The organism is Burkholderia sp. Tr-862, assembly GCF_011753085.1.
Lineage (GTDB): Bacteria > Pseudomonadota > Gammaproteobacteria > Burkholderiales > Burkholderiaceae > Burkholderia > Burkholderia ambifaria.
Genome location: NZ_VWWG01000027.1, coordinates 1 through 56,995 on the forward strand (window position 1 = coordinate 1; position 56,995 = coordinate 56,995).

51 protein-coding genes and 1 pseudogene (1 of these 52 cut by a window edge) are annotated in these 56,995 nt (G+C 67.4%); 28 read left to right on the forward strand and 24 right to left on the reverse strand.

The genetic code is table 11. From position 1 onward, the window contains the following. On the reverse strand, positions 1-314 hold a 314-nt coding region (locus F3J14_RS11090), incomplete at its 3' end, for an FAD-dependent oxidoreductase (RefSeq protein WP_166723012.1). Between the two features lie 231 nt (positions 315-545). On the opposite strand from F3J14_RS11090, the gene F3J14_RS11095 reads away from it, so the two are divergent. Further along, positions 546-1,958 carry a PLP-dependent aminotransferase family protein gene (locus F3J14_RS11095; RefSeq protein WP_166723013.1) on the forward strand — a complete coding sequence of 471 codons (1,413 nt, stop codon included), beginning with the start codon at positions 546-548 and terminating at the stop codon, positions 1,956-1,958. Between the two features lie 10 nt (positions 1,959-1,968). Here F3J14_RS11095 and F3J14_RS11100 read toward each other — a convergent pair whose 3' ends face one another. Continuing rightward, complete coding sequence (locus F3J14_RS11100; RefSeq protein WP_166723014.1) at positions 1,969-4,143, reverse strand: DUF4132 domain-containing protein; 2,175 nt, start codon at positions 4,141-4,143, stop codon at positions 1,969-1,971. Positions 4,144-4,690: 547 nt separating this feature from the next. On the opposite strand from F3J14_RS11100, the gene F3J14_RS11105 reads away from it, so the two are divergent. Continuing rightward, entirely contained in the window at positions 4,691-6,118 is a 1,428-nt protein-coding gene (locus tag F3J14_RS11105) for a PLP-dependent aminotransferase family protein (RefSeq protein ID WP_166723015.1), read from the forward strand. A 56-nt stretch (positions 6,119-6,174) separates the two neighbouring features. On the opposite strand, the gene F3J14_RS11110 is transcribed toward F3J14_RS11105, so the two are convergent. Together F3J14_RS11110 and F3J14_RS11115 are read right to left on the reverse strand one after the other, a co-directional pair. Further along, the gene (locus tag F3J14_RS11110) at positions 6,175-7,299 is read right to left on the reverse strand and encodes an aminotransferase (RefSeq protein WP_166723016.1); all 1,125 of its coding nucleotides are present in this window, start codon (positions 7,297-7,299) and stop codon (positions 6,175-6,177) included. Positions 7,300-7,379: 80 nt separating this feature from the next. Continuing rightward, the gene (locus F3J14_RS11115; protein ID WP_166723017.1) at positions 7,380-8,162 is read right to left on the reverse strand and encodes an ABC transporter substrate-binding protein; all 783 of its coding nucleotides are present in this window, start codon (positions 8,160-8,162) and stop codon (positions 7,380-7,382) included. A gap of 281 nt (positions 8,163-8,443) precedes the next feature. Between F3J14_RS11115 and F3J14_RS11120 the strand changes: the two genes are divergently transcribed. Both F3J14_RS11120 and F3J14_RS11125 read left to right on the forward strand, forming a co-directional pair. After that, entirely contained in the window at positions 8,444-9,592 is a 1,149-nt protein-coding gene (locus F3J14_RS11120; RefSeq protein ID WP_166723018.1) for a succinylglutamate desuccinylase/aspartoacylase family protein, read from the forward strand. Positions 9,593-9,636: 44 nt separating this feature from the next. Further along, entirely contained in the window at positions 9,637-10,773 is a 1,137-nt protein-coding gene (locus tag F3J14_RS11125) for a succinylglutamate desuccinylase/aspartoacylase family protein (protein ID WP_166723019.1), read from the forward strand. Between the two features lie 22 nt (positions 10,774-10,795). On the opposite strand, the gene F3J14_RS11130 is transcribed toward F3J14_RS11125, so the two are convergent. Beyond that, entirely contained in the window at positions 10,796-11,413 is a 618-nt protein-coding gene (locus tag F3J14_RS11130; protein WP_166723020.1) for a LysE family transporter, read from the reverse strand. Positions 11,414-11,480: 67 nt separating this feature from the next. Here F3J14_RS11130 and F3J14_RS11135 point away from each other — a divergent pair, with 67 nt between their 5' ends. Further along, positions 11,481-12,404, forward strand: a complete 924-nt coding sequence (locus F3J14_RS11135; RefSeq protein ID WP_166723021.1) for a LysR family transcriptional regulator — start codon at positions 11,481-11,483, stop codon at positions 12,402-12,404. Between the two features lie 126 nt (positions 12,405-12,530). On the opposite strand, the gene acnB is transcribed toward F3J14_RS11135, so the two are convergent. The 5 genes from acnB to F3J14_RS11160 all read right to left on the reverse strand — a co-directional run bounded on the left by acnB (position 12,531) and on the right by F3J14_RS11160 (position 17,882). After that, complete coding sequence (gene acnB / locus F3J14_RS11140) at positions 12,531-15,116, reverse strand: bifunctional aconitate hydratase 2/2-methylisocitrate dehydratase (protein ID WP_166723022.1); 2,586 nt, start codon at positions 15,114-15,116, stop codon at positions 12,531-12,533. A 226-nt stretch (positions 15,117-15,342) separates the two neighbouring features. Continuing rightward, the gene (locus F3J14_RS11145) at positions 15,343-15,801 is read right to left on the reverse strand and encodes a MarR family winged helix-turn-helix transcriptional regulator (RefSeq protein ID WP_166723023.1); all 459 of its coding nucleotides are present in this window, start codon (positions 15,799-15,801) and stop codon (positions 15,343-15,345) included. A gap of 44 nt (positions 15,802-15,845) precedes the next feature. After that, positions 15,846-16,727, reverse strand: coding sequence for an NmrA family NAD(P)-binding protein (locus F3J14_RS11150; protein WP_166723024.1), 882 nt, complete (start codon positions 16,725-16,727; stop codon positions 15,846-15,848). A gap of 152 nt (positions 16,728-16,879) precedes the next feature. Then, positions 16,880-17,488 carry a glutathione S-transferase family protein gene (locus F3J14_RS11155; protein WP_166723025.1) on the reverse strand — a complete coding sequence of 203 codons (609 nt, stop codon included), beginning with the start codon at positions 17,486-17,488 and terminating at the stop codon, positions 16,880-16,882. 76 nt (positions 17,489-17,564) lie between these two features. Next, positions 17,565-17,882, reverse strand: a complete 318-nt coding sequence (locus tag F3J14_RS11160) for a hypothetical protein (protein WP_211080345.1) — start codon at positions 17,880-17,882, stop codon at positions 17,565-17,567. Positions 17,883-18,040: 158 nt separating this feature from the next. On the opposite strand from F3J14_RS11160, the gene F3J14_RS11165 reads away from it, so the two are divergent. Next, positions 18,041-18,703, forward strand: coding sequence for a glutathione S-transferase family protein (locus tag F3J14_RS11165; protein ID WP_166723026.1), 663 nt, complete (start codon positions 18,041-18,043; stop codon positions 18,701-18,703). A 53-nt stretch (positions 18,704-18,756) separates the two neighbouring features. Here the strand turns inward: F3J14_RS11165 and moaD are convergent, their stop codons facing one another. From moaD to fdhD, 5 genes are all read right to left on the reverse strand, one after another. After that, positions 18,757-19,014, reverse strand: coding sequence for a molybdopterin converting factor subunit 1 (moaD, locus tag F3J14_RS11170; protein WP_166723058.1), 258 nt, complete (start codon positions 19,012-19,014; stop codon positions 18,757-18,759). A 61-nt stretch (positions 19,015-19,075) separates the two neighbouring features. Then, the gene (locus tag F3J14_RS11175; RefSeq protein WP_166723027.1) at positions 19,076-19,639 is read right to left on the reverse strand and encodes a molybdenum cofactor biosynthesis protein MoaE; all 564 of its coding nucleotides are present in this window, start codon (positions 19,637-19,639) and stop codon (positions 19,076-19,078) included. A 47-nt stretch (positions 19,640-19,686) separates the two neighbouring features. Further along, on the reverse strand, positions 19,687-20,805 hold the full coding sequence (moaA, locus tag F3J14_RS11180; protein ID WP_166723028.1) for a GTP 3',8-cyclase MoaA: 1,119 nt from the start codon (positions 20,803-20,805) through the stop codon (positions 19,687-19,689). 190 nt (positions 20,806-20,995) lie between these two features. Continuing rightward, positions 20,996-22,210 (reverse strand): gephyrin-like molybdotransferase Glp, encoded by a 1,215-nt coding sequence (glp, locus tag F3J14_RS11185; protein ID WP_166723029.1) that lies wholly within the window; start codon positions 22,208-22,210, stop codon positions 20,996-20,998. Continuing rightward, a complete protein-coding gene (fdhD, locus tag F3J14_RS11190; protein ID WP_166723030.1) occupies positions 22,207-23,079 on the reverse strand; it encodes a formate dehydrogenase accessory sulfurtransferase FdhD in 873 nt (290 codons plus the stop codon). The genes glp and fdhD overlap by 4 nt, the downstream gene beginning before the upstream one ends. Before the next feature lie 417 nt (positions 23,080-23,496). Between fdhD and F3J14_RS11195 the strand changes: the two genes are divergently transcribed. The 4 genes from F3J14_RS11195 to F3J14_RS11210 all read left to right on the forward strand — a co-directional run bounded on the left by F3J14_RS11195 (position 23,497) and on the right by F3J14_RS11210 (position 27,370). Further along, the gene (locus F3J14_RS11195; RefSeq protein ID WP_105785309.1) at positions 23,497-24,897 is read left to right on the forward strand and encodes a cytochrome ubiquinol oxidase subunit I; all 1,401 of its coding nucleotides are present in this window, start codon (positions 23,497-23,499) and stop codon (positions 24,895-24,897) included. Between the two features lie 3 nt (positions 24,898-24,900). Beyond that, positions 24,901-25,908 carry a cytochrome d ubiquinol oxidase subunit II gene (gene cydB / locus F3J14_RS11200; protein WP_166723031.1) on the forward strand — a complete coding sequence of 336 codons (1,008 nt, stop codon included), beginning with the start codon at positions 24,901-24,903 and terminating at the stop codon, positions 25,906-25,908. A gap of 106 nt (positions 25,909-26,014) precedes the next feature. Continuing rightward, positions 26,015-26,935 (forward strand): bestrophin family protein, encoded by a 921-nt coding sequence (locus F3J14_RS11205; RefSeq protein WP_166723032.1) that lies wholly within the window; start codon positions 26,015-26,017, stop codon positions 26,933-26,935. Between the two features lie 48 nt (positions 26,936-26,983). Next, a complete protein-coding gene (locus F3J14_RS11210; RefSeq protein ID WP_166723033.1) occupies positions 26,984-27,370 on the forward strand; it encodes a VOC family protein in 387 nt (128 codons plus the stop codon). Between the two features lie 98 nt (positions 27,371-27,468). Here F3J14_RS11210 and trpS read toward each other — a convergent pair whose 3' ends face one another. Together trpS and F3J14_RS11220 are read right to left on the reverse strand one after the other, a co-directional pair. Beyond that, the gene (trpS, locus tag F3J14_RS11215; RefSeq protein WP_166723034.1) at positions 27,469-28,482 is read right to left on the reverse strand and encodes a tryptophan--tRNA ligase; all 1,014 of its coding nucleotides are present in this window, start codon (positions 28,480-28,482) and stop codon (positions 27,469-27,471) included. 209 nt (positions 28,483-28,691) lie between these two features. After that, positions 28,692-28,847, reverse strand: coding sequence for a hypothetical protein (locus F3J14_RS11220; RefSeq protein WP_166723035.1), 156 nt, complete (start codon positions 28,845-28,847; stop codon positions 28,692-28,694). Positions 28,848-29,185: 338 nt separating this feature from the next. Here F3J14_RS11220 and F3J14_RS11225 point away from each other — a divergent pair, with 338 nt between their 5' ends. The 5 genes from F3J14_RS11225 to argE all read left to right on the forward strand — a co-directional run bounded on the left by F3J14_RS11225 (position 29,186) and on the right by argE (position 34,261). After that, the gene (locus tag F3J14_RS11225) at positions 29,186-30,328 is read left to right on the forward strand and encodes a DUF6396 domain-containing protein (RefSeq protein ID WP_247682189.1); all 1,143 of its coding nucleotides are present in this window, start codon (positions 29,186-29,188) and stop codon (positions 30,326-30,328) included. Between the two features lie 192 nt (positions 30,329-30,520). Next, positions 30,521-31,867: an NAD(P)/FAD-dependent oxidoreductase gene (locus F3J14_RS11230; protein ID WP_166723036.1), complete on the forward strand. Its 1,347-nt coding sequence runs from the start codon at positions 30,521-30,523 to the stop codon at positions 31,865-31,867. A gap of 114 nt (positions 31,868-31,981) precedes the next feature. After that, on the forward strand, positions 31,982-32,419 hold the full coding sequence (locus tag F3J14_RS11235; RefSeq protein ID WP_011660575.1) for a RidA family protein: 438 nt from the start codon (positions 31,982-31,984) through the stop codon (positions 32,417-32,419). Positions 32,420-32,427: 8 nt separating this feature from the next. After that, on the forward strand, positions 32,428-33,105 hold the full coding sequence (locus F3J14_RS11240; RefSeq protein WP_166723037.1) for a DUF1028 domain-containing protein: 678 nt from the start codon (positions 32,428-32,430) through the stop codon (positions 33,103-33,105). Then, entirely contained in the window at positions 33,098-34,261 is a 1,164-nt protein-coding gene (gene argE / locus F3J14_RS11245; protein ID WP_166723038.1) for an acetylornithine deacetylase, read from the forward strand. The genes F3J14_RS11240 and argE overlap by 8 nt, the downstream gene beginning before the upstream one ends. Before the next feature lie 71 nt (positions 34,262-34,332). Here argE and F3J14_RS11250 read toward each other — a convergent pair whose 3' ends face one another. After that, entirely contained in the window at positions 34,333-35,256 is a 924-nt protein-coding gene (locus F3J14_RS11250) for a LysR substrate-binding domain-containing protein (protein WP_166723039.1), read from the reverse strand. A gap of 353 nt (positions 35,257-35,609) precedes the next feature. On the opposite strand from F3J14_RS11250, the gene F3J14_RS11255 reads away from it, so the two are divergent. Then, positions 35,610-37,031: a cytosine permease gene (locus F3J14_RS11255; RefSeq protein ID WP_166723040.1), complete on the forward strand. Its 1,422-nt coding sequence runs from the start codon at positions 35,610-35,612 to the stop codon at positions 37,029-37,031. A gap of 139 nt (positions 37,032-37,170) precedes the next feature. On the opposite strand, the gene F3J14_RS11260 is transcribed toward F3J14_RS11255, so the two are convergent. From F3J14_RS11260 to F3J14_RS11280, 5 genes are all read right to left on the reverse strand, one after another. Next, the gene (locus F3J14_RS11260; RefSeq protein WP_166723041.1) at positions 37,171-39,450 is read right to left on the reverse strand and encodes an FdhF/YdeP family oxidoreductase; all 2,280 of its coding nucleotides are present in this window, start codon (positions 39,448-39,450) and stop codon (positions 37,171-37,173) included. Positions 39,451-39,550: 100 nt separating this feature from the next. Then, positions 39,551-42,391 carry an AAA family ATPase gene (locus F3J14_RS11265; RefSeq protein WP_166723042.1) on the reverse strand — a complete coding sequence of 947 codons (2,841 nt, stop codon included), beginning with the start codon at positions 42,389-42,391 and terminating at the stop codon, positions 39,551-39,553. A 607-nt stretch (positions 42,392-42,998) separates the two neighbouring features. Continuing rightward, complete coding sequence (locus tag F3J14_RS11270) at positions 42,999-43,268, reverse strand: hypothetical protein (protein ID WP_166723043.1); 270 nt, start codon at positions 43,266-43,268, stop codon at positions 42,999-43,001. A gap of 100 nt (positions 43,269-43,368) precedes the next feature. Continuing rightward, positions 43,369-44,184, reverse strand: coding sequence for a family 1 encapsulin nanocompartment shell protein (locus tag F3J14_RS11275; RefSeq protein WP_166723044.1), 816 nt, complete (start codon positions 44,182-44,184; stop codon positions 43,369-43,371). Beyond that, positions 44,177-45,250 (reverse strand): Dyp-type peroxidase, encoded by a 1,074-nt coding sequence (locus F3J14_RS11280; RefSeq protein WP_166723045.1) that lies wholly within the window; start codon positions 45,248-45,250, stop codon positions 44,177-44,179. Before F3J14_RS11280 ends, F3J14_RS11275 begins: the two co-directional genes overlap by 8 nt. 520 nt (positions 45,251-45,770) lie before the next feature. Between F3J14_RS11280 and F3J14_RS11285 the strand changes: the two genes are divergently transcribed. The 6 genes from F3J14_RS11285 (at position 45,771) to F3J14_RS11310 (ending at position 51,563) form a co-directional block, all read left to right on the forward strand. After that, complete coding sequence (locus tag F3J14_RS11285) at positions 45,771-46,223, forward strand: phosphate-starvation-inducible PsiE family protein (RefSeq protein WP_166723046.1); 453 nt, start codon at positions 45,771-45,773, stop codon at positions 46,221-46,223. Positions 46,224-46,376: 153 nt separating this feature from the next. After that, positions 46,377-46,832 carry a DUF1269 domain-containing protein gene (locus tag F3J14_RS11290; protein ID WP_166723047.1) on the forward strand — a complete coding sequence of 152 codons (456 nt, stop codon included), beginning with the start codon at positions 46,377-46,379 and terminating at the stop codon, positions 46,830-46,832. A 716-nt stretch (positions 46,833-47,548) separates the two neighbouring features. After that, entirely contained in the window at positions 47,549-48,973 is a 1,425-nt protein-coding gene (locus tag F3J14_RS11295) for a PLP-dependent aminotransferase family protein (RefSeq protein WP_166723048.1), read from the forward strand. 286 nt (positions 48,974-49,259) lie between these two features. Beyond that, positions 49,260-50,798 carry an FAD-dependent oxidoreductase gene (locus tag F3J14_RS11300; protein ID WP_166723049.1) on the forward strand — a complete coding sequence of 513 codons (1,539 nt, stop codon included), beginning with the start codon at positions 49,260-49,262 and terminating at the stop codon, positions 50,796-50,798. A 211-nt stretch (positions 50,799-51,009) separates the two neighbouring features. Beyond that, positions 51,010-51,201: a hypothetical protein gene (locus tag F3J14_RS36170; RefSeq protein WP_166723060.1), complete on the forward strand. Its 192-nt coding sequence runs from the start codon at positions 51,010-51,012 to the stop codon at positions 51,199-51,201. 29 nt (positions 51,202-51,230) lie between these two features. Beyond that, positions 51,231-51,563, forward strand: a complete 333-nt coding sequence (locus F3J14_RS11310) for a four-helix bundle copper-binding protein (protein ID WP_166723050.1) — start codon at positions 51,231-51,233, stop codon at positions 51,561-51,563. A gap of 63 nt (positions 51,564-51,626) precedes the next feature. Here the strand turns inward: F3J14_RS11310 and F3J14_RS11315 are convergent, their stop codons facing one another. Continuing rightward, complete coding sequence (locus F3J14_RS11315) at positions 51,627-53,213, reverse strand: ATP-binding protein (protein ID WP_166723051.1); 1,587 nt, start codon at positions 53,211-53,213, stop codon at positions 51,627-51,629. Positions 53,214-53,506: 293 nt separating this feature from the next. Here F3J14_RS11315 and F3J14_RS11320 point away from each other — a divergent pair, with 293 nt between their 5' ends. The 6 genes and pseudogenes from F3J14_RS11320 to F3J14_RS11345 form a co-directional block, all read left to right on the forward strand. Further along, positions 53,507-53,881, forward strand: coding sequence for a chemotaxis protein (locus tag F3J14_RS11320; RefSeq protein ID WP_166723052.1), 375 nt, complete (start codon positions 53,507-53,509; stop codon positions 53,879-53,881). A gap of 287 nt (positions 53,882-54,168) precedes the next feature. Beyond that, on the forward strand, positions 54,169-54,987 hold the full coding sequence (locus F3J14_RS11325; RefSeq protein WP_166723053.1) for a BON domain-containing protein: 819 nt from the start codon (positions 54,169-54,171) through the stop codon (positions 54,985-54,987). 87 nt (positions 54,988-55,074) lie between these two features. Next, a pseudogene (locus F3J14_RS35645) lies at positions 55,075-55,288 on the forward strand (response regulator); the annotation flags it as partial. Next, positions 55,230-55,763, forward strand: coding sequence for a hypothetical protein (locus F3J14_RS11335; RefSeq protein WP_166723054.1), 534 nt, complete (start codon positions 55,230-55,232; stop codon positions 55,761-55,763). The pseudogene F3J14_RS35645 and the gene F3J14_RS11335, both read left to right, overlap by 59 nt. Before the next feature lie 177 nt (positions 55,764-55,940). Further along, complete coding sequence (locus tag F3J14_RS11340; protein ID WP_168736175.1) at positions 55,941-56,696, forward strand: SDR family oxidoreductase; 756 nt, start codon at positions 55,941-55,943, stop codon at positions 56,694-56,696. Next, positions 56,687-56,995, forward strand: the 5' portion of a protein-coding gene (locus F3J14_RS11345; protein ID WP_166723056.1) for an HAD-IIIA family hydrolase. Its footprint extends 303 nt past the window's final position; 309 of the gene's 612 nt are visible here — the first part of the coding sequence; it begins with the start codon at positions 56,687-56,689; its stop codon lies beyond the right edge, outside the window. The genes F3J14_RS11340 and F3J14_RS11345 overlap by 10 nt, the downstream gene beginning before the upstream one ends.

Genomic DNA, 56,995 nt, shown 5'->3' on the forward strand with positions numbered 1-56,995 from the left:
GCGCTGCGTGCGTGACGCGCGGGCGTCGACGCGGCGAGGAATCGCGCGAGCCACGGCGCGCCGCGCAGCAGGTAGGGCCAGCGGATGCGCAGCGGGCTGTCGGCGGCGAACAGGAAGTGCGGCATGTCGCGGAACACGGACGGGCCGTTGACGGGCACGCAGCCATACGGCGCGAACGTCGCGGCGTTGCCGAACGATGCGCCGTGGCCGACCCCGGCCGGATCGAACAGCGTGACGCGATGCCCGTCGCGCTGCAGCCATGCCGCCGCGCCGAGCCCGATGAAACCTGCACCCACGATGGCGATGTTCGCCATGACGCCTCTCCTCCGGCACACCTGGTTCACACAAAGATGGGATTAAGAATCACACAGTAATTTTTTGTGTGCAATCAAAAATCGATTGTGTGGCGCTAGCGTTTACCCGATTCCAACCCGCTGATTCGCCAGCCTTTTCGGCAGATGTTTGATCGGAAGGGGATGTCGGATACAATCGCCGGACAGGTTTAAACGGCAGACAAACGTTTTTTGTGTGGGCACGGGCGATACATGGCAGCAAACAAAATTTCCGGAGAGCGAGACGACGGCGCGCCGGCGCAGGCGAAGCGGCCGACCTATGTCGAGGTATCGAGCTCGATCGAGGCGGAAATCCGCAACGGCATGTACCCGCCGGGTAGCCGTCTGCCGCCGCAGCGCCAGCTCGCGACCGAGCTCGGCATCAACGTGTCGACCGTGTCGCGTGCGTACAAGGAGTTGCAGCTGCGTGGCCTCGTGATCGGCAGCAAGCGGCGCGGCTCGCTCGTCACCGGCGGCGCGATGCCGAGCATCGAGCCGGCCCGGGCGTCGCTCGCGGCGGGCAACGGCGTGATCGACCTGACGGTGAACCGTCCGGCGACGGGCGAGTTCCTCGCGAACCTCGCACGGACGTTCGGTGAGCTGCCGGACGATCCGCGTTTCGCATCGCTGCAGGAATACCAGCCGCCGCAGGGGCCCGACTGGGCACGCGCGGCCGGCGCGCAGTGGCTCGCCGCACCGGGCTTCGCGCCGTCGCGCGACCAGGTGGTCGTCACGAGCGGTGCGCAGCACGGGCTCTATGCGGTGCTGAACAGCCTGATCGGCACCGAGGGCGTGATCGTCGCCGACCGCCTCACGTATTACGGCCTGAAGGCGCTCGCGCCGGTGTTCCAGTTCGAGATCGTCAGCGCGCCGGCCGACGACGACGGCCTGCTGCCCGACGAGATCGAACGGATCTGCCAACGCATGCCCGTCAAGGCGATCTTCGTCGTGCCGAACCTGCAGAACCCGACCGTGACGACGATGAGCCTCGCGCGCCGGATGGCGCTCGTCGATATCGCGCGGCGCCATCACGTGACGATCATCGAAGACGACGTATACGGGCCGCTCGTGCGCGACCGGCTGCCGGCGATCGCGGGGCTGTGCCCCGAGCTGACGTTTCATATCGGCGCGACGTCGAAGATTCTCGCGCCGGGGCTGCGCCTCGGCTATCTGAGCTGCCCGCGCGACAGCGTCGCGCTGTGCGCGGAAGCGGTGCGCACCACCGCATGGATGCCGGCGCCCACGTCGATGCTGATCGCCACGGTGTGGATCGAGGACGGTACCGCCGAGCGGATCATGGCCGCGCAACTCGCGGAGATCCGCGCGCGCGTCGATCTCGCGCGGGAGCTGCTGCCGGCCGGGCAACTGAAGTCCGACCCCGCCTGCATGTTCGTGTGGCTGCGGCTGCCGCCGCCGTGGCGCGCCGACGACTTCGCCGCGAACGCGAAGGCGCGCGGCGTGATCGTGATGCCGTCGTCGACGTTCGCGGTCGATCGCGCGGAACTCGAGCACGGCGTGCGCATCAACCTCGCGTGCCCGGCCACGCGAGACGAACTCGTCAACGGGCTGCGGATCCTGTCCGGCACGCTGAAGGACCGGCCGCGCGCGCTGTTCGGCTCGATCTGACGGCACCCACTCAGTCGAGCAACCCCGCGACGACGTCGACGATCCGCTGCAGCAGCGCTTCGTCGTAAGGCAGCCACGGCACCGCGCGCAGCGGCGACGGCGGCGGCTCGATCGCGGGCTCGACGGGCTCGCCGTCGCGCGTCACGCGTCCGGTCGCGCAATGCACCGCCCACGCGCCGACGCGCACGTGGCGTTCGTCGATCGCGATCCTCCCTTGCGCAACCGGTTCGGCGAACACGAGTGACAGCACGTGCCGGCGATGGCGCGCCATCACGTTCAATGGAAGATCCGACAACCGGTTCAGGCGGTGCCGGCGTTCCGTGTCGAGCGCGTGCTGGCGGACCGGGTCCGTCGCGAGTGTCGCGGCGGCCGCGCGCGTTGCGTCGTCGTCGAGCGCGAACGCGGCCACGCTGACGAGCAGGTCGACCGCGCGCGCAATTTCGGAGAAGACGACGCGGTCGATCTCGCCGATCGGCACGGGCGCCCAGTGCCGTTCGTGCCGGCGCTCGACGTACAGCCGGCGCGACGTGCCGTGGCTTTCCGAACCGGGATAGAGCCGCGCGTCGACGAGGAAGGTGGCGCGCACGTCGCCGAATTCGCGGACGAGCCCGTCGTCGTACGCGCGGATCGACCAGCCTTCGCGGCGCGCGACGCCGAGCAGCGGCCGGCTCGACAGCACGTGACCTTCGAACATCGCGCAATCGCTGGCCGACGCGTCGTCATCTGCCGGCACGTAATACTCGCGGAAGGCCTGCCGGACCGGTTGCCGCAGCGAACGGCCGACGATCGCGCGCTGCCACGCGAGCCGCTCGTCCGCGTCGGCCAGCAGCGGGTGCCAGAGCCGGATGTCGCTGTCGCCCGCAATGTCGCATGCGCGGCCGGCCGCGTCGCGCGGCACGACCTTGCCCTTCGCGATCTCAGGCATGAACGACTGCGTCGCGCCATCGCGGCCGCGTGCCTGCCAGATCATTCGCGCGGAGAACGCGGCGCCGGCTGGCGCATCGACGAGCCGCTCGCGCCATTCGGCGTGGCCGAGCGACATCGGCTGCCAGAAGCCGGCTTCCATGCAAGTGGCAAGCATCGCGAGCTGCTTCTTGTCGGGCTTCGCGTCGAGCGTCATCCGCAGCGCGGTGTGCGGCCGCTCGCCGAGCGCGCGTTCGGCCGGTTTCAGGTTGCGCGCGAGCTTCTTCTGCACGCCCGCATGACGCACGACGGCCAGCGCGTCGCGCAGCGCGCGCACGCTCTCGGGCGTCGGGATCGTCTCGACCGCGTGGCCGAGTGCGATCGCGAGCGACTGCGACGGCGCGGTCTTCGCGGCGGTCGGCGCGACGCACACGCCCGTCAGCAGCGGCCCGATCAGCGGGCGCAGCCAGGCTTCGTCGCGATAGGCGGCCACGCGCGCGGCGCGCGCGACGACCTGCGCGTCGTCGGTCGTGAACGCGCGGTCGGCTTCGTACGGCACGGTGCCGGCATGAAGCGCCGCGACCTGCCGCGCGGCCTGGGTCAGCGCGTCGCGCGCGAATGCGACATACGCGACGTCTTCCGCGAGCGTGACCGCCGGATCGCTGAAGTCGATCCACAGCCGCTTCGGCGCGAAATAGCCGTCGTTCGTCGCGGCCAGCGCGAGCAGTGCGGCCGCGCCGAGCTCGGGCAGCACGTCGAGTTCGCGCACGCGAAACGGCGAGTCCGCCAGCGCTTGCGCATACGCATCGCGTCGCGCCGAGAAGTCGCGGCGGCCGGCGAACCAGTCGAGCGCATACGCGCCATACGCGGACGCCGCCCGCATTCCGCCTTCCTCCGGTTCGGCGGCGATGCGGGCGAGTTCGGCCTGCAGCGCGGGCGACGGCAGTGCGTCCAGGCAGGGCAGATCCTCCAGCGCATGCTTCCATCCGCCGGCCGGAATGTCGCGGAACAGCTCGAGCGCCGCCTCAGCGTCTACGCGCGGCGCGAGGCCGAGCGCATCGATCTGCTGGCGCAGCCAGCGCGCGAATTCGGCGCGCGGGTCGTCGTACGCGTGGTCGCGCTGCAGGATCTCGTGCTCGACGCGGCGCAATGCCGGCCAGACCGCGCCGAGCGCACGCGCATCGAGCGCCGACAGATCGATCGGCGTGCCGGTGAAGCGGCGATGGTCGGCCGTGCCGGTCAGCCGTGCGACTAGCAGCGCAACGAGGGCGTGATCAGTCATGCGCTTTCCCGGTCGGTTGTGGTGTTCTGACGCCATTTCCGTCCTTGCCGGGCGGCGCGGATTGCGTCGCCCGGCCCGACTGCCTGTTCGATCTGTATTGCATGGTCTGGCTCCGGCAATGAAAAACCGTGCGGGCGCACAGTATTGCACCCCAATTGCGGTAGTCGACAAAGGCCCGCACGGCGGGCGTGCCGGGCGATCCAACCGCGCCGCGCAAGCCCGCCGGCCGTTCGGCCATTTCATAAGATGTACAGTTGTCCCGCCATGCGCGATGTGCGCCGAACTGTACTCTTGTTCGCGTGATCGATGTGTGTACCCGCCGCCAACTGTTCTTCTCTTAACATTCGTCCATCAAGTGCACAGTGCCGCGGATCCCGTTGTAACGGAATCCTCCGGCGCATCTTAAAAAGCGAGCCACTGCGATGGAAAAGGCAAAACCGGAGGGAGCAATCAGGCAGAACGGCAGCCCGGTCGGCGGGCAGAACACGCGCGTATCGGACGCGCACGGGGCGGCGGCACGTATGCGCAGGCCGGCGGGGAGCACGCGATGAAGCTCTACGAAAAACTCGCAGACGACATCGAGCGTCTGATCCGCCAGGGCGTGTACCGGCACGGCGACCGGATTCCGTCGGTGCGGCAGGCGAGCCAGCAGCACCGGATCAGCATCACGACCGTGCTGCACGCGTACCTGCTGCTCGAAAGCCGCGGGCTGCTGGAAAGCCGCCCGCAGTCGGGTTACTTCGTGAACCTGCGCCGCGACGACAACCACGCGCCGGTGCGTGAGCTGCGGCCGTCGAAGCCGATCGCGATCTCGTCGTCCGTCGACATGAGCCGGCTCGTGCTGTCGACGCTGCGCTCGATCGGCACCGACGACGCCGTGCCGCTCGGCTCGCCGTATCCGGATCCGAGCCTGTTTCCGTTCGAGAAGCTGAACCGCTATGCGTATGCAGCCGGCCGCGACAAGTCGCTGTGGGGCGTGACGGACGGCCTGCCGCCGGGTCATCCGCGCCTGATCCGGCAGATCGCGCGACGCTATCTGGAAAACGGGATGTCGGTCGATCCGAACGAGATCATCGTGACGGTCGGCGCGACGGAGGCGATCAATCTGTGCCTGCAGGCGGTTGCGAAACCCGGTGACACGATCGCGGTGGAGTCGCCGACGTTCTACGCGATGCTGCACGCGATCGAGCGGATGGGGATGAAGGCGATCGAGGTCGCGACGCACCCGGAATACGGAATCGACATCGCGGCGCTGGCGACGATCGCAAAGTCGCAGCCGATCGCCGCGTGCATGGTGATGCCGAACTTCCAGAACCCGCTCGGCTTCCAGATGCCCGACGAGCGCAAGCGCGAACTGGTTGAATACGCAACGAAAGCCGACATGCCGATCATCGAGAACGGCGTGTACAACGAACTGTATTTCGGCGAGTCGCATCCGAGCGCGCTGAAGTCCTATGACCGCACCGGGATCGTGCTGCACTGTTCATCGTTCTCGAAGAGCCTGACGGCCGCCTACCGGATCGGCTGGGCGTTGCCGGGGCGCTATCGGGATCAGGTCGAGAAGCTGAAGTTTCTGAACACGCTGGCGACGCCGTCGCTGCCGCAGCTCGCGATCGCCGAGTTTCTCGAACGCGACGGCTACGAGCATCACCTGCGGCGGATTCGCAAGGCCTATGCGCAGCAGGCGAACCTGATGCGCGCGATGGTGTCGAGGTTCTTCCCGGAAGGCACGCGCATCTCGAGCCCGGCGGGCGGATACGTGCTGTGGGTCGAGCTGCCGGCACAGGTGGACGCGATGCGCCTGTACCAGCTCGCGCTGGAGCAGGGCATCACGATCGGCCCCGGCTACATGTTCTCGATCACGGACAACTACCGGAACTTCATCCGGCTGAACTACAGCAGCCCATGGTCGCCGGAAATCGAACAGGCGGTGATCGCCGTCGGGAAGCTCGCGGCATCCTGCATGCAGTCGTGAAGCGAAGGCCGGTGCGCGTCGCACGCACCGGCCTGTCCGATGCCGGTGTGCCGCGCTCAGCCGGCCTTCGCGCGTAAATACTCCGACACGCGCGCGAGCCCTTGCTCGAGCACGGTCCGGTTGTTGGCATAACCGATCCGCACATAGCCTTCCATGTCGAGTGCGCTGCCCGGCGTGAACATCACGCCGGTTGCCTCGATCAGCTCCGTGCAGAACGCGCGCGACGGCATGTCGAACGCATACTTGAGCAGCGCCGTCGTGCCGGACTTCGGCTTGACCCAGGAAATCGCCGGCTCGCGTTCGACCCATGCTTCGAGAATCGCGAGGTTGGTGCGCACGATGTCGTGACTGCGCTTCAGGATCACGTCGCGGTGCTCGAGCGCGAGCGTCGCGAGGTAGTCGTCGATCATCCCGACGCTGATCGTGTTGTAGTCGCGATGGACGCTCACCGCGTGGATCAGCTCGACCGGCCCGGCGATCCAGCCGAGACGCAGCCCGGCGAGCGAGTACGTCTTCGACATGCTCGCCGTGCTGATCCCGCGTTCGTACAGGTCGGCGATCGATGCGCTGTAGCCGCTGCCGGCCTGGTCGGTGCCGCGATAGACCTCGTCGCACAGTACGTACGCGCCGCAGCGTTTCGCGATCTCGACGATCTTGCCGAGCAGCGCTTCGTCCATCAGCGAGCCGGTCGGGTTGTTCGGGTTGTTGATCGCGATCAGGCGCGTCTTGTCGTCGACGAGGGACGCGAGTGCGTCGAGATCGGGCAGGAACCCGTTTTCCTCGCGCAGCTTCAGCACCTTCACGTTCGCGCCGTAGCTTTCCGGAATCGAGTAGTGCTGCTGGTAGGTTGGCAACACCGACACGACCGTATCGCCTGGCTCGACCAGCGTTTCATAGATGAGCGCGTTGCCGCCGATCGCGCCGTGCGTGACGATCACATTGGCGGCCGACTGGCGCGCGTAGGTCGACGCGATCGCTTCGCGCAGGCGCGGCGTGCCTTCGATCGCGCCATACGTGAGCTTCATCGGCCGCAGCTCGTCGAGCAGCGTGTCCTGCCTGCCGGTCATCGTCAGCAGCTGATCGACGGTCAGCGATTCGACGCACGTTTCCGCGAGGTTGTACGTACAGCGGTTCTCGTACAGATCCATCCAGCGTTCGACGCCGAATTCCTTGATCTTCATGGTCGTTCCTTTCTCGGTTGGGGTGGCGCGGCAGGCGGCCGCGTACAGATTGAAACGGGCAGGCTCGTCGCGATCGCGGGCTACCTGACGATGATGTCGCGCTTGAAATAGTGGACCGACAGGCGGCTCAGCGTACCGTCCTTCTTCAATGCGTCGAGTGCGGCGGACACCTTGCCGCGCAGTTCGGCGTCCTGCTTGCGGAACGCCATCCCGACACCTTCGCCGAGCGTCGCGGGGTCGCGGATCGGCTCGCCGAGGATCGCGAACGCGCGGCCTTCAGGCTTGTCGAGGAAACCTTCCTGCGCGGTTTGCGATTCCTGCACGGCGGCATCGAGGCGCCCGGATGCGAGATCGGCGTAGACGAGATTCTGATCCGAATACGGCGTGATCGTGACGCCGCGCGGCTCCCAGTTGCGCTTCAGAAAATCCTCCTGCGCGGATGCCTGCAGCACGCCGATGTGCTTGCCCTTCAGGCGCGCGGGATCCGGCAACAATCCGGAGTCCTTGCGGGCGACGAACACCATCGGCACCGCATAGACCGGCGACGTGAAGTCGACGATCTGCTTGCGCTTCTGCGTGATGTTCATCGCCGAATTGACCATGTCGAACTTGCGTGCGTGCAGCGCCGGCAACAGGCCGTCATAGACGTTCTCGACCCACACGCACCGTACCTTCATCTTCTCGCAAATGGCGTTGCCGATGTCGATGTCGAAGCCCTGGAGCTGCCCGGACGCGGTCTTGCTTTCGAACGGCGGATACGCGGCTTCGATGCCGATCCTGAGCGTTGCGGCGTTATCCGCGAACGCTAGTCCGGACAGGCCCGTGGACAACGCGACTGCGACGACCAGATGCTTGAGGTTCATGCGAACTCCATAAGGGTGAAAGGAGGACCGTCGCCCGTGGCCGGCCGGGGCCGTGAAATCTGCTGCGGCGCACCGTAAAGCGGGACAGGTCGTCTATGACGGACGGTGCTGCCAAGTATCTTCTTTCAGAAACATATTGTCCATAGTAGACTAAAAATCTAATTAATTTGGACGGTGTGACGAGGGCATCGACGCGCATCAAGCCAGTCGGCGGCGAGCCGCGAAGCGCGCGTTCGGGCCTCTCGTGACTGCGCACCGGAATCCGTTCGAGGAGACAGCAGGTGACCTATCAACGTATCGAACTGCCTTTGCCGTCGCCGGCACCGGGTGTCGCGCTTCATCTGAGCGCACACCGTTTCGGCAATCCCGACGCCGGGCGCAACCTGTATCTGCAGGCCGGGTTGCACGCGGACGAACATCCGGGGCTGCTCGTGCTCCAGCACCTGCTCGACGCATTGCACGAGCTCGATCGCGCGGGACGCATCGCCGGGGCCGTCACGGTCGTGCCGTATGCGAACCCGATCGGGTTGTCGCAGCGCCTGTTCGGGCCGGTCGTCGGGCGCTTCGATTTCGAGAACGGCGAGAACTTCAATCGCAATTTCCCGTTGCTGGACCGCGCGGTCGCGCAGCGTCTCGACGCGCCGGAGGCACGCGACATGACGCGGCAGGACTGGAAGCGGTTGTTCCGCGAGCTGCTCGGCGCGCGCAGCGAACTGACGCCGGCGGCCGCGATGAAGCTCGCGTTGGCGAGACTGGCGGTCGATCACGACATCGTTCTCGACCTGCATTGCGACACCGACGCGATCGCGCACGTCTACGCATCGACGTTGCAGCGCACGCGGGCCGAGACGGTTGCACGGATGATCGGCGCGCCGGTGGTCATGCTGGAGCCGCACGGCACCGGCGGCGGCGCGTTTGACCAGACGCATTCGAGCGCGTGGGGCGCGCTGCAACAGGCCGGCATCTTCGACGAAGCGCAGGGCGGCTTCTCGGCGACGATCGAGCTGCGCGGCCAGACCGACGTCGACGATGCGCTGGCGCGGCGCGACGCGCGCAACCTGTTGCGCTTCGCGCACGCCGAAGGAATCCTGTCGCTGCCGGAAACCGGTGATGGCGAAGAGGGGCCGGACGTCGTGCCTGCCGTGTTGCCGCTGCAGGGTGCCGCCCATGTGCGGTGTCCGTGTGCGGGCGTGATCGCCTATCGGCGCGCACCGGGCGAGCGCATCGTCGCGGGCGAGACGTTCGCGGAAGTCGTGCGTCTCGACGGCGACGGGATCAACGCGCGCATGCCGGTGGTCAGCCCGATCGACGGTGTGATGGTCGTGCGGCAACTGCAGAAGCTGGTGCGGCCCGGGCAGCGCGCGGCGCTGATCGCCGGCGACACCGCGCTCGCGGAACGGGATGCCGGGCATCTGCTGCTCGATTTCTGAGATCGGCCACACGTATCGTATCGATCCGACGACAGGAGTGCCGGATGGAACAGCTGGAAATCCCGCTGCCGGGAACGGCGCCGGGCATGCGCATCGCGTTGCGTGAATACACGTTCGGCCCCGCGGGCGCCGCGCGCTCGCTCTACGTTCAGGCCGCGCTGCACGCCGGGGAGGTGCCGGGGCTGCTGGTCATCCAGCATCTGCTTGAACGGCTCGCCGCGCTCGAGCGTACCGGCATGCTGGGCGGGCGCGTGGCCGTCATGACGTGGGCCAATCCGATCGGCATGCAGCAGTGCATCGGCGGCGCGCTGACCGGGCGTTTCGATTGTGCGGGCAGCGGCAATTTCGATCGGCGCTTTCCGGACATGCGGGCCGCGGTCGCGCGGCGGATTGCGGCGGGCGACGTGCCGCGCAGCGTGCGGGACGCGAAGGCATGGCTGACGGCGTTATCGGCGCCGCCGGCTGGCGCCGCTGATCCGGTCGACTATCTGAAGGCGATCCTGCTGCATCGCGCATTCGCGCACGACATCGCGCTCGACTTGCATTGCGACAAGACGGCGGTGATGCACGTGTACGGCAACTGGGCGCACGAGGCGCGCGCGACGGCGTTGGCGCGCTGCCTGGATGCGCCGATACTGCTGCTCGAGGAACATGCGGGTGGCGGTACGTTCGACCAGGCGTTTCACGATGCGTGGGCGCAATTGCGCAAGCGCGGCGTGCCGGGTTGGCGCGACGATGAAGCGGGGCCGGGTTTTTCGGCGGTCGTCGAACTGCGCGGGCAGCGCGACGTATCCGATGCGCTCGCTCGCGGCGATGCGGACGGGTTGATCGAGTTCCTGCGAACCGAGGCGATCGTCGCCGATCGCAGTGCGACGCTTGCGCATGCCGCGCCGGCCGTGGCCGCGCTGGAGGCGGTTGATCACGTGAAGGCCGATCGTACCGGCATCGTGTGCTGGAAGGTGCCCGTGGGCGGGCACGTCGACGCCGATGCGGTGATCGCGGAAATCGTCGATGCGGCAGCGGACGGCGCGCAGCATCGCGTGGCGGTGCGCTCACGCACATCGGGGATGCTGGTGGCGAGGATGCATGTGCCCTTCGTGCTGGCCGGGCAGCGCATCGCTATGATTGCCGGCCGCGATCCGATACCGGGGCGGGTGAGCGGGGCGCTGTTGCCGGATTGACGTTGGGTCGGCAGCTCGTCGCTCAGCGACTGCCGCGCGCGACGGCCAGCATCACCCCGAAGCCGACGAGCAAGACACCGAAGGTGCGATCGATCCAGTGACGTAACGACAACAAGCGATCGCGGACGGCATCGGCGGAGAAACAGACCGCCACCAGGCTGAACCAGCCTGCATGTGCCAGCGCGATGAACACGCCATAGCCGATCTGCACGTACAACGGCGTGTCCGGGCGGACGGCCTGCATGAACAGGCTGACGATGAACACGGTGGTTTTCGGATTCAATGCGTTGGTCAGAAAGCCGGTGCGCAGCGCCGCGAGATCGGACAGCGGTGCGACATGCATCGCGGGCCGGCCATCGGCTGGCCTGGCCGCGAGCATCTTCGCGCCGAGATAGATCAGGTAGATCGCGCCGACGAGCTTGACGGCATTGAAAAGCCACAGCGATTGACGGATCAGCAGGCCCACGCCGAGCAGCGTGTAGCTGACGTGAACCGTCACGCCGAGTCCGATCCCCCATGCGGTGAGCAAGCCCGAACGGCGCGACAGCATCAGGCTGTTGCGCGTGACCATCGCGAAATCCGGCCCCGGGCTGATCACGGCCAGCATAGTGATGGTGACTACGACTATCCATTCCGTCATTGCATCGTCCTTTCGGTTTTCTTCGTGATGCGCCAATATTAGGGATCACGATTCGCCGGGAAAAGCGATGATTTCTGACCAGGATGGTGAGTTTGGCTCACAGAACGTCCGTGCTGCTCTGCCGTCGCTGATGGCCCTGCGCTGCTTCGAAGCGGCGGCGCGCCACGAGCATTTCAGCCGTGCGGCCGACGAACTGCACGTGACGCACGGCGCGGTCAGTCGCGCGGTGCGTCTGCTCGAAGACGACCTGGCTGTGGCGTTGTTCGAGCGGCGCAGTCGTCGCGTGTTCCTGACCGACGCGGGCCGCAAGCTCGCGCAGGCCGTCCATGACGGCCTGCACCTGATGAGGCAGGCCGCGCACGAGTTACGGACCGACGCGGCCCGTGCGCAGCGTTGGGTGCTGTCGTGCGAACCCACGCTGCTGATGCGCTGGCTGATTCCGCGCTGGCCGGACTTCCAGGCAACCTATCCGCGCGTCGATATCCAACTCGCCGCGGCGGGCGGCCCGTTCTCGTTCGATCACGGCATCGATATCGCGATCCGCCGCAACGACTTTGCGTGGCCTGCGGGGTATCACGCCGAGCGCCTGTTCACCGAAAGGGTGGGGCCGGTGTGCCGGCCGGATCGCGTCGATACGTGGTTTTCCGACAGTCGCGATGGCCACGCGTTGAAGCGGGGCGCGCCGCGACTGCATACGCGCACGCGGCCGGACGCATGGAAGGAATGGGCGGCCGCCGCGCATCAACCGGCGGGTAGCGGACGTGGGCAGATGTTCGACCATTTCTATTTCAGCCTTCAGGCGGCCGTCGCAGGGCTGGGTGTCGCAATCGGCCCGTGGCACCTCGTTCGCGACGACCTCAAAAGCGGGGTCCTGGTCGCGCCGATGGGTTTCGTCGAAGACGGCTCGCACTATTGCCTGCTGACGCCGGAGCCGGTAAAGGACGGAAGCGCGCAGTCGGCGCTGCTCGACTGGCTGAGGACGATGGCCTGACGCGCGAGCCGGGTCGCTGCGCGACGTCGGCGACATCCAAAAAAAAATGGCGCCGCAGGCATGCAGCCCGCGGCGCCATTGCGTGTCGCTACGGCGGGTACGACCCGCCGCAGCTCGACCGCATGCTTAGATCTGCACGGTGTCGGCGACTTCCTTGAAGTCTTCGATCTGGTCGAAGTTCATGTACTTGTAGATCTTGTCGCCGTCCGCGGTGAGCACGCCCATGTCGGCCATGTACTCTTCCTTGGTCGGGATCCGGCCCAGACGCGAGCAGATCGCCGCCAGTTCCGCCGAGCCGAGGTACACGTTCGTGTTCTTGCCCAGGCGGTTCGGGAAGTTGCGGGTCGACGTCGACATCACAGTCGCTCCTTCGCGCACCTGTGCCTGGTTGCCCATGCACAGCGAGCAGCCCGGCATTTCGGTGCGCGCGCCGGCCGTGCCGAACACGCCGTAGTGACCTTCTTCCGTCAACTGCTTCTGGTCCATCTTGGTCGGCGGCGCGACCCACAGCTTGACCGGGATGTCGCGCTTGCCTTCCAGCAGCTTCGACGCGGCACGGAAGTGACCGATGTTGGTCATGCACGAGCCGATGAACACTTCGTCGATCGTGGCGCCTGCGACGTCGGACAGCGTCTTCACGTCGTCCGGGTCGTTCGGGCACGCAACGATCGGCTCGTGGATGTCGGCCAGGTCGATCTCGATGACGGCCGCGTATTCGGCGTCGGCATCCGGCGACAGCAGTTGCGGGTCGGCCAGCCACTGCTCCATCGCCGCGATACGGCGCTGCAGGCTGCGCGGATCCTGATAGCCCTGCGCGATCATCCACTTGAGCAGCGTGATGTTGCTGTTCAGGTACTCGATGATCGGTTCCTTGTTCAGGTGCACCGAGCAACCGGCCGCCGAACGCTCGGCCGACGCATCCGACAGCTCGAACGCTTGCTCGACCTTCAGGTCGGGCAGGCCTTCGATCTCGAGAATGCGGCCCGAGAAGATGTTCTTCTTGCCTTGCTTGGCGACCGTCAGCATGCCCTGCTTGATCGCGTACAGCGGAATCGCGTTGACCAGGTCACGCAGCGTGACGCCCGGCTGCATCTTGCCCTTGAAGCGGACCAGCACCGATTCCGGCATGTCCAGCGGCATCGTGCCGGTGGCGGCCGCGAACGCGACCAGGCCCGAGCCTGCCGGGAAGCTGATGCCGATCGGGAAGCGCGTGTGCGAGTCGCCGCCGGTGCCGACGGTGTCGGGCAGCAGCATGCGGTTCAGCCACGAGTGGATCACGCCGTCGCCCGGGCGCAGCGCGATGCCGCCACGCGTGCTGATGAAGTTCGGCAGCGTCTGGTGCGTCTTCACGTCCACCGGCTTCGGATAGGCGGCGGTGTGGCAGAACGACTGCATCACGAGGTCGGCCGAGAAGCCGAGGCACGCCAGATCCTTCAGTTCGTCGCGGGTCATCGGGCCCGTGGTGTCCTGCGAGCCGACCGAGGTCATCTTCGGTTCGCAGTACGTGCCCGGACGCACGCCCTGGCCTTCCGGCAAACCGCATGCGCGGCCGACCATCTTCTGCGCGAGCGAGAAGCCCTTGCCGCTGTCGGCCGGCTGGTGCGGCAGGCGGAACAGCGTCGACGGTGCGAGGCCCAGCGCTTCACGCGCCTTCGCGGTCAGGCCTCGGCCGATGATCAGCGGAATGCGGCCGCCGGCGCGCACTTCGTCGAACAGCACGTCCGACTTGACCTGGAATTCGGCGATCACGTTGCCGTCCTTCAGCGCCTTGCCTTCGTACGGGCGCAGTTCGACCACGTCGCCCATTTCCATCTGCGACACGTCGAGTTCGATCGGCAGCGCGCCGGCGTCTTCCATCGTGTTGTAGAAGATCGGGGCGATCTTGCCGCCGAGGCACACGCCGCCGAAGCGCTTGTTCGGGACGAACGGGATGTCTTCGCCGGTGAACCACAGCACCGAGTTGGTGGCCGACTTGCGCGAGGAGCCGGTGCCGACCACGTCGCCGACGTAGGCGACCAGGTGACCCTTTTCCTTCAGCGATTCGATGAACTTGACCGGGCCGCGCTTGCCGTCTTCTTCCGGCGTAATGCCGGGGCGGGCGTTCTTCAGCATCGCGAGCGCGTGCATCGGGATGTCCGGGCGGGTGGTGGCGTCCGGCGCCGGCGACAGGTCGTCGGTGTTGGTTTCGCCCGTGACCTTGAACACGGTGATGGTCAGGCTTTCCGGCACTTCCGGACGGCTCGTGAACCATTCGGCGTCGGCCCAGCTCTGCAGCACGGCCTTCGCGTGGGCGTTGCCCTTGTCGGCGAGTTCCTTCACGTCATGGAACTGGTCGAACATCAGCAGGGTTTTCTTCAGCGCGTCGGCCGCGACGGCCGCGACGGCGTCGTCGGACAGCAGCTCGATCAGCGGCTGGATGTTGTAGCCGCCGAGCATCGTGCCGAGCAGTTCGGTCGCCCGCTCGCGCGAGATCAGCGGGCAGGCCGTCTCGCCCTTCGCGACGGCGGCCAGGAAGCCGGCCTTCACGCGGGCGGCTTCGTCGACGCCGGCGGGGACGCGGTGCGTGATCAGGTCGACTAGCGTCTGCTCTTCGCCTGCGGGCGGGTTCGCCAGCAGTTCCACCAGCTCGGCGGTTTGCTGAGCCGTCAGCGGCAGAGGGGGAATACCGAGCGCGGCGCGGGCGGCCACGTGAGCACGAAAGTTTTCAAGCATGGGGGGACCTGCTGAGATTGCGTTTCAGGGGAAGGGCTTTCCAGGCACGCCGAGGCTGCTGTTCCGGACACTGCTTCACTGCTTTCGACGGGGATTCTAATCGCAATACGGTCAGGCGTCAAATGTCTTATGTCTTATATAAGAGTTGGATTTTAAGACTTCCCCGTTGCAGGTCGCGGCGCGGCGGTCGAGCGGAAGCCGACCGCGTCGCGACCCCCGAAGGTATTCATTCCGGGGCAGACGCGGAATCGGTCCCCACTTGCATCTGTGCGAGGCTGCGGCGCAATACTTCCACGTTTTGCGCGCCGTTCAGTACGCTGAACTGATGCTGCGCTTCGCGCCACAGCGGTGTCGCCCGCTCGAAGAGCTTCGTGCCTTCAGGCGTGAGCTCGACGATGCGGATACGACCGTCCTCCGGCGACGGTCGCATCGTGACGAAGCCGTCCCGCTCCAGAACGCCAACCATTTTTCCCATCGCCGTGCGCTCGATGTCGAGGCGCTCGGCCAGCGCATTGACCGACGCGCGCTCGCGCTCGTTCAACGTGGCGAGGATCAGGAACTGCGTGATACGCAGGCCCGACGGCTGGAGATGCGCATCGTAAAGACGCGAGATCTGACGGGCGGCCTTCCTCACCGTAAAGCAATTGCATTGATCCACCCCGACGGGTTGGTCGTTCGCCCGCATTTCTCTTCTCCTTGATGTTGGCAAATTGCCGGATTCACGCGATGTCACGCAAAAGCGCCGCGGTACTTCTCGATGAAGGCCGGCACCGACAGCGCCGGGGTGCCCGTGATTTTCTCGACCACATCGTTGGTACCCTGGAAGACGCCCTCACGATAATGCTGGGCGACTTCCACGAGGTGCTGCACGAGGAACGGAGGAAACTTGTACAGTTGCTCCATCTTTTGCTTGAACGCCTCGATCGAAGCCGGAGCATATTCGATCTTGATGCCGAGCACGTCGCTCATCATCGCCGCGATTTCCGTGTGATTCAGTTCCACCGGGCCATGCAGCGTGTAGGTCTGGCCTCCATGGCCGGCCGGCTTCGCCAGCAGATGAGCGATGACCCGGCCCTGATCGTCCGTGCTGATCGGCGCGTGGCGGCCGTCCTCGAAAGGAAACTCGATCTTCTTCGTGGCCCGGATTTCCTTCGCGAAGTGCGGATAGACGAGCCAGTCCGCGAAGAAGGTGGGGCGCAGGTGCGTCGTCGGTACGCCCGACCAGTCGAACACGCGTTCGGAAACCCAGTGGTCCTGGGCCGCGTGGCTCGTCGATTCGCGTCGTGCCGAAATTTGCGACATGTTGACGATGGCGCCGACGCCGGCTTCCTTCGCGGCCTGCGCGAAATACGCCGCGGCCCCGACGATGCCCGGTGCGATCGGATGCAGGAAGTAGGCCGCGCTCACGCCTTCCATCGCGGCGCGGATCGTATCGATGTCGGTGAAATCGCCGACGGCGATGTCGACGCCGCGTGCGCGCAGCGCGGCGGCGCGTTCGTCGTCCGAGCGGACATAGGCGCGCACGCGCTTGCCCATCTGCAGCAGTTCGTCGATGGCGGCACCGCCGGTGCGGCCGGTCGCGCCGCTGACAAGAATCGATGTTTCGTTCATGACTGAATTCCTCTATGAAAGTAAGAGCATATGCTCCTATGTGTCAATGTAGGAGCATATGCTCTTATGTGCAAGTCTTTAATTTGGGGCGGCAACGGCGCGGCGATGGTCGAAACGTTTCGGCCCGCCGCGGAGCCCGGAGCGGTGTGCGGCTAGAACGCCGCCATGCCTTGGGCGACGCCAGGCCGCGCGCCGATCCGCGCGTACCACGCATGGAGCAGGGGCAAGGCGGACCAGTCGAGGTCCTGGGTCATGGCGAAGGCACTCGTATAGGCGGCGATGTCCACGAGCGTGAACGTATCGCCGGCGAGATACGGGCTGTGGGTCAGGAATCGCTCGGCGTGAATGAGCGCATCGAGCGAGCGCCCGGCCAGCCATCGGGCGCCCGGTTCGTCGCCTTGCTGCGCGAGCGCGAAAGCACTGCCGTTCGGTGCGATCACTTCGGTGATGAAATAGAACCAGCGATCGAGGAACAACGCGGCTTCCCGCCCTTGATCGGGCGCGAGGCGCTCGCCGGATCGGCTCGCCGCATAGAGCATGATCGCGTTCGACTGGGTGAGGACGAGGTCGGCGCCTGCGTTGCCGTCTTCGACCATGACCGGCACGAGACCGCGTGGGTTGAGCGCGCGAAACGCAGCGGATTTGTGCGCGCCTGCCTTCAGGTCCATCTGGCTCACGGAATACGGGATACCGGCTTCCGCCAGCGCAATGGCGGCCCTTCGGCAGTTGCCTGTTCGTGCTCCATAACGACGGATTGCCATGAGCGGGTCTCTGGTTGATGTCCACGGGAGGTCGTGGCGCCGAGCGAATCGCGCGAATGTCGAGCGGCGCGGGCCTTCATGCGGCGGGCAGGAATGGCCGCATCGCCGCGGCGGAGGTGTCCTGCGGCGTCAGTCGACGATTCGTCGTCGAGCCGCCGACGCAGAGCGCCGCGATTCGCCAGCCGCCGTCGGTCTGGCGAAGGCGGTCGAGCATCGGCGAATACATCCAGATCATCGGCAGGTCGCAGCTTTCGGTCAACTCACCGTCACTCATCTTGGGCGCGTCTTCCGGCGCCGCGTAGCGCACGAGGAGGTTGTGATAACGTTCCGCTCGACCCGAGCGGCAGCCTGGACGGCAACCCGTAATCGTCGTCGGCGTGACTGCGCCGGACACGGAGAGCGTGAGTCCGACCGAATATGTGCGGCGCTTCGGCAGGCGCGCCGAGGCGAGTCTGAGCGGCGCGCGCCGGCGTCTCGCTGAACGAATGGCGCCGACCCGCAGGAAGCGTCACCGTGACCGTCACGACGTGAAAACCCATGGAGGAGCGACAGATGAAAATCATCACCGGTCCGCTGAGCATGTTCGGCGCGAAGGTCGAGATCGCGGCGCACGAGAAGGGCATCGCCTTCGAGCGCGTGCTGGCGCCGTTCAGCCAGCAGCGCGGCTACGACCCGAAGCATCCTGACGTCCTGCGCATCAACCCGAAGCGCCAGGTGCCGGTGCTGATCGACGGCGAGCTGGAGATTTTCGATTCCACGCAGATCTTCGAATATCTCGAGGACCTGAAGCCCGATCCCGCGTTATGGCCGGCGCAGCCGAAGGCGCGCGCCGTTGCGCGTCAGCTTGAGCACTGCAGCGACGAGATCTATTTTCCGCACGTCATCCGGCTGATGGGCCTCGAAGCGACGCCGGACCATCCCGACGCGCAGGCCGCGCGCGACGCAGCGCGGCAATACTATCGACGCATGGAAGGCGTGCTGGCGGACCGGGAATATCTGGCGGAAACCTATTCCTACGCGGACATCGCGTTCTATATGGCGCAGTTGTTCGGCGCGCGCAAGGGCGCGCCGATGACGGCCGAGACGCCGAACCTGCTCGCGTGGCGCGAACGGATGACCGCGCGTCCGGCCGTGCGGAAAGTGGCCGGCGCGATGGCGGGTTATCTCACTTCGATCGATCATCCGGTTCCGGACTTCCTTCGCGGGCTCGACTAGCCATCGGTTTCGCATTGAGCGGCGATCGCCGATCGCTGCTCGATGCGAACGGATCACCCGCCCGTCACCGGCGGAAAGAACGCCACCTCGCTATCCTCCCGCACGACGAAACCGCCCGTCACCATCTCGAGATTCACGGCCACCCGCACCGGCCGATCCATTTGCAGCGCTTCTCCGCTACGCGCGTCGCGTGCGGCGAGCGTGCCGCGCAGCGCGTCGACGGTGACCTCATCCGCATCGATCTCGACGACTTCCTCGTCGGTATGCAGTTGTTCGCGAATGCTCGCAAAGTATTTGATCGTCAGTTTCATGGCGATGTCCCGGGCGAAATCGGAGGAAGCGGCGACAGCGGAAAAGGCATGACCGGCACGTTCATCCCCATCGCCGCATCGCCTGGTCGTCATGCGCCTTCGGCTCGACCCAGCCGGACACGCCGTCATGCCGGATCTCCTTCTTCCAGAATGGCGCGTGCGTTTTCACGAAGTCCATGATGAACTCGCACGCATCGAACGCCGATGCGCGATGCGCGGCGGCGACCACGACGATCACGACCGCGTGGCCGAGCGGAATCCGCCCGACGCGATGCACGATCCTGACCGCTTCGAGCTGCCAGCGCGCGCCGGCTTCCTCGACGATGCTCCAGAGCGCCTGCTCGGTCATCGTCGGATAGTGCTCGACTTCGAGCGCGATCACGTCGTCGACGTCGCCTTCGTTGCGCACGACGCCGAGGAAATTCACGACCGCGCCGACATTCGGATTGCGAACGATCGGCGCGATCTCGACGCCGGCGTCGATCGCCGCGTATTGCACCCGCACCTCGAAGCCGGCGGCAATCGCCGGCGGCGGTTCGGTGTGCAGCGCGGATGGCTCGGGATGGCTGCCGTCACGCGACGGATCGTCGGGTGGCGCGCCACGGGATTCGGTGAAACTCGTCATGACGGGGTTCTCCTGTAAGCGGTGCGCGCCGCTTCGCGCGGCAGCCGTCAGCCGCCGACGAGCGACATGCGCACGGTCGGATAGGTCTTGCCCGACGGCCGCGCCGCACGCGTCGCCCGCCGCTCGGAATAGCGGTCGTCGCGCTGCATCCATCGGGCACGCACGGCGTCGGCGAGCTGGCCGGTCGATGCGCCGTCATCGAGCCACGGCCGCAGGTCGGTGCCCTGCGTGGCGAACAGGCACGTATAGAGCTGGCCGTCGGCCGACACGCGGGCGCGCGAGCACGTGCCGCAGAACGGATGCGACACGCTCGCGATGAAGCCGACCTCGCCCGCGCCGTCGATGTGCCGGCAGCGGATCGCGGTGGCGTCGTGCCCCGGTTCGCCGACGAGCACGAGCGGGTAGCTTGCTTCGATCAGCTCGCGCATCCGCGTGGCCGGCACGACCTTGTCGCCGGACCACGCGCTCGCGCCGCCGACGTCCATGTATTCGATGAAGCGCACGGCCACGCCGCTATGCCGGAAGTGACGCACGAGCGGCAGGATCTGGTCGTCGTTCGCGCCGCGCTCGATCACCGCGTTGACCTTCACCGGCGCGAGCCCGGCCGCCTGCGCGGCCTCGATGCCGGCCAGCACGCGCGCGACGGGCACGTCGGCATCGCTCATCCGGCGGAACACGGCATCGTCGATCGCGTCGAGGCTCACCGTCACGCGCGACAGGCCCGCATCGCGCAGCGAGCGTGCCTTGGCGGCGAGCAGCGAACCGTTGGTCGTCAGCGCGATTTCGACGGGCTTGCCGTCGATGGTCGTCAGGGTCGCGAGCCGTTCGATCAGCGCTTCGAGGTTGCGGCGCAGCAGCGGCTCTCCGCCGGTGAGTCGGATCTTTTCGACGCCGAGCGAGATGAACGCGCGGGCGATCTTCTCGAGTTGCGCGAATGACAGCCGCTCGGACGACGGCATGAACGCATAGTCGGGCCCGAAGCTGTCGCGCGGCATGCAGTAGCCGCAGCGGAAATTGCACTGGTCGATGACGGACAGGCGCAGATCGCGCAGCGGCCGCGCGAGCGTGTCGAGCGGGCGGGAGAAGGCGCCGGGCGATGCGCCGCCGGATGCGGCGGCGGCCGGCGCGGAAACGATGGCATTCACGATCGGTTCGTCGGCCTGCATGAAGTGAGCGAAACGGCGTCGCCGAGCGGCCGCGTATGCGCCGACGTATCGGCGCATAGGTCGTGACGAGCCTCATCGTGAGGATAGTCCGCCGGACTTTTCCGGCAGAGGCACAATCCCGCCCGAAATGCAGGAATACAGTTCGCGATCCTGCATGCATGAAAGGCGGGCAACACGCGCATGCTCATGCTCACGCGAGCCAGTGCGCGAAATCGTAATACGGCACCGCGTCGCCACGTGCGATGCGTCGACCGGCCGGCAGCCGCGCGAGCCCGCTCGCCTGCACGAGCGATTGCAGCGTGCCGGCGCCTTGCTGCCGCAGCGTGTCGAGTACGGGTGCGCCGTGGGCGTCGATGGTGCGGCGCACGCGCACGAAGCGTTCGCGCTGCGCATCCGGTTCGACGTCGATATCGATCGGCAGCGACGGCACGGCCGGCACGCAGTCGTCGCGCCCCTGCAGGCGGCGGATCAGCGGCGCGACGAACAGCGCGAACGCGGTCATCGCGGCGCCCGGATTGCCGGGCAGCAGCACGACGGACCGTTCGTCGAGCCGCGCGAGCGCGACGGGCTTGCCGGGCTTCATCCGCACCCCGGAGACCACGAACGACGCGCCGAGCGCGGTCAGCGCGGGGCGCAGCAGGTCCTTGTCGCCGACCGATGCGCCGCCGACGCAGACGACCAGATCGCAGCGCGCGGCCATCGTGCGCAGCGCCTGATCGACGGCGGCCGCGGTGTCGGCGGCATGCTCGCTCGCGGCGACGATGGCACCGGTTCCCGATACCAGCGCGGCGAGCATCGGCGCGTTGCTGTTGTAGATCTGCTGCGGCGCGCGCGGCTGGCCGCACGGGACGAGCTCGTCGCCGGTCGTGAGGATGCCGACCCGCAGCGGCGGCCGCACATCGATGTGCGCGCAACCCTGCGCGGCGGCGACGCCGACGTGCATCGCGCCGAGCCGCACACCGGCCGGCATCAGCAGGTCGCCCGCGCGCACTTCCTCGCCGCGGCGGCGGATATGCGATCCGGCGCGCTGCGGCGCGTCGAACGCGACCCAGCCGTCCTGCTCGTGCGCGTGCTCCTGCATCACGACGGTGTCGGCGCCGGGCGGAATCAGGCTGCCGGTGAAGATCCGCGCGGCCGTGCGCGGGGCCAGCGGCGACGGCACGTCGCCCGCATAGCAGCGCTGCGCGACGCGCAACGGCTCGCCGTGCGCGAGGTCCGCGTGCCGGACCGCGTAGCCGTCCATCGCGCTCTGGTCGGCGGGCGGCTGGTCGAGCACGGCGGCGAGCGGCGTGGCGAGCACCTGGCCGGCCGCTTGCGCGACCGGAATGGAGACGGCCGTACGCTGCGGTGCGAACGCGTCGGCGAAATGCCGTTGGGCGGTATCGAAATCGGTCAGGGGTTTCATCGAGCGGTGAGCGCATGCGGTTGCGCACGCGTGGGTTCGGGTAACGGGAGCGCGTCGGGCGACACGTATTCGACGAAGCCGTCGTTGCGGCAGAAGCCGAGCAGCCGCACGCCGGCTTCGCAGGCGACGTCGATTGCGAGCGACGTCGGCGCGGAGATCGTCGCGATCATCGGGATGCCGACGCGTGCCGCCTTGCGCACGAGCTCGTAGCTCGCGCGGCTCGACAGGAACACGAAGCCCGCGCGCAGGTCGGCGCGGCGCCGCGCGAGCCGGCCGATCAGCTTGTCGAGCGCATTGTGGCGGCCGACGTCCTCGAAGACTTCCAGCACGGTGCCGTCGCGCTCGCACCAGGCGGCCGCATGGATGCCGCCGGTCGCGCGCATCAGCGGCTGCCGCGCCGGCAACGCGCGGGCGGCGCGCGCGACGGCGTCGGCGCCGATGCCGGCCGCCGCACCCGCGGCCGCGATGCGGGGCGGATGCAGGTCGAGCTGCGCAATGCTTTCGATTCCGCAGACGCCGCAGCCGGTGCGGCCGGCCAGCGCGCGCCGGTGCGCCTTCAGCGCCATGAACGCCTGCTGCGACACGGTGAGCCGCACTTCGGCGCTGTCGGGCCGGCATTCGGTTTCGATGTCGAAGACGTCGGACGCGCGCTCGACGATCCCTTCGCTCAGCGCGAAGCCGAGGCCGAACGCGTCGAGGTCGATCGGCGTCGCCATCATTACCGTGTGCGCGATGCCGTTGAACACGAGTGCAACCGGCGTCTCGTCGACGACGCGATCGACGGCGCCCAGCGCGTCGCCGGCACGGTGACGCGTCACATGACACGCGTGGCTGCCGGCCGGATCGTCGGGGCGGTCGCTGGGCTCCATGCGGTTTTCTCCAGGGGGAATCGGGAATCGGCCGGCGCGGGGCGCCGGGCGACGGAAACGGATTCTGCGAAGGGCGGTGCGCGGCGTCGCGCCGGCTCGCCACGGGCAGGCTTCGAGCCGATGGTACGGGCGTTCGGCCGGGGCGCGGATGCACAGCGTCGCGGTGCGCAAAGCAGTACAGCTGACGGCCTCCCGGGCCCGAAACGGGTTTTCCGTACACACATCTTCCGACCGGGGGAAAGCACAGTTTCAGCGCACGTTCGCGCGATTGCGAGTATCGTCCAAAACGCGATATCGTCATTCACGCTTCGTTGCCGTGCACCGCGATCCGTCCAGGTTGGCGCGTGCCGTCGCGAAGCCGTCGCGCGATTTCCTGCTTCGAGCTGACGTCCTCACAACCACGAGCAAATTACGGTCATGGAAATCTTCGATGCGTTCCATCTCGCACGATTGCAATTCGCGTTCACGGTGTCGTTCCACATCGTGTTTCCGGCGATCAGCATCGGCATGGCGAGCTTTCTGGCGGTGCTGGAATGGCGCTATCTCGTCACCGGCGACGCCGCCTATAAATCCATGTTCCAGTTCTGGTCGAAGATCTTCGCGATCGGCTTCGGGATGGGTGTCGTCTCCGGCGTCGTGATGGCCTACGAGTTCGGCACGAACTGGGCCGGCTTCTCGCGCGTCGCGGGCAACATCACCGGCCCGCTGCTCACTTACGAAGTCCTGACGGCCTTCTTCCTCGAAGCCGGCTTCCTCGGCGTGATGCTGTTCGGCTGGCAGCGCGTCAGCCCGCGTGCGCACTTCTTCGCGACGCTGATGGTCGCGGTCGGCACGCTGATCTCGACGTTCTGGATTCTCGCGTCGAACAGCTTCATGCAGACGCCGCAGGGCTACAAGATCGAGAACGGCCTCGTCGTGCCGGTCGACTGGTTCAAGATCATCTTCAACCCGTCGTTCCCGTATCGCCTCGTGCACATGACGATCGCGGCGTTCATCGTCGCGGGCTTCATCGTCGCCGCGTGCGGCGCGTGGCACCTGCTGAAAGGGCGCCGCGACGAGCCGGTGAAGCGCAGCTTCTCGATGGCGCTGTGGATGCTGCTGCTGCTCGCGCCGATCCAGATCGTCGTCGGCGATGCGCACGGGCTCAACACGCGCGAATACCAGCCGGCGAAGATCGCGGCGATCGAGGGGCTGTGGGAAACGGAGAAGGGCGGCACCGCGCTGAACCTCGTCGGACTGCCCGACATGCAGGCCGAAACGACGCGCTATGCGATCCAGGTGCCGCACCTCGGCAGCCTGATCCTCACGCACAGCTGGGACGGCGAGATTCGCGGGCTGAAGGAATTCCCCCCGCAGGACCGTCCGTATTCGCCGATCGTGTTCTGGACCTTCCGGATCATGGCCGGCCTCGGGATGCTGATGCTGCTCACGGCGGTGCTCGGCTTGCTGCTGCGCAAGGGCGGGCGCCTGTATGAAACGCGCTGGTTCCAGTGGTTCGTCGTGTGCATGGGGCCGTCGGGGATCGTCGCGCTGCTGGCCGGCTGGATCACGACCGAGGTCGGGCGGCAGCCGTGGACCGTGTACGGCGTGCTGCGCACCATCGATTCGGTCGCGCCGCTCAGCGCGCAGCAGGTCGGCGTGTCGCTGCTGATCTTCGTGGTCGTGTATTTCCTGGTGTTCGGAACGGGTATCTATTACATGTTGAACCTGATGAAGCGCGGGCCGGCCGCACACGCCGGGTATATCGAGCTGCACCGGCATCCGGGGCTGCGCAAGAGCGCGCTGTCCACGCCGCTGAACGTCACCGAAGCGGAGTAAGCCATGCAAATCGATCTTCCTGTCGTGTGGGCCGCGATCATCGGCCTCGGCGTGTTCATCTACGTGATGCTGGACGGCTTCGACCTCGGCATCGGCCTGCTGTTTCCGTTCTTCGATGCGAAGGCCGAGCGGCAGGTGATGCTCGATACCGTCGCGCCGGTGTGGGACGGCAACGAGACCTTTCTCGTGCTCGGCGGCGCAGGCTTGTACGGCGCGTTCCCGGTCGTCTACTCGACGCTGCTGCCGGCGAACTACCTGCCGCTGATCCTGATGGTGGTCGGGCTGATCTTCCGCGGCGCCGCGTTCGAGTTGCGCGCCAAGGCGAACCGCACGCAGCACCTGTGGGATCTCGCGTTCATCGGCGGTTCCGCGCTTGCCGCGTTCTGCCAGGGGATCGTGCTCGGTTCGCTGCTGCAGGGCATCCGGATCGTGAACCACCAGTTCGCGGGCGGGCCGTTCGACTGGCTGTCACCGTTCAGCCTGTTCTGCGGGATCGGCGTGCTCGTCACCTATGCGACGCTCGGCTGCGGCTGGCTGATCCTGAAAGTCGACGGCGAACTGCAGCGCAAGATGCGCGTGCTGATGAAGCCGCTCGCGGGCGTGCTGCTCGCCGTGATGGGCGTGGTCAGCCTGTGGACCGTGATCGGGCTGCCGGCGGTCGCGCACCGCTGGTTCGGCAGCGGCTACCTCGGCTGGTTCCTGCCGGTGCCGATCCTCGTCGCCGCATGCGTGTGGGGCATCTTCCACACGGTGAAGCGCCAGCACGAGGCGACGCCGTTCCTGCTGACGCTCGCGCTCGTGTTCCTCGGCTACACCGGGCTCGTGATCAGCATCTGGCCGAACATCGTGCCGCCGTCGCTGACGATCTGGGAGGCATCGTCGAGCCATTCGAGCCAGCTGTTCGCGCTCGTCGGCACGGTGATCGTGCTGCCGGTCATTCTCGTGTACAACGCGCTGCAGTACCGCGTGTTCCGCGGCAAGGTGCGCGAGGGCGACATCGGCTATCACTGAGCGGTGCGTCCGGTATCGATCCGACAGCGGCCCGCCACGTGCGGGCCGCCGCACATCGGGCGCCGGCGCTGGCATTACGTATTTCCTTGGCAGTCGAGACAACACCATGATCGTCAGACCACGACAAAACTGGCTCAGGATGCTGTTCGTGTGGAACGGCTCCGTGCTGCAGTCGATCATTCCGCAACTCGTGTTCATGGCGATCGTCAGCACGCTGGCGGTCTTCACGAACGGGCGCATCTTCGGCGAGAAGATTCCGCTGAACACCGCGCCGTTCACGCTGTTCGGGCTCGCGCTCGCGATCTTCCTCGCATTTCGCAACAACGCGAGCTTCGAGCGCTTCAAGGAGGCGCGGCTTCTGTGGGGCAACCTGCTGATCGCGGCGCGCACCGTCACGTCGCAATTGCACCGCTACCTGCCCGACAGCGTCGGCGACGCGGAGCGCAATCGGCTCGCCGATCTGCTGATCGCGTTCACGTATGCGCTGAAACATCAGCTGCGTCATACCGATGCGGCGCAAGACCTGCAACGCATCCTCGGCGCCGAGCGTGCCGCCGCGTTCGCGCACAAGTGCTACCAGCCCGTCGCGATTCTCGATGAACTGCGGGGCGGGATCGTCCGTGCGCTGGGCCGCGCGGCCGGCGGCGACACGACGTGCTGGATGTTCGATGCGCAACTGGTCGAGTTGGGCCGGGCGGTGGGCGGCTGCGAGCGGATCCTCACCACGCCGATTCCGTTTTCGTACAGCGTGCTGCTGCACCGCACCGTCTATGCTTATTGTGTGCTGCTGCCGTTCGGTCTCGTCGATTCGACGGAGTTCTTTACGCCGCTGATCTGCGTATTCATTTCGTACACGCTGATCGCGCTCGAAGCGATCGCGAACGAGGTGGCCGAGCCGTTCGGCCTCGCACCGAACGCGCTGGCGCTCGACGCGATGGCGCGCACGATCGAACGGTCGGTGCTGGAGCTCGGCGATCGCGCGATGCCGGAGGAGTTCGTGCCGGCGTCGACATACCAGATCACGTAAGCGCCACCGCGCGGCGCGCGGCGGCACGCACGATCAGGAGAACATCTCATGCGTATCTACGTGACGAGCATCTTTGTCGACGATCAGGACAAGGCGCTCGCGTTTTACACCGACACCCTCGGCTTCCGGCTGAAGAATAACGTGCCGGTGGGCGAGTACCGCTGGCTGACGGTCGTGTCGAAGGACCAGCCCGACGGCACCGAGCTGATGCTCGAGCCGAGCCATCATCGCGCGGTCGCGCCTTACCGTCAGGCGCTTTACGAGGACGGCATTCCGGCGGCGTCGTTCCAGGTCGACGATCTCGACGCGGAGTTCGCACGGCTCGACGCGCTCGGCGTGCGCTTCACGCTGGCGCCGATGGACGCGGGGCCCGTGCGGGTCGCGGTGCTCGACGATACATGCGGGAATCTCGTGCAGCTCATGCAGATGAAGTGACACGCGGAAGGCGCGGATATCGGCGCGCTCATCGGCACGCCGCGACCAGCGGCGTGTCCTGTCCGGCGCTGGAGTACAAGCGCCGCCGCCCGCACCGCTCAATCGAAATACGTGAGCCCCATCGCGCCTTTCACTTCCGCGAGCGTCGCGCCGGCCACCTCGCGCGCATGCAGCGTGCCGCGCTTCAGGATCGCCATCACCTCGGCCTTGTCCGCCTCGAATTCGCGGCGGCGCGCACGGATCGGCTCGATCAGCGCCTGCAGCCGCTCGTTCAGCACGCGCTTCACGACGCTGTCGCCGAGGCCGCCGCGGCGATAGTGCGCCTTCAGTTCGTCGACCTTCGGCACGTCGGGTTCGAATGCATCGAGGAACGTGAACACGACGTTGCCCTCGACCTGGCCGGGATCGCTGACGCGCAGGTGGTTCGGGTCCGTGTACATGTCCTTCACGGCCTGCGTGATCTCGTCGGGCGTCGCGCCGAGCGTGATCGCGTTGCCGAGCGACTTGCTCATCTTCGCCTTGCCGTCGATGCCGGGCAGCCGCGTGACTGCCGACAACACGGCCTCGCATTCGACCAGCACCGGCTTGTCGACCGTCGCGTTGAAGCGGCGCACGAGTTCGTTGGTTTGCTCGATCATCGGCAACTGGTCATCGCCGACGGGCACGTGCGTCGCCTTGAACGCGCTGATGTCGGCCGCCTGGCTGACGGGATAGGTCAGGAAGCCGGCCGGGATGTCGCGCTCGAAGCCGCGCAGGCGGATCTCTTCCTTGATGGTCGGGTTGCGCTCTAGGCGCGCGACCGTGACGAGGTTGAGCAGGTATTGCGACAGCTCGGCGAGCTCGGGCACCTGCGACTGGACGACGATCGTCGAGATCGCCGGGTCGATGCCGACGGCCAGGTAGTCGAGCGCGACCTCGATCACGTTCTCGGTGACGCGCTGGCGGCGGCCCATGTTGTCGGTCAGCGCCTGCGTGTCGGCGAGCAGCAGGAACTGCGTCGCCTCGTGCTGCATCTGCACGCGCGCGCGCAGCGAGCCGATGTAGTGGCCGAGATGCAGCGGACCGGTCGTGCGGTCGCCGGTGAGGATGGTCGGACGGGTCGGGTACGTCATGGTACGGGTTGGCTCCGGGTTATCGAAGCCACCAGCCATGACGTAGGCGCAGAAACGACAATGCCGCCATGGCTGGCGGCATCACGTTCGGGACATGCAAAAGGAAACGGGCCGCCAGGGTCAGGCGCGCCACCAGCGATGCACGTTCGGCGAGGCAGGTTTGATTTCCATTGCGCGAGTATAGCGCAGGGCGCGGTCCGCCGTGCGCGTCAGCGGATCACCGACTCCATCGCGAGGTAAGCGGTTTCGGCGGATGGCCACAGCAGGTACAGCAGGCCGGCCATCAACAGCAGCGCGCCTGCGCGTACCATCGGCGTTCGGTCTTTCCCGCTCAGGGTCACGATGTGCTGCTTCAGTTTCTTCATGCTTGCAGGCGCGACATGCGCCACTCCAACGGTTGCTGCAACGGCGCCGGGTGGGGCGGGCGCCGAGATGCTACGGGGTTCAACGAGGGGCCGGGCCGGCGGCCCGGCGCGGCAAGAGGCGCGCGCGGGGGGATCGAAAAAGGGAACGATCAGGCGTCTCTGTGCGCATCGCATAGACGACGCGCATCGTACCAGTTCGGGCGCGTGAGCACAGTCAAGAATTGTCGGAAGATGGTCGGATCGAGGGTCGTCGCCTAAAATCGGCGCAGCGTTGGCGAAGGTGCTTTTCCGGTTCGGCGCCATCGCCGAGGGCCGGTGAAATTTCCCGGAACCAGGGATTGCCGTCCGGCTTTTGTATCCGCATCCGTGATGCGCACGCCAGCAGTGCGTTCATTTTTCCTGTTCAGGTATTCGATATCGTGCGAACTCAATTGCGTCCGATCGCCGCCCACCGTATCGGCTTGATCCGATGGGCTTCTATTTTTCTGCTCGTCGGGTGTGCGGCCTGTTCGCGGAACGATTCGCTTCCCCGCAACATGTCGCTGACTGCCTTCAACCCTCATCGCGCCGCATTCGAGTGCAAGCATGAAGCCGACGTTGTTCCGCCGATCGATCAGGACGCGGATCGATGGAACCGGCAAGCGATGGCGCTCACCAGTTCGCTGCTGTGGCCCAACCAGCGCGACTACAAGGGCGCTGTCGAACTCTGGACGAAGGCCGCCGAGCGCAAACACTGGAAGGCGATGTTGAATCTGGCGAATGCATACGCTCAGGGCGATGGCGTGGAGCGTGATTCGGAACGTGCCGTGCAGATTGTCGAGCAGGCAATGAAACTCGGCATACCTGCGGCCTATGACCTGATGGGCACGTATTACATGAACGGGACGGGCGTGAAGCAGGACGCGAGCCGCGCGTATGCATTCTGGCAACTCGCTGCCGATAGGGGCAACCCGAATGCGATGGCATATCTGGGCGGCAAGATGGATGCGGTGTATGACGATCCCAAAGCGGGCTTCTGGGGTAATCGCAAGATTGCCCTTCAGATGCTCGAGTGTGGATTTGCGCAGGGGAACGGACCCGCGGCATACGCACTGGGAACGACGATCGTGGGCGATCGCGCCGAATTGGGCGAGAACAACGAACGAGCGCTCAAAATCCTGCATGCGGGTGTGAAATTCGGCAGCGCGGAGAGTGCCGGATGGCTGAGTGCGTCGTTTGGCCGGGGTGACGAACTCGTCGGTCACGTAAAGGACGAAGCCCGTGCCGAGCGCTACGTCATTCTCGCCGACCGCCTCGAGCGCGACCCCGACCTTCGTCTGCCCAACCTGGACAAGGTTGTGCCGCTGCCGCCGGCCACGCTGCCCAAGTGGAATGGCGACAAGAAGACGTTGATCGATGCGGCGCAACCCGTGACGTCGGTTTCGCCCACGCCTTCCTCCTCCGTCGGGCATCGTGCCGACCACGCGCAGCCGCAGGGATAGCCCTGTACCGATGAGCCGGGCGCTGCGCTGTATGCCCGGTCCACTGGCCGTCGTCGATATCCCCAGCTTTTTTCTCGTCAACAACGACAAAAATGATCGTTTCGCCCTAGGCAGCCTGTCAGCAGAATGTCTCCATTCCCCCTCGCGCGACGACATGAGCCTCGCCGCGAGCCGCACTTCAAGGAGACAGCCGTGGCAGTGGAAACAACCTCAATCGATACGCTGGTCGTCGGTGCCGGCCAGGCCGGCGTGGCCATGAGCGAGCACCTGGGCAAGCTCGGCGTGCCGCATCTCGTGCTGGAGCGCGACCGCATCGCCGAGCGCTGGCGCACCGGGCGCTGGGATTCGCTGGTCGCGAACGGCCCCGCGTGGCACGACCGCTTTCCGGGGCTCGAATTCGACGGCCTCGATCCCGATGCGTTCGCAACGAAAGACCAGGTCGCCGACTACTTCGAAGCCTACGCACGCAAGTTCGGCGCGCCGATCCGCACCGGCGTCGAAGTGAAACAGGTCGTGCGCAACGCAGGCAAGCCGGGCTTCATCGTCGAAACCTCGGATGGCACGATCGAGGCGAACCGCGTGGTCGTCGCGACGGGGCCGTTCCAGCGTCCGGTCATCCCGCCGATCGCGCCGGACGCCGCCGGCCTCGTGCAGCTCCATTCCGCCGACTATCGCAACCCCGCGCAATTGCCGGACGGCGCGGTGCTGGTGGTCGGCGCGGGTTCGTCGGGCGTGCAGATCGCCGACGAACTGCAGCGCGCGGGCCGGCAGGTCTACCTGTCGGTCGGCCCGCACGATCGCCCGCCGCGCGCCTATCGCGGCCGCGACTTCTGCTGGTGGCTCGGCGTGCTCGGCGAATGGGACAAGGAAATCGCGACGCCCGGCCGCGAACACGTGACGATCGCGGTGAGCGGCGCGCGCGGCGGCCATACGGTCGATTTCCGCGCACTCGCGCACCAGGGCGTGACGCTCGTGGGGCTGACGAAGTCGTTCGACGGCGGCGTCGTGGCGTTCGAAAGCGATCTCGCGAGCAATCTCGCCCGCGGCGACGAGAACTACCTGTCGCTGCTCGACGCGGCCGACGCCTATGCGGCGCGCAACGGCCTCGACCTGCCAGAGGAACCGGAAGCCCGCCGCATCCTGCCGAATCCGGACTGCGTCACGCAGCCGATCCTCGCGCTCGACCTGGCCGGCGCCGGCGTCACGTCGATCGTCTGGGCGACGGGCTACGCGCTCGACTACAGCTGGCTGAACGTCGACGCGTTCGCCGCGAACGGCAAGCCGCAGCACCAGCGCGGCGTGTCGAAGGAGCCGGGCATCTATTTCCTCGGACTGCCGTGGCTGTCGCGACGCGGCTCCAGCTTCATCTGGGGCGTGTGGCACGACGCGAAGCACATCGCCGAGCACATCGTCACGCAGCGCAAGTACCTCGACTATCACGACGCGTCGCAACGCCGCGCGCAAACGCGCACCGGGCACGGCGACACGGCACGCACAGCGCAGGCCGATGCGCGAGCGCTGACCGACGCGATCGGCTGATACGGATTCGGCATTCGCGCCGCGACCCGCACCCACGAGCACCCATCAGCACCCGCCGCGCCGCGACCGCGTCCGGCGCGGCGAGCGCAACACACCGACCTTCGAAGGACCTCGATGAGCCAGCCTACCCATACCCGTATCCGCATGTTCAACACGAAGGATACCTATCCGAACCAGACGCTCGACAACGACCTGTGCCAGGCCGTGCGCGCCGGCAACACCGTCTACGTGCGCGGCCAGGTCGGCACCGATTTCGACGGCAACCTGGTCGGCCTCGGCGATCCGCGCGCCCAGGCCGAGCAGGCGATGAAGAACGTGAAGCAACTGCTCGAGGAGGCCGGCAGCGACATCACGCATATCGTGAAGACGACGACCTACCTGATCGACCCGCGCTATCGCGAGCCGGTGTACCAGGAAGTCGGCAAGTGGCTGAAGGGTGTCTATCCGATCTCGACGGGGCTCGTCGTATCGGCGCTCGGCCAGCCGCAGTGGCTGATGGAGATCGACGTGATCGCGGTGATCCCGGACAACTGGCAGCCGAACCGCGCATAGGAGGCGACATGACTTTCTCCATCGTCGGGCGCTGCCCGGAAACGGGCCAGCTCGGGATCGCGATCAGCTCGTCGAGCATCGCGGTGGGGGCGCGCTGCCCGTGGGTGCGGGCGGGCGTCGGTGCGGTCGCGACGCAGAACATCACGCTGCCGGCGCTCGGCCCGCAGATCCTCGATCTGATCGAGCACCAGCAGCTCGCGCCCGCCGCCGCGCTCGACCGCGCGCTCAGCGCGAACGGCTGGAGCCAGTACCGGCAGGTCACGGTGATCGACGGTCAGGGGCAGACGGCGTGCTTCACCGGCAAGGAGGCGCTCGGCACGCACCATGCGGTGCAGGGCGAGCAATGCGTGGCAGCCGGCAATCTGCTGGCCGCGCCGGCCGTGATCGATGCGATGGCGCGCGCGTTCGAGCAGGCGCCCGGGCTGCTGGCCGATCGCCTGCTGGCCGCGATGCATGCGGCGATGGCGGCGGGCGGCGAGGCGGGGCCGGTGCATTCGGCGGCGCTGAAGGTGGCCGGCGATGTGACCTGGCCGATCGTCGACCTGCGCGTCGACTGGGCCGACGCCGATCCGATCGGGCAGCTGGACGCGCTGTGGCAGGCCTATCGCCCGCAGATGCAGGATTACCAGACGCGCGCGCTGAACCCGACCGCCGCGCCGAGCTACGGAGTGCCGGGCGATGAGTGACACGTCGAGCCGCGCCTTGCTCGAGCAGCTGATCGGCTTCGCGACGGTCAGCCGCGATTCGAACCTCGCGATGATCGACTTCATCCGCGACTATCTCGACGGCTTCGGTGTTTCGAGCGAGCTGTTCTACAACGCGGAGCGCACGAAGGCGAGCCTGTACGCGACGATCGGGCCGCGCGATCGCGGCGGCATCGCGCTGTCGGGCCATACCGACGTGGTGCCGGTCGACGGGCAGGCGTGGACGGTCGAGCCGTTCCGGCTGACCGAGCGCGACGGCCGACTGTACGGGCGCGGCACGGCCGACATGAAAGGTTTCATCGCGTCGGTGCTCGCGGCCGTGCCGGCATTCGTCTCACGGCCGTTGAACCTGCCCGTGCACCTCGCGTTCTCGTACGACGAGGAAGTCGGCTGTCTCGGCGTGCGGCCGATGCTCGACGCACTTGCGACGCGCGAGCACCGGCCGCGCCTGTGTCTGATCGGCGAGCCGACCGAACTGAAGCCGGTGCTCGGTCACAAGGGCAAGCTCGCGATGCGCTGCCACGTGAAGGGCGCCGCGTGCCACTCGGCGTACGCGCCGCTCGGCGTCAACGCGATCGACTACGCGGCGAAGCTGATCGGCCGCCTCGGCGAGATCGGCGTGTCGCTCGCGCGGCCGGAGCATCACGACAGCCGCTTCGATCCGCCGTTCTCGACCGTGCAGACCGGATTGATCAAGGGTGGCCGCGCGCTGAACATCGTGCCGGCCGAATGCGAGTTCGATTTCGAGGTGCGGGCGCTGCCGGCGTTCGATGCGCACGACGTGCCGAGGAAGCTGCAGGATTATGCGGAATCCGAACTGTTGCCGACGATGCGTGCGGTGCAGCCCGATACCGACATCCGTCTGCAGCCACTCGGCGCGTATCCGGGGCTCGCCACTTCGCCGGACAGCGAAGCCGCGCGCCTGCTCGCGATGCTGAGCGGCTCCGACGCGTTCGGCACCGTCGCATTCGGCACCGAGGGCGGGCTGTTCGGGCAGGCCGGCATTCCGACGGTGGTGTGCGGGCCGGGCAGCATGGACCAGGGGCACAAGCCCGACGAGTTCGTCACGCTCGAACAGCTGCACGGCTGCGACGCGATGCTCGGCCGTCTCGCGACGTATCTCGCTTCGGTCGGTTAAATCCGGCTGATCCGGCCGTCCAGCCGTATGCCGCACGCGGCCGTTCGGCGGCGCGTGCGGTTGTTTCGTTGCTATCGCGCCGATTCGGCGACGATCTGCGCCAGCCGCTCGCGGCAGAACTCGACGAACGACTGCGCCTGCTTCGTGAGCTGCCCGCGCTTCAGCCGCGCGCTCACGAGCCCCGACGGGCTCACCGTTTCGCTCAGGCCGATCGTCACGACGCGCCGGCCGTCGTACGTGTATTCGGAATGCGGGCGCGTGACGAGCAGCGAGAAACCGAACCCCTGGCCGACCATCCCGCGCACCATCTCGATCGACGGCGAAGCGAACACGATGTTCGGCGTGAGCCCCAGCTCGTGAAACAGGCTGACGAAGTACGTGCGGCTCGGCAGCACGTCGAGCAGGATCATCGGCTCGACGCTGAGCTCGTGCAGCGATACGTGCGACTGGCCCGCGAACCGGTGGTTCTCCGGCAGCAGCACATACGGCTGCTGCGCCGGCATCAGCGGCTCGGTCTCGATCGTGCCGTCGAGGTCGTGGTCGTAGAGGAACGCGAGATCGAAGGTGCCGGCCGTCAGGCCCTGCACGAGCTCCTGCTGGTCGCCGTCGCGCAGCCGGATGTTGACGCCCGGATAGCGTTCGCGAAAGCCCGCGATCAGCTGCGGCAGATAGAGCGGCGCGACGGTCTCGAAGCAGCCGATGTCGATCTGCCCGGTGATCACGTCGTTGTCGGCGAGCGCGTTCTGCTCGAACTCGTGCGCGATGCGCAGCAGCTCCTGCGCCTTCCGGTAGAAACGCGTGCCGCTCGGCGTCAGCGACACGCCCTGCGCGTGATGGCGGATGAACAGCTTCACGCCGAAGCTCTCCTCGAGCCCCTTGATCGCGCTGGAGATCGACGGCTGCGCGATGAAGAGCTGGCGCGACGCCTCGGCGACGCTGCCGGATTCCACCGTCGTCACGAAATATTTCAGTTGCCGCAAAGTGTAGTGAGCCACGAGCACCTCTGATGCCGGCCCCGCGCGCGTGCCGCCGCGGGGCGCGTTCTGTCCGCTATTTTGCGTAGCACCTTACCCGAAGAAGCCCGGCGCCGGAATTTCCGCTGCAGAGCTTTTTCGTATGTCCCGAAAATATTTTTAGTATTTTCCGGTCGCCGCATGCGTGGCGCACCATCGTCTGCAATCCGGATCGCGACAAAAGCGCGCACGCGCGGGCGGGGCAGGTCATCCGCCTCCGTCCGCATGCGGCAAGCCGTTGCCCGCGTATCCGGACCCGATTGCAGGCGCGCGCATCGTCGCGCGTCGGCGGAAACGGCACGCGCGCCTCGCCGCGCAGGACAGGAGACTTAGCCATGACGACCGCGGATCGCAACGCGTCCCCCATGATAGAGAAACACACGATCGGCTACGTGCCGCCCGCAGACCGCCACGGCAAGGTGCGCGACCTGTTCACGCTCTGGTTCGGCGGCAACATCGCGCCGCTGCCGATCGTGACCGGCGCGCTCGGCGTGCAGATCTTTCACCTGAACCTGATGTGGGGGATCGTCGCGATCATCGTCGGCCAGGCGGTCGGCGGCGTGCTGATGGCGCTGCATTCGGCGCAAGGGCCGCAGATGGGCATCCCGCAGATGATCCAGAGCCGCGCGCAGTTCGGCTCGTGGGGCGCGCTGCTGGTCACGGTGATCGCGGCGGTGATGTACGTCGGCTTCTTCGCATCGAACATCGTGCTGGCCGGCAAGTCGGTGCACGGCATCGCGTCGTCGGTGCCGGTGCCCGTGGGCATCGTGATTGGCGCGGTGGGCTCGGGGCTGATCGGGATCGTCGGCTACCGGTTCATCCATATCCTGAACCGGATCGGCACGTGGGTGCTCGGCATCGGCATTTTCGTCGGCTTCTGGATGATCCTGTCGCACGTGAGCACCGCCGATTTCCTCACGCGCGGCGGCTTCGACTTCGCGGGCTGGCTCGCGACGGTGTCGCTGTCCGCGCTGTGGCAGATCGCGTTCGCGCCGTACGTGTCGGACTATTCGCGTTACCTGCCGGAAGACGTCGGCGTCGCGTCGACGTTCTGGGCGACCTATCTCGGCTGCACGATCGGCTCGACGCTCGCGTTCATCTTCGGGGCGGTCGCGGTGCTCGCGGTGCCGGCCGGCGCGGACACGATGGACGCGGTCAAGCAGGCGACGGGCCCGCTCGGCCCGCTGATGCTGGTGCTGTTCCTGTTGAGCGTGATCAGCCACAACGCGCTGAACCTGTACGGCGCGGTGCTCGCGGTCATCACGTCGGTGCAGACCTTCGCCTACCGGTGGATTCCGACCGCGAAGACGCGCGCGGTGGTGTCGGTGGTGATCTTCGTCGCGTGCTGCTATGCGGCGATCGGCGCGTCGACCAACTTCGTCGGCAATCTCATCGATCTCGTGCTCGCGCTGCTTGTCGTACTGGTGCCGTGGACGGCGATCAACCTGATCGACTTCTACGTGATCCACAAGGGCAAGTACGACATCCAGTCGATCTTCATGGCGGACGGCGGCGTGTACGGCCGTTTCAATCCGCAGGCGCTGCTCGCATATGCGATCGGGATCGCCGTGCAGATTCCGTTCATGAATACGCCGATGTATGCGGGACCGATTCCCGCGCATCTCGGCGGCGCCGACCTGTCGTGGCTCGTCGGGCTGGTGCTGACGTCGCCGCTGTACTACTGGCTCGCGACGCGCGACAGCGCCTACCGGCGCCGGCAGACGGGCGCGCAGCTGCCGTCGTCGGCGGCGCGGTAAGCGGATCGTCGTTCGACGCGATCAAGGAAAGCGGCCGCCGCATCGGTAGCGATGCGGCGGCCGCGAGAGGGGAGGCAGGAGGGATCAGTGCGCGGCGTGGCGTGCCGTGCGTTGCGTCGCCAGCCTGCTTACCCGCGGGTCAGACGACCGCCGAGCGTGCGACGCGCACCGGCACCGACTTGTACGACGGCGTGCCGCTTTCCTTGTCGATGTAGTCGAGCGGCACGAGCACGTTCGCTTCCGGGTAATACGCGCCGACCGACCCCGGAGCGATGTCGTACTCGATCGCGGTGATCTTCTCGAGGCGCAGCGCGCGGCCCGACGCGGTGACCGTCTCGATGTCGACGAGGTCGCCGTGTTCGAGCCCGTACTTCGCGAGGTCCGCCGCGTTCATGAACAGCACGTCGCGTCGTCCGAACACGCCGCGATAGCGGTCGTCGAGCCCGTAGATCGTCGTGTTGTACTGATCGTGGCTGCGCAGCGTGATCAGCCGCAGCACCTGCTCGGCGCCGAGCACGTCCGCATCTTCCTTCACGCCCTTGTAGATCGAGAACATCGCCTTGCCGGTGGCCGTGGGCCATACGCGCTCGGTGGGCGGCAGCGGCAGGCGGAAGCCGCCCGGCGTGCGGATGCGCTCGTTGAACGCCTCGAAGCCGGCCACCGTGCGGTCGATCAGGTCGCGGATGCGATCGTAGTCGGCGATCAGGTCGAGCCACGCGACCTTGCTGGCCGGCAGCGTCGCGTGAGCGATTCCGGCGATGATCGCGGGCTCGGAGCGCAGCTGGTCGGACGCGGGCTTGAGCTTGCCGGCCGACGCGTGGACCATCGACATCGAATCCTCGACGGTGATCGACTGCCGGCCGCTCGCCTGCATGTCGAGCTCGGTGCGGCCGAGCACGGGCAGGATGTAGGTTTCCTTCGCGACGAGCAGGTGCGAGCGGTTCAGCTTCGTGCCGAGATGCACGCTGAGATCGAGCTTCGCCATCGCGGGGAACGACTGCTCGGGATCGGGCAGCGCGACCGCGAAGTTGCCGCCGAGGCACAGCAGCGCCTTGGCCTGGCCGTCGATCATTGCCTGCATCGCCTGCACGGCATCGTGCCCGTGCTGCGCGGGCGGCTTGAAGCCGCACACATCCTCGATCTTCTGCAGGAACTCGGCCGACGGCTTCTCGGTGATGCCGACCGTGCGGTTGCCCTGCACGTTCGAGTGGCCGCGCAGCGGGCACACGCCCGCGCCGGGCTTGCCGATGTTGCCGCGCATCAGCAGCAGGTCGGCGATCAGGCGCACGGTGGCGGTGCCCTTGTTGTGCTGCGTGACGCCCATCCCGTACGTGATGATCGTCGCGTTCGACTTCGCATACGCGAGCGCGACCTGTTCGAGCTGCGCCTGGCTCAAGCCGCTCGCGCGCTCGATGTCGTCCCACGACGTGGCCTCCAGGTCGGCGCTGAACGCGTCGAAGCCGCTCGTGTGCTGCGCGATGAAATCCTTGTCGAGCACGTCGCCGCGCTCGGCCTCGAGCTGCAGCAGCGCCTTCATGATGCCCTTCAGCGCGGCCGCGTCGCCGCCCGCGTCGACCTGGTAGTACGTCGATGCGATGCGCGTCGACCCGAACGACGCCATCTCGATCATGTCCTGCGGATCCGCGAAGCGTTCGAGCGCGCGTTCGCGCAGCGGATTGAACACGATGATCGGCACGTTGCGGCGCGAGCACTCGTGCAGCGTGCCCATCATCCGCGGGTGGTTGGTGCCGGGGTTGTGGCCGATCGAGATGATCAGCTCGCAGTGGTCGAAATCCTCGAGCGACACCGTGCCCTTGCCGATCCCGATCGACTGCGGCAGGCCGACGCTGGTCGGCTCGTGGCACATATTCGAGCAGTCGGGGAAGTTGTTGGTGCCGAGCTCGCGCGCGAAGAGTTGATACAGGTAGGCGGCTTCGTTCGACGCGCGGCCCGACGTGTAGAACTCGACCTGCTCGGGCGGCAGCGCGCGCAGCACCTCGCCGATGCGCGCGAACGCATCGTCCCATTCGACCGCGCGGAACGTGTCGGTCGCACGATCGTAGACGAGCGGATGCGTGAGCCGGCCCATGTTCTCCAGCTCGTAGTCGGACATCCGCAGCAGCGACGACACGGGGTTCGCCGCGAAGAACTCGGGCGTCACGCGCTTGGTGGTCGCTTCCCACGTGACGGCCTTCGCGCCGTTCTCGCAGAACTGGAACGTCGACTTGTGTTCCTTGTCGGGCCACGCGCAGCCGGGACAGTCGAAGCCGTCGGGCTGGTTGGTCCGCATCAGCACGATCGGCGCCTCGATGGTTTCCATCTGCGTGCGCACGGCCTCGGCTGTCGCGCGAAGCGCGCCCCAACCGCCGGCGGGCCCATCGTACTTCCTGATGCCTGGCACTTCGCGTCGATTTGTCATGTGAATCTCCATCAGCCGGACCCGCTACGGGCCGGCTCGGGTTGCGCCGCGTCGCGGCGTTGGGGGGCATGCGGGCCCGTGCATCCGGGCCCGCCTGGTATTAATGCGCGTCCTTCTTCGCACCGGACGACTTCTTGCCGGATGGCTTGGCTGCGGGCGCAGGCGTCTCGGCCTTCGCTTCGTCATCCTTTACATCGGACGCTGCCTTCGCCGCCTTGCCGTTCGGCCGGGCCTTGCCGTCGGCGTTCCTGGTCGCGTCCTTGGCGTCCTTGGCGTCGGACTGCGCGAGCTTGTTGAACGTCACCTCGCCGCTCACCTTGTCGTAATCGACTTCGACGCGATCGCCGGACTGGAGCTTGTCCGCGAGGATCTCCTTCGCGAGCTTCGTCTCGATGATCTGGCGCACCTGCCGCTTCAGCTCGCGCGCGCCGAATTCCGGTTGATAGCCGGCTTCGGTCAGGTGTTCGACGAGCGAGTCGCCCATCACGAGCGTGATGTCCTGCGCGGCGGCGGTGCGCACCACGCGGTCGAGCTGGATCTGCACGATCGAGCGGATGTTCTCCTTCGACAGCGCATGGAACACGATCACCTCGTCGATCCGGTTCAGGAACTCGGGGCGGAAATGGCCCTTCAGCACCTGCATCAGCTGCTCGCGGATCGCCTTGTCGGTCTTGCGCGCGGCTTCCGGCTGCGTGAGGTTGTCCATGATGATCGCGGCGCCAAGGTTGCTCGTCGCGATGATGATCGTGTTGCTGAAGTCGACCACGCGGCCCTTGCCGTCGGTCAGGCGGCCGTCGTCGAACACCTGCAGCAGCACGTTGTAGACGTCCGGATGCGCCTTCTCGATCTCGTCGAGCAGGATCACGCTGTACGGGCGGCGCCGCACGCGCTCGGTGAGCTGGCCGCCTTCGTCGTAGCCGACGTAGCCGGGCGGCGCGCCGATCAGTCGCGCGACCGCGTGCCGCTCCATGTACTCGGACATGTCGATGCGGATGATCGACTGCTCGTCGCCGAACACGGTCTCGGCCAGCGCCTTCGCGAGCTCGGTCTTGCCGACGCCGGTCGGCCCGAGGAACAGGAACGTCGCGATCGGCCGGTGTGACTGGCCGAGCCCGGCGCGCGACAGCCGCACGGCATCGCTGACGGCGACCACGGCATCGCTCTGGCCGATCACGCGCTCGCGCAGTTGCTCTTCCATCTTCAGCAGCTTCTGGCGCTCTTCCTGCGTGAGCTCGGACACCGGAATGCCCGTCAGCCGCGACACGACCTCGGCGACCGATTCGACGGTCACTTCCAGCGTCTCGGAGCCGGTCTTGCGCTGCCACGCCTCCATCTTTTCGTCGAGCGACTTCTGCTTCGCGTTGATTTGCTCCTCGAACTGCTTCGCCTGGTCGAAGCGCTTGCGCGACGTTGCGTAGTCTTGCTCGCGCTTGAGCTGCACGATCTGCGCTTCGTCTTCCTGGATGTCGGCGGGGCGCGAGGTCGCGCCGATCCGCACGCGCGCGGCGGCCTGGTCGATCAGGTCGATCGCCTTGTCGGGCAGGAAGCGCGCGGTGATGTAGCGGTCGGCGAACTCGGCGGCCGCGACGAACGCGTCGTCGGCGAACGTGACCTGGTGGTGCGCCTCCAGGCTGTCGCGCAGCCCGCGCAGGATCACGATCGTCTGCTCGACGCTCGGCTCCGGCACGAACACCGGCTGGAAGCGCCGTTCGAGCGCCGCGTCCTTCTCGATGTGCTTCTGGTATTCGTTGAGCGTGGTCGCGCCGATCAGGCTCAGCTCGCCGCGCGCGAGCGCCGGCTTCAGCACGTTCGCGATGTCGAGCCCGCCTTCGCCGCCGCCCTGGCCCGCGCCGACGATCGTATGCAGCTCGTCGATGAAGAGGATAAGCTCGTCATGCTTGGCCGTGACTTCGTCGATCAGCTGCTTCGCGCGTTCCTCGAATTCGCCGCGATACTTCGCGCCGGCCACCATCGAGTTGATGTTGACCTCGACGAGCCGCTTGCCGCGCAGCACTTCGGGCACGTCGCCGTTGACGATCCGCTGCGCAAGGCCTTCGACGATCGCAGTCTTGCCGACACCAGGCTCGCCGATCAGCACCGGGTTGTTCTTCTTGCGGCGCGCGAGCACTTCGATCGTGCTCTCGATTTCCTGCGCGCGGCCGAGCACCGGGTCGAGCTTGCCCTGGCGCGCGATCGCGGTGAGGTCGCGGCCGAACTTGTCGAGATTCGGCGTGCCGGTCGGCGCGTCGACGCGGCCGTCTTCCGCGCCTTTGCCGACGACCTTCACGACCTTCTGGCGCAGCGCTTCCGGCGTTACGCCGTATTTCTTCAGCAGCGTGCCGGCGATGCTGTCTGGCACCGCCGCGAGACCGATCAGCAGGTGCTCGGGGCCGATGTACGAGTGGCCGAGATCGCGCGAGGCCTGAAATGCGTACTGCACGGCCTTCTTCACGCGCGGCGAGATCGACAGCTTGTCGAGCGACGCGTCCGCGGCAGCCGTGCCGGTGTGCGCATGCTCGTCGATGTAGGACTTCAGGTCCTGCGGCGACAGCTTCAGTTCCTTCAGCAGCGCCGCGCACACGTCGGTATCCGCGAGTGCGTACAGCAGGTGTTCGGTGTCGAGTTCGCTGCGGCGCAGTTCGTGCGCCTTCTCGGCCGCGCGCTGCAGCAGTTCGAGCGTCTGCTCGCTGAACGCGTCGGTCGGGTCGACCGATTCGCGCGGAATCTCGGCGGCCAGCGGCGACGCGTCGCCGGACTCGCCGAACAGTGAGGACGCGCCGCCACCCAGCAGCGAATCGAACGGGTTCAGCATGCTCTGATGCCGCATCAGCTGACGGAAGTGGTAGTCGCAGATCGAGATCGTCTTGCGCTCGCCGTCCTGCATCACGGTGGCGCGCGCGACGGCCGGCCGGGCGTGACAGATATCGCAAAGTGCGGGCATGGTGGTCTGACTCCTGTCAATGAACGTGGATCGAAAGGGAAGTCCCGATGCGCGACGGCGCCGGGGTGTGCCCGCCGCACGATTCGGCCGGCGGCGCGCGCGCCGCGCCGGCGCCATCGCACGAAGCGCGCCGGCACGGCAGCCGGCCGCGATCGACGCCGGCAACACCGGTGCGTCGCTCAGCCCGCGGCATCACTTCGACTGCGCTCAAAATAGCGAATTGACCGAAGGCCTCCAAGACACAGTTCCGCACCGGCCCGGCGGGGAATTGCACCCTCACATGCACGCGTGCGCCCGGTGCAAGGAGTACAGACGAGCGCCCATGCGGGTGCGGGGTGCGGGATCCGGAAACAGCGCGGCGCGCAACGCGCGCGAAGCGCGGTGCGACATCGGCGCGCAGGGCGCCGGCAGGCGGCAAACGGGAAGGGCCGCGCGCGGTGAAGCGCGGCATTCGCGCAGCGGCGCGAGCGCGCGGGGCGGTGAGGGTCGCGGGTGGGTTACGTCGGGCCGCGCACGCCCCGCAACCCGTGCGTGAGGCGGGGCCGATGGCGAAGCGGGCGGGTTGCACGGTGCGGGCCGGATGAGGCGCAACCGTGGCGAACCGGCGTCAGTCGGAGAGTTTCATCGCGAGGCGCTGCCGGGCAATCTGCTTCACGTCGGTCGACAGTGCGGCATTTTGCAGACCATTGGCCCAGACGGTGAACGAATCCTCGATCAGGTTGCGGGCGTCGGGCGGCAGTTCGGCCAGCATCAGCGACACCACGGTGAACAGGACGGCGGTGTCGCCGGCCTGGCGGCTCGCGTTCGCGTCGACGGCCTGCTTCAGGCTGTCGACCGACGCTTGCAGTGACTGCAATGCTTCATTCGAATCGCTCATGTCACGCTCCATGCAGGAGGGTTCAGCCGGCGACGAACGTGCGGCCGGCAACGCGGCCGGGGTGCGCGACGCCCGGCGGGCATCGCGCGCGGGTAGGCCGTCAGGCCGCCGTGCTGGCCTGCGGCGCCACGGACACCGATGCCTCGCTCGTCAGCATCAGGAACGTGAACGTTTCGCGCAGGTACAGGCGGACGACCTTGTCAGTATGGCTCGTATAGCCGATCGACACGTCTTCGCCGAGGTGCAGCTCGTAGTCTCCGCCGCGGGTGGACAGCACGCAACCGCCGCTGATCGCCGGCGCCCAGATGATCTCGCCGCTGACGATGCGCTTGATGTGGCCGAGCACCGGATAGCCCTGGTCGCGCGCCTCGCTGAGCGCCGTGTAGGCGTCCGAGCCGAGCACGACCGTGTACGGGCCGTCGACGCCGGCGAGCCGCAGCGCTTCCAGCGCGTCGCTGATCGCGTCCGGGTACGCGCTGACATCGGTCGGCAGCGTGAGCTTGCGGTTCGACGTGCCTTCGCGGATGCCGACGATGTCCGCGGCCAGATAGCCGTCGAAGATCGCGCCGTCTTCCGCGAATGCCAGGCGCTGCGCGGCGTCCTTCGCCGGCTGCCAGTCGGCGTCGCGCGCGCCGCGCTCGACGCTGTCGATCGCATCGCGGCTCAGCTCGAACGGCACCGTCAGCTCGACGACGTTGCGGACCTCGCGCAGCCGCGCGCTCACCTGCTCGCGCGGCGCGGTGACGTCGCGCAGATGCCCGGTGCCGACGGCCGACAGCTCGGGGCCCGCCGGGCCTTCGACGTCGACCACGCGGCGCCCGGCCACCGAGCGCTTGAAGGTGCGGGCGACTTCTTCCTCGATCTGCTCCCACGCGGACGAGGCAATCGGCGCGAGTTCGCGGTGCAGGTTATTCATAGGCTTTGGCTCCTTTCAGCGATCCGATATTCAGCGAGCCGTCACGACGCGGCTCGGGCGATGAGGGTGCGGGCTGCGCGGCGGCGGCAGCGTCGGCCGGTGCGGCGCGATCGGCGAGCGCTTCGAGCAGGTCGGCCGACGGCACGAAGAACAGCGAGCCGGTGACCGCGCGGCTGAAGTCGAGCAGCCGGTCGTAATTGCCGGGCGGGCGGCCGACGAACATGTTCTCGAGCATCTGCTCGATCGGCGCCGGCGAACGCGCGTAGCCGATGAAATAGGTGCCGAATTCGCCGGAACCGGGGCGCCCGAACGGCATGTTGTCGCGCAGGATCTTCACTTCCTGGCCGTTTTCGTCGAGCGTGGTCAGCGAGCTGTGCGAGCACGACGGCTTCACGTCCGGCGCGAGCTCGATGTCGGACAGCTTGGTGCGGCCGATGATGCGCTCCTGCGTCTCGACCGCGAGCGCGTTCCAGCCGGCCATGTCGTGCAGGTACTTCTGCACAAGCACGTAGCTGCCGCCCGCGAATTCGGCGTCCTCGTCGCCGATCACCGTGAAGTCGACCGCCTCGCGGCCTTCCGGGTTCTCTGTGCCGTCGACGAAGCCGATCATCGCGCGCTGGTCGAAGTTGCGGAAGCCGTGCACCTCGTCGACGACCGTGACTGCGTCGCCGAGCGCGGCGAGCAACTGGGTCGCGAGTTCGAAGCACAGGTCCATCGCGTCGGCGCGAATGTGCAGCAGGATGTCACCCGGCGTCGCGACCGCGACGCGCTGGCCGGCGCCGAATTCGCGGAACGGATGCAGCGACGCGGGACGCGGCTCGCCGAACAGCGCATCCCATGCGTCGGAGCCGAAGCCGCATACGCAGGACAGGTTGCCGCCCGGCACGCGCTTGCCGACCGAGCGCACGAGCGCGGCGATGTCGCCGCACCACGCGCGGATCGTGTCGGCGCGCTCGGTGCCAGGGTTGACGGTTGCGACGAGGAAGATCGCGCTGCGCGTGATCGGGTTGTGAACGGCCTGGGAAAGCGGGGGACGGGTTTGCATCGCGGCCTGCCGGTCAGTCATGTCGGGACGGACGGGCCGCGGATGCCGCGGCGCGCGAAGACGAACGGGGGGACTGTGTCATGCGACTGTTCTCTTTGTGACATGCGGATGAAGGACGTTGCGCGGGCATCGCGCAACGGGCCGCAGCGGCGGCGGCCTGCCGTCCGGGCGCGAAAGGGAAGGCAGGCAGGATGGCCGCGCGTTCGCCCGGCGCGTGACCTCTCCGCACCGCGTAACGTCGTCGAGCCTGCAATCTAGCAGCTTCGGCGGGTCTTTGGAACACGTATCGACGATCTGTCATTCGAATGGGTTGATCAGGGTTCGATTTTGCGTCGCGCGCGTGCAGCTGTACTCCTGAAGCCCGCGGCGCTGTGCTCTTGAGCGGGCGCAACGCGTGCAGTAGATTGGGTTCGCTGCACCCGCCGACGAGGACCAACATGACGAACCTGCTGGAAGCCATGCGAATTTTTGTCGCGGGGGGCGAGCACGGCGTCGACGGACCGTCGAGCGCGGCATCTACTTCTTTGCACCGGTCATCGCCTTGAACACGTCCACTGCTTCCGCCGATACGGCCGCCGAGCGCATCCGCCGCCGCTTCGGCCACTTCCTCCATGCGGCCGAGCTGGCCGGCCTGATCGTGATCGGTCTGGCGACCGCGTTCGCGATGGCGCAGGAAGCGTGCAAGGTCGTGCTCGCGGGCGAGGTGTCGCTCACCGACCTGCTGCTGATGTTCCTGTATCTGGAGGTGCTCGCGATGAACGTGCGCTATCTGCGGCTCGGCCGGCTGCCGGTGCGCTTTCCGTTGTTCATCGCGATGACGTCGCTCGCGCGCGACCTGATCCTGCGCGGCGCGACCGACAGCCCGGAGCGGATGCTGATGACCACGTTCGGGATCGTGCTGCTCGCGGTGGGCGTGCTGATCCTGAGCTTCGGCCAGCATCGCTTTCCGGCGGAAGTCGACGATGTCGAGGAGGACGCGCATACGCGCCGGTAACGTGCGGCCGCGCCGCTCGTGCTCGTGACGCAGCGGCAGGCACGCGTATCGAACCCACGGATCCCGGCACGCAACGCGCGGCCGGTCCGACCCATCCGCGGATGACCGTCGACTGGCGGCGCTCGCGTCGCTCATCAACCCGAGAGGTGTCGAATGACCAAGCAACTGATCGTCGCCGTATTCGGCAGCGTCGAGACGGCCCGTCAGGCCGCGAACGATTTCGAGGCGCTGTCGGAGAAGCATGAAGGATTCCACGTCGACAACGGCGTCGTCGTCGAAAAGGACGCGAACGGCAAGCTCGCGGTGCTCGACGCCGAGTCGCGGCCGTTCAAGGGCGGCCTGATCGGCGCGATCGCGGGCGGCCTGCTCGGGATGCTCGCCGGGCCGCTCGGCGCGATCACCGGCATGGCGGCCGGCGCGGGGGCCGGCATCGTCGCGGACGCAGCCGGCAATGCGCTACTCGACGGCCAGTTCGTCGAATCGGTCGCGACACGGCTCGTGCCCGGCAGTGTGGCGGTCATCGTCGAGGCGGAGGAGGCGACGCCGTTCTCGGTCGACAACACCGTGACGGGATTCGGCGGCAAGGTCGTGCGCCACGTAATCGACTAGGCCCGGCTTGCCGCGTTCGAGCCGGACGCAGGCCGGCGCGCGGCCCGGCGCGGATCGCGTCGACGACACGTGCGCGTTCGTGCGACGCCGCGCAGCGTGACGCACGAACCGGCATGGCGCGTGCGCGGGACCTAGGGCCTGTTCACGCTAATAACGGGCCAGCCCCACGAATGGTTTTTCCAAACAGGGGAACGTGCCTTTCCGCCCGCATTGCGGCGTCGTTCGTCGTTGCAATAGCTACGGCTATTGCGCCTCCTCTCTCCTTGCCCTGCGGGCGGAAAGGCACGTTCGCAAGCCCGTTATCAGCGTGAACAGGCCCTAGACAATCAGCTATACCGAGCGTCGGTGCGCACGACGTCACGCTCGAACGTCGCCACGCGAATCGCGTCGTGCCGTTTCGCGTCACGACCGCATATGCGCGGCGGTACGGATGACACGAGACGCGGCTGCGTGCCACGGTCTTCCCATCTGTTCACCACACCCGCGCGATTTGACGTTTGGCCGCCAAACTGTCACTTACATTCGCCGAATTGACGCAGTAGGATGCCGATCCTCGTCATGATGGATTTCGCATTGCTCTCCGCCTTCAATTTCGGTAACGGCCGACGCTCGCACCAGAACGCCCGCCAGCGGGCACGGCTATCCGGCTTCGCGCATCGGCGCGGCACGCGCGCACACGCGTCGCGGGCCGGTTCACCGCTGGCGGGGCGAGGCGGATGAAGCTCTACGAGAAATTCGCGAACGACATAGAGAGACTCATCCGGCAACGCGTGTATCGACATGGCGATCGTGTGCCGTCGGTGCGGCAGGCGAGCCAGCAGCATCGGATCAGCATCACGACCGTGCTGCACGCGTACCTGCTGCTCGAAAGCCGCGGGCTGCTGGAAAGCCGCCCGCAGTCGGGTTACTTCGTGAACCTGCGCCGCGACGACAACCACGCGCCGGTGCGTGAGCTGCGGCCGTCGAAGCCGATCGCGATCTCGTCGTCCGTCGACATGAGCCGGCTCGTGCTGTCGACGCTGCGCTCGATCGGCACCGACGACGCCGTGCCGCTCGGCTCGCCGTATCCGGATCCGAGCCTGTTTCCGTTCGAGAAGCTGAACCGCTATGCGTATGCAGCCGGCCGCGACAAGTCGCTGTGGGGCGTGACGGACGGCCTGCCGCCGGGTCATCCGCGCCTGATCCGGCAGATCGCGCGACGCTATCTGGAAAACGGGATGTCGGTCGATCCGAACGAGATCATCGTGACGGTCGGCGCGACGGAGGCGATCAATCTGTGCCTGCAGGCAGTCGCGAAACCCGGCGACACGATCGCGGTGGAGTCGCCGACGTTCTACGCGATGCTGCACGCGATCGAGCGGATGGGGATGAAGGCGATCGAGGTCGCGACGCACCCGGAATACGGAATCGACATCGCGGCGCTGGCGGCCATTGCGAAGTCGCAGCCGATCGCCGCGTGCATGGTGATGCCGAATTTCCAGAACCCGCTCGGCTTCCAGATGCCCGACGAGCGCAAGCGCGAACTGGTTGAATTCGCAACGAAAGCCGACATGCCGATCGTCGAGAACGGCGTGTATAACGAACTGTATTTCGGCCATGCCCACCCGAGCGCGCTGAAGGCGTTCGACCGCAACGGCATCGTGCTGCACTGCTCATCGTTCTCGAAGAGCCTGACGGCCGCCTACCGGATCGGCTGGGCATTGCCGGGCCGCTATCGCGAACAGGTCGAGAAGCTGAAGTTTCTGAACACGCTGGCGACGCCGTCGCTGCCGCAGCTCGCGATCGCCGAGTTTCTCGAACGCGACGGCTACGAGCATCACCTGCGGCGGATTCGCAAGGCGTATGCGCAGCAGGCGAACCTGATGCGCGCGATGGTGTCGCGGTTCTTCCCGGAAGGCACGCGCATCTCGAGCCCGGCAGGCGGATACGTGCTGTGGGTCGAACTGCCGGCACAGGTCGATGCGATGCGCCTGTACCAGCTCGCGCTGGAGCAGGGCATCACGATCGGCCCCGGCTACATGTTCTCGATCGCGGACACCTACCGCAATTTCATCCGGCTGAACTACAGCAGCCCGTGGTCGCCGGAGATCGAGCGGGCGCTCGTCATGGTCGGCAAGCTTGCAACTGCCTGCATGGATTGACTGCGCGGTGGCGCATCACGCGAAGTCACGTCGGGTCGCATCACACATCGCCGCCGGAGCCGGCGAGTTCGCCATCGCGTCGCTCCGCGTGTGACGCGATGAAGGCGGCGGCATGCGGATTGCGCCGGTCGTCGGACCCCCGCACATGCGCATCCGGCATGTTGCGCCGCAACGTGCATACGAGCCACCTTCCGCGTTTGCATGCGCTGCGGGGTCGTCTGTACCTGTTCTTTTCAGGAAGGACGCCGATAATGGGACCGTTACCCCACACCCCGGGAGCCATGCCATGTCCGCAAGTGACGCCTCGTCTTCACGTCCCGATCTCGCGCAGGGCATCGCGCTCGACGACATCGCCGACGGCGCGATGATCGAAGGCCGGGTCGGCGACGCACCGGTGCTGCTGGTGCGCCGCGCCGACGAACTGTTTGCCGTGGGCGCGCAATGCCCGCACTACGGCGCACCGCTGGCCGACGGGCTGCTCGTCGGCGACACGATCCGCTGCCCGTGGCATCACGCGGCGTTCTGTTTGCGCACCGGCGCAATGCTGCGCGCGCCGGCGCTCGACGGCCTGACGTGCTGGCGCGTCGAGCGCCGCGATGGCCGCGCGGTCGTGCTCGATGCACGGCCCGCCGAGTCGCCGCCCGTTCTGGAAGCGGCCGGGCTGCCCGAATCGGTGGTGATCGTCGGCGGCGGCGCGGCCGCGATCGCGGCGGCCGTGACGCTGCGGCAGGAAGGCTATCCGCACGCGATCACGCTGCTGAGCGCGGACAGCGAGCCGCCGTACGACCGGCCGAACCTGTCGAAGGATTATCTGGCCGGCACGGCCGAAGCGGACTGGCTGCCGCTGCGCGGTGCGTCGTTCTATGCCGACCAGCGCATCGACGTGCGCTGCGGCACGCGCGTCGCGCGGATCGATCCCGCGGCGCACGCGGTCGAACTCGCGGACGGCAGCCGCGTCGGCTACGGCGCGCTGTTGCTCGCGACCGGCGCCGAGCCGAATCGGCTGACCGTGCCGGGCGCCGATCTGCCGCACGTGCGCGTGCTGCGCTCGCGCGCCGATTGCGATGCATTGATCGGCACGCTGAAGAACGCGCAGCGCTGCGTCGTGGTCGGCGCGAGCTTCATCGGCCTCGAGGCGGCCGCCGCGCTGCGCACGCGCGGGCTCGACGTGCAGGTGGTCGCACCCGATGCGCAGCCGATGGCACGCGTGCTCGGCGAGGCGCTCGGCGACACGATCCGCGCGCTGCACGAATCGCACGGCGTGACGTTCCATCTCGGCCTGACGCCCGCGCAGATCACGCCGGACGGCGTGACGCTGTCGAACGGCGACGTGCTGCCGGCCGACGTCGTGGTGGTCGGCATCGGCGTGCATCCGGACGTCGCGCTTGCGCAGGACGCGGGGCTGGCCGTCGATCGCGGCGTGACGGTCGACCGTTTCCTGCAGACGAGCGCACCGGACATCTACGCGGCCGGCGACATCGCGCGCTGGCCCGATCCGTTGACGGGCGAGCGCATTCGCGTCGAGCACTGGGTCGTCGCGGAGCGGCAGGGCATCGCCGCGGCGCGCAACATGCTCGGCCAGCAGCGGCCATTCGACGCGGTGCCGTTCTTCTGGAGCCAGCACTACGATCTGACCGTCCGTTATGTGGGACATGCGGAGCAGTGGGACCGCGTCGAGATCGACGGCGACCTGCGCGCGCATGACGGTTCGGTGACGTACTGGCGGGGCGACAAGCGGCTCGCAGTCGCGACGATCGGCCGCGATCTCGATTGCCTGCGGGCGGAAGAGGCGCTCGAACAGCAGGGCGCCGCAAAGTCGCGCTGACGGCCGCGTTCGGGTGGCATTGACCGCGTCGCGCGGCGGCTGACCTCGCGACGCCGGGGTCGACCGACCGCACACGGGCACACGTCAAGCACGGCAAGCACGGCAAGCACGGCAAGCACGGCAAGCACGGCAAGCGCCGACGGGCGCGCGCCTTGCTCGCACAGCGCGACGGTACCTGCACCGGTCCCGCCTTCGACAAAGAGGGCCCGACATGAAAGCAGTGGTATTTCATGGCGTCGGTGACATTCGCATCGATACGGTACCCGACCCGGAAGTCGCGCAAACGACCGACGCGGTCGTGTCCGTGCTCACGCGCTGCGAGCCGTTGACGAACGCGATCGACGCGTACCGCGCGTTCGACGTGCGCGAGCCCGGCTGGATGAAAGTGAAGCTGACGCCGTGAAGATCCGAACTGGAACGAGGAGCACTGCGATGAGCGAAACGAATACTCGCTACGACAACTGCATGGCCGCGTGCGACGCGTGCGCGCACGCCTGTGACGCGTGTATGGCCGCCTGCCTGGCAGAGCCCGACGCACACAAGCTGGCCGACTGCATCGCGCTGGACATCGAATGCGCGCAGCTGTGCCGCTTCGCGTCGGGCGTGATGGCGCGCGACAGCGTGGTCGCGCCGCGCGTGTGTGCGCTGTGCGCGCAGGTATGCGAGCTGTGCGCGGTCGAATGCCTGCGGCATCTGCACGAACATTGCCGGCGCTGCGCGCTGGCGTGCGACGCGTGCGCGGCGATGTGCCGCGCGGTGGCTTGAGTAAGGCCTACGCGAGCGCCTCCGTGAGGGCTCGAGTGAAGGTGTGAGCGATGACGTAAACGTTCACGGCGCGCCATGCACCGTGCGCGCGACACGCTGCAGCAGTGCGTCGAGCACCGGCATCTCGAGCGGTTTCACGAGGTGATCGTCGAAGCCTTCGCGCGCCGTGCGCGCGAGATCCGATGAGCTGGCATGACCAGATAGCGCGACACAGGTCATGCCGCCCAGCGTGTCGATCGCGCGCAGTTCGTGCAGCAGCGTGTAGCCGTCGACGTCGGGCATCGACAGGTCGATGAGCATCAGATGCGGAACGGTATCGCGCACGAGCGCCAGCGCGTCGTTCGCGTTGTACGCGACGCGCGGTGCGTGCCCCTTCAGCTGCAGCAGCACGGCGAGCGTGTCGGCCGAGTCGCGGTTGTCGTCGACGACGATGATGTTCAGCGGCGCGGCGGCCGGCTTCACGGCGCGCGGCGCGGGCGCTTCGACCCGTGCCGTTTGCGCGTGGTGCTCGACGGGCAACCGTACCGTGAACGTCGCACCGTGGCCGGGACCCTCGCTTTCGGCGGAGATCCTGCCGCCATGCAGCTCGACGAACGACCGGCAGATCGCGAGGCCGAGCCCGAAGCCGTCGACCGGACGCCGGCCCGGCACGCCGTCCTGGTCGAACAGGTCGAAGATCGTTTCGAGCGAGCCCGCAGCGATGCCCACGCCGTGATCGGTCACGCGGATCGCGACAGTGGAACCCTCGTGGTCGGCGGCGACGTCGATGCGCCCGCCGGGCGGCGAGAACTTGGACGCGTTGTCGAGCAGGTTGTGCAGCACCTGCACGAGCCGCGCGGCGTCGCCACGCACCACCACCGGTTCGGACGGCAGTTCGACGCGAAGATGCTGCTGGCGTGTGGCCAGCTTCGGCTGGATGCTCTCCACGCCGCGGCACACGACGTCGCGCACCGTCACCGGCGCGTTGTCGAGCTCGACCTTGCCGGCCGTGATGCGCCCGACGTCGAGCAGATCGTCGACGAGCCGCGTCAGCTGTCCGACCTGACGGTGCACGGCGTCGCGGCATTGCGCGAGCACCGGCACCGGATCGGGCAGCGTTTGCAGCACGCTGACGGAGTGGCGCAGCGGCGCGAGATGGTTGCGCAGTTCGTGCGCGAGCATCGCGATGAATACGCTGAGCCGGTGCGTCGACATTTCCAGTTCGGCGAGCCGCTTGCGCTCGGTCATGTCGCGCGTGATCTTGATGAAGCCGGCCAGCTGGCCCGCATGATCGCGCACGGCCGTGATCGTCACGCTGGCCCAGAACAGCGAACCGTCCTTGCGCACGCGCCAGCCTTCGTCCTCGAAGCGGCCGTGCACGGTCGCCTCGTGTAGCCCGAGCGCGGGTCGGCCCGCGGCGATCGCGTCGGGCGGATAGAAGCGCGAGAAATGGTGGCCGATGATCTCGGCGGGGAGATAGCCCTTGATGCGCTGCGCGCCCGCGTTCCACGTCGCGACGTTGCCTTGCGGGTCGAGCATGAACACCGCGTAGTCGGTGATTGCCCCGACGACGGTCTCGAAGCGGAACTCGGCGAAGCGGTGCAGCAGATCGCGTGCATCGGCGGGGCCGAGCGGCGGATGTAACTCGGATATGGCGTCGTCTGTCTTCATCGAACGGTAAGTCAAATGAGGGTGGCCTCGGGCCGCCCGGCCGCGTCTGGCGGAGCCAGAGGCGGCGATTCGAACCGGATTGAGTCGCTCGAAAGCATACGGGAACCCGATTCACCTGATCAATCGGTGCGCATTGTGCGTGCCACGTGTCGCCTGACCTGGCCGGGCGGGCTGCCGGCGGCGCGATCGCCGCCGGCGCGGCATGCCGATTGCGTCGCCGTCCGAGCCGCGCTACACGGGCACATCGGGCGTGCAAGCGGCCCTGCGGCCCTGCGGAACACGAGGACATCGATATGAACAGTACACTGAATCCCGACAACGAATCGGCCGGCCCGGACGACGAGAACGCGCGGCGCGGCCGCGACGGCCGCGCGCTGGGGCCGAGCGACTCGTCCGACAGCGGCAGCGACACGGCCGGCGCGCGGCGCTATCCGTTCGACGTCGATTCGCCGCTCGACGAGCACGCGCTGGAACGCGGCGACGCGGCGCTCGACAGCGATACGGACCGCGCGGGCACCGGCGAGCGCGCGTCCGCGGACGGCGATGCGGGGCTCGAGGACGCCGCGGATATCGAGCCGGACCGCACGGAACGGCTCGACGAGGCCGGCCTCATTGACGACCTCGACGATCCGGACGAGCCGACAGGCTCGGGCATGGGCGGCGCATAGGGCCCGATACGGCGCCGTTCCGCGCAAAAACTGCAATCGCGTTGCAGATAGGGGCGGCCGCCGGCGCCGGCCGGCGGCGCCGGCGACTGACGCTCGACAGGAGCTTCGCAAGGAGAACGCAGAACGGGGCGCCGGCGCAAATCGATGAGCCGCTCCGCGTCGCCCGCCCGTCTCGCGGTGTCGGCCCCGGCCACGAACGCGGCACGCGATTTGCAACCGTCCGAACGACGCGCGCCGCGATGCGGCATGGAGCCGTGCGCGGCACTGGGGCGCGCAAGGAGGACACGATGCAACGACGATATCCGGGACGGCAAGCCGAACGCAGCGGGCCGCCCGACTGGCAGGAACGCAGCGAGCGCGCGTACCAGGGCGGCGAGCGAGACTTTCGCGGCGGCGAATCCCAGCGGCACGACGCCGACTATGAATCCGCGTACCGGCGCTTCGCGAGCGAGAACGTCGGCCCGGAAGACTGGGGCAGCGAATGGAGCGAACGCTCGGCACGCACGTCGGCCGAGCGGGGTCCCGAGTGGCGCGACGCGCCGGGTGGTTCGCGCGAACCGGAGTGGGAAGCCGAACGCGGTTACGGCAACCGCGGTCGTCGCGCGGAAGGCGGCGAGGGCCGTGAAGGCCGGTATGGCAGCGATCAGCCGGGATTCCGCGGTCATCACCGGATGGGCTGGTACGGCGGCGAGCGCGACTATGATCCGCGCGATCCACGCCGTACCGATGCGCAACGCGAGGCCATGCGCCAGCGCCGTGGCCCGAAAGGCTATACGCGCTCGGACGAGCGCATTCGCGAGGACGTCTGCGAGCGGCTCACGCATGCGCTCGACATCGACGTGAGCGACGTCACCGTGCAGGTGCGCGACGGCCGCGTCGAACTGGACGGCACCGTGCCGTCGCGCTGGATGAAGCACGACATCGAGGACATCGCCGACGGCTGCATGTGCGTGCGCGACGTCGAGAACCGCGTGCGGGTGCGCCGCGACGACGAACACGAACCGGGCACGGTGCTGCATCCGTCCCAACGCACCGTCACGCCGACGCAGCCCGCCGTGCGCGACCCCGAACCGGGCAGCGGCACCGGACGTGAATCGCACCATTGACGGCGCGACGCGCGGGACAACCCGACCACGAACCCAGGCCTCGCGCGCATGACGGCCGGCACCGACGAGCTGGCGCGCGACAGCCGCGCGCCGCTCGACGCGCTCGCGTTGTCCGGCTATGCGCGCGAGCGCGACCGCACACGCTCGCTCGAAGGATTTCCCTGCCTACCTGACCCAGCCCGCCCAAGCGGACGACCTGATCGCGGCGCTGCGCGCGCTCGCGTTTTCCTCCGGAGACCTCCATGCCGAACCTTCTGCATCCGACGACACCCGCCACCCTGACCGAGCGTCGCGGCGGTAGCGCGTTCGCCGATCGCCAGGCCGCGGTCGCGGCCGTCGAGCTGCTGCTGCCGACGTTGTCGGCCGCGTTGCAGAGCGACTTCGTCGGCGACAGCGGCTGCCTGCACATCGTGATCATGGATCCGGCGCTCGGGCCGCGCGACGCCGCGTTCGAGGACGCCATTCTTTACGAGTTCTCGCTGCCCGACCCGAAGGACTGGGATGCCGACTATCGCGCCTACGCACGCGCGAAGGCGCGGCTGTCGTGGGAAACCGGCCGCGACGGCCACGTCGTGCAGGCGCTGGAGCCGTACCGGCTGCGCGTGGGCGATACGAACCTGTGGGGCGGTGTCGCGCAGCACGGGATCGTGGTCGGCGTGTCGGGCGCGCAACCGTGGTTCGACGAGGCGTTCGCGGGCTGCATCGCACACTGCCTGCGCGCGCTCGCCAAGCACCGCGCGCAGGCGACGCCGGACGCGCTCGCGATCGGAACGTAGGCGCGCGCGGGCACGTTTTTACAGCCTGTTATAAAAAAGCCAGCGACCCCGAGACGGCCCCTGACACGGCGCGGGCGCGCGCAGACGGGCATGGTTCTCGCTGTACTCCTGTACCGACGCTTGTCGCGACAAGTGTCACGGCCACGATTCCGACGATTCTTCGGACACGTACAGGAGATGCAGGTGAACGCGACTCACGATCCCGCTGGCCCGTCGCTCGCCGGCCGCGCCGCGCTCGTGACGGGCGGCGGCCGCGGCTTGGGCGAAGCCATCTGCGAGGAGCTTGCGCAACACGGCGCACACGTGATCGTCGCCGATCTCGACGGCGATCGCGCGGCGGCGGTCGCGCGACGCCTCGAGCGCCATGGCGGCCAGGCGGTCGGACGGCCGCTCGACGTGCGCGACGAAGCGTCGGTGCTGCAGGTCGTGCACGACGCGCGCGAGGCGCTCGGCGATCTCGACGTGATCGTGAACAACGCGGCGATCGACGTGACCGCGCCGATCGACGACGTCAGCGTCGCGGCGTGGCAGCAGGTGCTGATGACCAACCTGTTCGGCCCATACCTGATGTGCCACGCGGCCGTGCCGATGATGAAGGCGCGCGGCAGCGGCCATATCGTCAACATCGCGTCGACGGCGTCCAAGCGCGCGTGGCCGAATGCCTCCGCGTATCACGCGACGAAGTGGGGGCTGCTCGGGCTGTCGCATGCGTTGCATGCGGAGCTGCGGCCGGCCGGCGTGAGCGTGTCGGCGATCGTCGCGGGCGGGATGCGCACGCCGTTCCTGCTCGACCGCTTCCCCGACATCGACGAGGACACGCTGCAGCCGCCGGAGCATGTCGCGGCCGCCGTGCGTTTCGTGCTGACGCAGCCGCCGGGCACTGTCGTGCCGGAGCTGATGGTGCTGCCGATGAAGGAGACATCATGGCCCTGAAGCGCGAACGGCGGCTGCCCGGCGCCGTGCTGCTCGACAAGGACGGCACGCTGCTCGAGAACGTGCCGTACAACGTCGACCCCACACGGATGAAACTCGCGCCGGGCGCGGCGCGCGCGCTGCGCACGCTCGGCGCGACAGGCATGCCGATCGTGGTCGTGTCGAACCAGCCGGGCGTCGCGCTCGGTCGCTTTACCGAACCCGAGCTTGGCGCGGTCCGCCAGCGTCTCGCCGAACTGTTTGAAGCGAACGGCGCGGCGCTGGCGGGCTTTTTTTACTGCCCGCATTACCCGGCGGGC

Bases quoted from the DNA above. Each gene is read 5' to 3' on its own strand.
- argE (WP_166723038.1), top strand. From the start codon at position 33,098: ATGAGTGACACGTCGAGCCGCGCCTTGCTCGAGCAGCTGATCGGCTTC.
- F3J14_RS11195 (WP_105785309.1), top strand. From the start codon at position 23,497: ATGGAAATCTTCGATGCGTTCCATCTCGCACGATTGCAATTCGCGTTC.
- F3J14_RS11235 (WP_011660575.1), top strand. From the start codon at position 31,982: ATGAGCCAGCCTACCCATACCCGTATCCGCATGTTCAACACGAAGGAT.
- F3J14_RS11105 (WP_166723015.1), top strand. From the start codon at position 4,691: ATGAAGCTCTACGAAAAACTCGCAGACGACATCGAGCGTCTGATCCGC.
- F3J14_RS11155 (WP_166723025.1), bottom strand. From the start codon at position 17,488: ATGGCAATCCGTCGTTATGGAGCACGAACAGGCAACTGCCGAAGGGCC.
- acnB (WP_166723022.1), bottom strand. From the start codon at position 15,116: ATGCTTGAAAACTTTCGTGCTCACGTGGCCGCCCGCGCCGCGCTCGGT.
- trpS (WP_166723034.1), bottom strand. From the start codon at position 28,482: ATGACGTACCCGACCCGTCCGACCATCCTCACCGGCGACCGCACGACC.
- F3J14_RS11220 (WP_166723035.1), bottom strand. From the start codon at position 28,847: ATGAAGAAACTGAAGCAGCACATCGTGACCCTGAGCGGGAAAGACCGA.
- F3J14_RS11340 (WP_168736175.1), top strand. From the start codon at position 55,941: ATGCAGGTGAACGCGACTCACGATCCCGCTGGCCCGTCGCTCGCCGGC.
- F3J14_RS11335 (WP_166723054.1), top strand. From the start codon at position 55,230: ATGCCGAACCTTCTGCATCCGACGACACCCGCCACCCTGACCGAGCGT.
- moaD (WP_166723058.1), bottom strand. From the start codon at position 19,014: ATGAAACTGACGATCAAATACTTTGCGAGCATTCGCGAACAACTGCAT.
- F3J14_RS11270 (WP_166723043.1), bottom strand. From the start codon at position 43,268: ATGAGCGATTCGAATGAAGCATTGCAGTCACTGCAAGCGTCGGTCGAC.
- F3J14_RS11165 (WP_166723026.1), top strand. From the start codon at position 18,041: ATGAAAATCATCACCGGTCCGCTGAGCATGTTCGGCGCGAAGGTCGAG.
- F3J14_RS11135 (WP_166723021.1), top strand. From the start codon at position 11,481: ATGATTTCTGACCAGGATGGTGAGTTTGGCTCACAGAACGTCCGTGCT.
- F3J14_RS11240 (WP_166723037.1), top strand. From the start codon at position 32,428: ATGACTTTCTCCATCGTCGGGCGCTGCCCGGAAACGGGCCAGCTCGGG.
- cydB (WP_166723031.1), top strand. From the start codon at position 24,901: ATGCAAATCGATCTTCCTGTCGTGTGGGCCGCGATCATCGGCCTCGGC.
- F3J14_RS11095 (WP_166723013.1), top strand. From the start codon at position 546: ATGGCAGCAAACAAAATTTCCGGAGAGCGAGACGACGGCGCGCCGGCG.
- F3J14_RS11125 (WP_166723019.1), top strand. From the start codon at position 9,637: ATGGAACAGCTGGAAATCCCGCTGCCGGGAACGGCGCCGGGCATGCGC.
- F3J14_RS11295 (WP_166723048.1), top strand. From the start codon at position 47,549: ATGAAGCTCTACGAGAAATTCGCGAACGACATAGAGAGACTCATCCGG.
- F3J14_RS11275 (WP_166723044.1), bottom strand. From the start codon at position 44,184: ATGAATAACCTGCACCGCGAACTCGCGCCGATTGCCTCGTCCGCGTGG.
- F3J14_RS11265 (WP_166723042.1), bottom strand. From the start codon at position 42,391: ATGCCCGCACTTTGCGATATCTGTCACGCCCGGCCGGCCGTCGCGCGC.
- F3J14_RS11315 (WP_166723051.1), bottom strand. From the start codon at position 53,213: ATGAAGACAGACGACGCCATATCCGAGTTACATCCGCCGCTCGGCCCC.
- F3J14_RS11115 (WP_166723017.1), bottom strand. From the start codon at position 8,162: ATGAACCTCAAGCATCTGGTCGTCGCAGTCGCGTTGTCCACGGGCCTG.
- F3J14_RS11310 (WP_166723050.1), top strand. From the start codon at position 51,231: ATGAGCGAAACGAATACTCGCTACGACAACTGCATGGCCGCGTGCGAC.
- glp (WP_166723029.1), bottom strand. From the start codon at position 22,210: ATGAAACCCCTGACCGATTTCGATACCGCCCAACGGCATTTCGCCGAC.
- F3J14_RS11325 (WP_166723053.1), top strand. From the start codon at position 54,169: ATGCAACGACGATATCCGGGACGGCAAGCCGAACGCAGCGGGCCGCCC.
- F3J14_RS11150 (WP_166723024.1), bottom strand. From the start codon at position 16,727: ATGAACGAAACATCGATTCTTGTCAGCGGCGCGACCGGCCGCACCGGC.
- fdhD (WP_166723030.1), bottom strand. From the start codon at position 23,079: ATGGAGCCCAGCGACCGCCCCGACGATCCGGCCGGCAGCCACGCGTGT.
- F3J14_RS11255 (WP_166723040.1), top strand. From the start codon at position 35,610: ATGACGACCGCGGATCGCAACGCGTCCCCCATGATAGAGAAACACACG.
- F3J14_RS36170 (WP_166723060.1), top strand. From the start codon at position 51,010: ATGAAAGCAGTGGTATTTCATGGCGTCGGTGACATTCGCATCGATACG.
- F3J14_RS11205 (WP_166723032.1), top strand. From the start codon at position 26,015: ATGATCGTCAGACCACGACAAAACTGGCTCAGGATGCTGTTCGTGTGG.
- F3J14_RS11175 (WP_166723027.1), bottom strand. From the start codon at position 19,639: ATGACGAGTTTCACCGAATCCCGTGGCGCGCCACCCGACGATCCGTCG.
- F3J14_RS11280 (WP_166723045.1), bottom strand. From the start codon at position 45,250: ATGACTGACCGGCAGGCCGCGATGCAAACCCGTCCCCCGCTTTCCCAG.
- moaA (WP_166723028.1), bottom strand. From the start codon at position 20,805: ATGCAGGCCGACGAACCGATCGTGAATGCCATCGTTTCCGCGCCGGCC.
- F3J14_RS11210 (WP_166723033.1), top strand. From the start codon at position 26,984: ATGCGTATCTACGTGACGAGCATCTTTGTCGACGATCAGGACAAGGCG.
- F3J14_RS11110 (WP_166723016.1), bottom strand. From the start codon at position 7,299: ATGAAGATCAAGGAATTCGGCGTCGAACGCTGGATGGATCTGTACGAG.
- F3J14_RS11145 (WP_166723023.1), bottom strand. From the start codon at position 15,801: ATGCGGGCGAACGACCAACCCGTCGGGGTGGATCAATGCAATTGCTTT.
- F3J14_RS11260 (WP_166723041.1), bottom strand. From the start codon at position 39,450: ATGACAAATCGACGCGAAGTGCCAGGCATCAGGAAGTACGATGGGCCC.
- F3J14_RS11300 (WP_166723049.1), top strand. From the start codon at position 49,260: ATGTCCGCAAGTGACGCCTCGTCTTCACGTCCCGATCTCGCGCAGGGC.
- F3J14_RS11100 (WP_166723014.1), bottom strand. From the start codon at position 4,143: ATGACTGATCACGCCCTCGTTGCGCTGCTAGTCGCACGGCTGACCGGC.
- F3J14_RS11290 (WP_166723047.1), top strand. From the start codon at position 46,377: ATGACCAAGCAACTGATCGTCGCCGTATTCGGCAGCGTCGAGACGGCC.
- F3J14_RS11130 (WP_166723020.1), bottom strand. From the start codon at position 11,413: ATGACGGAATGGATAGTCGTAGTCACCATCACTATGCTGGCCGTGATC.
- F3J14_RS11320 (WP_166723052.1), top strand. From the start codon at position 53,507: ATGAACAGTACACTGAATCCCGACAACGAATCGGCCGGCCCGGACGAC.